Below are 56,898 nucleotides of genomic sequence, written 5' to 3'. Positions count from 1 at the left end.
TTCCGTTGACACGGTGCCTCTTGTCACTAAAGCCCTTGGCACGCAGCGAAGAGACGATGACGATGGAAAATGCCAGACCGGCGATGGCATCCATGGTGTTATAGCCCTCGAAGAGCCCGGTGACCATGGGGGAGGAGACGTAGTCCTCCGTGGGGGCGCCGGGGCTGCGCGGGTTGGCAAAGGCTGCCAGGGTGATGAGCGCGATAAGCAGGATCACCAACGCCGGGGTCAAGAAACGGCCCAGGATGTCGATGATGGAGTTCGGTCGCCACGACAGCAACAGGGTGATGCCGAAGAAGACCAGGTTATAGGCCGCGTTGGGAAATGCTCCTTCCCAACCCAGGAGTGGAGTGATGGCGGTTTCCATGGACACCGCACCCGTTCGGGGCAGTGCATAGAATGCGCCGATGGCCAGGTAAGCAATGACGGAGAATACAACCCCGAAGATCTTGCCACCGTGGTTGCCGATATCGCGCACGGACTGACCGGAAATGGCCACCGCCACGACGGCGAGGGCCGGCAGAATCACGCCGGCCGCGAGGAAGCCCAAGATAGCTGGCCAGAAGTTGGTGCCGGAAGATGCGCCCACCATGGGCGGGAAGATGAGGTTTCCCGCGCCAAAGAACATGGAAAACAGCATCAGTGATGCGATGATAATGGTGATGGCGCGCTTGGGTGGCGCCGCATTAGTTGTTGTAGCCATAGCCGGCCCTTTCACAAATCCAACAGTAGCCATGAGAGACAGTCCACGATCTGAGTAGCCTTGAGAAGAGAGAAACCTAGCTCAAAAGGTGTATGGGGTATATGGCCTGAGATGACATTTCGTACAGAGAGACAATAACTAGTCAACCATAGGAAAGCAAAGGCCACGGGGGTGTGGAAGCGCTAAAAGGCGCCCGTGCCGGAAAATCAAGGTTAGGCGCCTACTTGGACAAACTATTGGTCTATAGAAAAGCTCTGGGTGAGAAGCTAGCTAAAGCGCGCGAAAAGCCGCCTCGATGCGATCGCAAGCCCCTTCCAAGATCTCCCGGGAGGTGGCGAAGTTGAGGCGGGCATGTCCTGCTCCTCCTGAGCCGAAGGCTGTTCCTTCATTCAAGGCGACCTTGGCATTGCGCAGCAGCCACGTAGCCGGGTGAGGGTCCTCGCCGATGGCGGTGTCACGGAAATCCAGCCACATGAGGTAGGTGGCTTGAGGGTGGGAAGTCTTGAGTCCTGGGACACGCCGGGGAAGCTCAGATACCAACCAATCTCGCGTTTCCTTCAGATAGGCGAGCTCCTCTTCGAGAAACTCTCCGCCTTCGCGATAGGCAGCCTCGGCGGCGATAACGCCCAGGGTTCCAGTACCGTCCTTAGCTACACCGGTCAGTCCTTTCCACACAGTGACGTCTTCTGGGTTGGACAAAATGATCTGTGCGCACTTCAATCCGGCAGTATTCCATGCCTTGGAAGTAGCGGTGACGGTGAAGGTGCGTCGTGCTGCGACCTCGCCCAAGGAGGCGACAGGGATATGGGTGCCCTCGTAAACCAAGGGTGCGTGAATTTCATCTGAGATGATGCGTGCATCGTACTTCTGCGCAAGCTCCACCAACGCGCTCAAGAACTGCCTCTCAAGCACCAGACCCAGGGGGTTATAAGGATTAGAAAGCAAGATAGAGCCGGCGCCACGGCGGAAGGCTTCCTCGATTTCCTCCAGATCGAAGTCCGAGGAAACGTCAATGCGCTCGCGCCCGGCCACCTCGGGAAGCTCTAGGAGCGGAGGGTAGGAGGGCACGGGCACAATCACAGGAGAGCCAGGGCGGGTGAAGTACTCCACCCCCAGGAGCACTCCGCGCACGACGTCGCCGATCCAGAATACGGACTGCGGATCCGGGCGCCAGCCATAGCGGCTTTCGTAGAACTCAGCCACGGCCTCACTCAGTCCGGAGGCCTGCGCGGCCGGGGTATAGCCAAAATTCTCTTTCGCGACGGCGGCGCGCATTGCCTCCTTGACGGGGGCGGCGGTGGAGAAGTCGGACTCGGCGATCCACAGGGGCAACACGTCCTCTGGGTATGTAGTCCATTTACGTGTGCCGCGGGCCTTCAGTTCTGTAATGCTGGGAAAGCTGGGAAAGCTGGGAGAATTCATGCTCACAACCCTAGCGCGCCGCGCCCGTGAAGAAAGCGTTATTTTCTGCGGCTTATATGTACTCCCAGCTACTGCGCTGCTTCTTCATGCTCCGCGGCTTCTTCATGTCCCGGCGTGACAAAGCCGTAGCGCTTCAGGCGTTGACGGTCGGCCGCGGAAGCAGATTGCGTAAGCCTGAGCAGTTCGGCATAGATGCCGCCGGAGCGCGCGAGATCGGCGGGTGATCCGATTTCCGCAATCCTTCCCTCGTCGAGGGTGATGATGGTGTCGACATCAGCAATGGTGGAGAGTCGGTGGGCAATGATGAGGGTGGTGCGGTTCTTCATCAGCTCGTCGAGCCCGGCCTGCACCGCGCGCTCGGACTTGGTGTCCAGCGCCGAGGTGGCCTCATCCAGAACCAGAATGGGTGCGTCTTTGAGCATCGCGCGCGCGACGGAGACCCGCTGTTTCTGCCCGCCAGAGAGCTTGAGCCCGCGCTCACCAATGATGGTGTCATATCCCTCGGGGAAGGCACGGATGAAGGAGTCGGCGTTCGCCCGCTTGGCGATGGCGACTATCTCCTCATCGCTGGCCCCCGGCTTGCCATAGGCGATGTTTTCCCGGATCGTGCCCGAAAACAGGTAGGACTCTTGGAAGACCACGCCGACGGAAGAACGCAGGCGGGCGGCGCTGAGATCGTCGACCTCGTTGCCGAGCACGCGTAGGTGCCCGTGGCTGGGGTGATACAGGCCGAGCAAGAGATTAACCAAAGTTGATTTTCCGCCCCCGGATTCCCCCACCAAGGCGACCTTGTGGCCCTCCTCGACGGTGAACGTGACATCCTCGATGACCGGCTTGCCCTCCTCATAGGAAAAGGAGACGTGGTCGAAGTCGATGACAGGTGCCCCGGGTCTGGGCTCGAGCGGGGGTACCGGAGTGAGATCGAGGACGGGGACGTCGGAAGCCCGGGTGGCCTCGATGAGACCGCGGTTGGCCGTGGGTTCGGGCTTTTCCTCCATGACGGTGAAGTAGTCGCGGGAGCCGGCGACGGCACGCTGCGCGGAATCGACGATCCAGCTCATCATGAATACTGGCTGCTTGGCCATGGTCACCAACTGCAAGAGCATGACCATGTCCCCGATGCTGAAGTGGCCCTCGAGGGTGCGCCAAAAGATCAGGGCGTAGATGCACAGGAAAATTAGTGCCATGGCCGCCCCGCGGGCGGTATCCATGGAATGCCACCAGCGTGATTGAGGCTTCGTGGTATCGACGATCTTGCGGTAATGCTTGCCAAAAGCACTGAGCTCGCGTACCTCGGAGACGAAGGACTTGGCCACCTTTACTTGGCCGATAACCTCGGCAAAGCGCCCATTAGCCAGGTCAATATGTTGGTTCTTTTCCTTCTCATATTTCTGCCAACGCCGCGAGGTCAGCGCGGTGAGCCACATATAAAGAGGGAAGAGCGCAGCCAATAGTACGGCGAGTGGCCAGTAGTAGAAGGCCGTGATGACCAGCACCGCCACGGCCTGGATGATCATGGTGAAGAAGTTATTGGAAAAGGACTGGACAAACTGGGTGATATTGGAAATCGAGCGATCGAGGCGCGCGATGATGGTGCCGGTGACCTGGTTGTCGTAATAGGCCTGCGGAACCGAAAGTAACTTGGCAAAGTAGCGGGTGGACAGGATCTGGCGCAGGCGCGAGACCATCACGTCACCGATATAACCGCCGACGTTGCTGAACAGGGAGCCTGCCGCATCGGCCACAAAGAGTAAGAAGGCCAGCAGCAAGACAGTGCTCAGTGCTTGTGATGCTGGGCTTTCTCCGCCCAGCGCAGAGACAATGGTGTCGGTAGCTTCCCGGATCATAAACGGCGAGATGAGCGCGAGCACGGCACTCAACGTTGCGGTGATGAGTACCCCGAGATAGAAAGGCCACAGCGCAGAGGCGCTGCGGGCGATGCGAAGAATTGAATTCACGGGAAAGAAGTGACTCTTTTCTGCAATGGAGGGCGTACATTAAAACTCTGGGGCAGTTGCCCTATAGCAACGCACCAGTATGCCACCCCCGCCCGACATTAAGCCAACATCACCCCACGGGATGCTGGCTCGGCGCATCCCGTGGACTAGAGTAGCTGGGCAGAACAGATCTCGCCCGAAACCTCGAAGGAATCTCGCACGGTGTACATCCCCCGAAAAACTTGCGCGGGCCTCGTGGCCCTTCTCGCCTTCGCCGCTACCGGCTGCGCCATCCTCAAGCCCGAGCCCTCCGGGCTGGGAGAGGACATCGTTGTCTCCAGCTCTGAGCCCCCCTCCTTTGAGGCTCAAGACGTCGATGACAAGGAGATCACCTCTGACTTGGGAGCCCCCGTCGATGACGAGGGCTTAGGCGTGCAGTGGGAGCTGCAGAAGATCTACTCCGATAGCGTGCGTGGCTCGGTCATTACCATCAAGGTGCACAACAAGAACGATGTGCCGCTTCCCGTCGATGCCATCAAAGAGCCCACCCTCGAGCGTGCAAATGGTAACGGCGGGTGGAGCAAGGTCAGCCTGCTTCCTTATGATCCGGTAGCCAACGCGGATGTCGCCGCACCAGGGCTCGATGAGCCGCTAGGCGCCGGTGCCGCAGCCAACTTGCAGTACCGCTTCGATGTAGCTCCAGCCAATCTCTGGAACTCCCGTCTGCACATAGGAAACGTCACTTGGGTTGGAGAGCTTAATCTATGACGGATAACTCAGAGGGCCCAGACGGACCGGCGACACATCCAAACTCAGCGAATGCTGGGCAGCCTGCAGGTTTCGCGCCTGAACTAGTCGTCCTCGCCTCGCCGGATGGACGCGCCATAGGCACCGCGGACAAAGCGAGCGTACACAGCACAACTACGCCTTTGCACTTTGCCTTCTCCGCCTGGGTCATCCGAGACGGAAAGGTGTTGCTCACTCGCCGCGCTTTGTCCAAGCTCACCTGGCCAGGGGTGTGGACGAATAGCTTTTGCGGGCACCCCGGACCCGGAGAAGAAACCAGAGCCGCGGTGATACGCCGTGCCGCCTTCGAGCTGGGAATCGAGCCCACGAGTCTAAGCGCGCCGCGCCTAGTCCTGCCAGATTTTTCCTATCGCGCTGTCGATTCCTCGGGCATTGTCGAATACGAGATCTGTCCCGTCTACGTCGTCGAACTCACCGGCCCCGATCCGCAGTTCAACCCGCAGGAAGTTGACTCTTTAGCCTGGGTGGGTGCTCGGGAGCTAATCGAAGCCGCCAAGGCTGCCCCCTTCGCCTTTAGTCAGTGGATGATAGAAGAGCTAGCGCACCCCGAGCTGCGGGCAGCCCTTATTCCGGATCACTAAAAGCAGCCGAGATATAGTCCAAGCCGCCGTGAGTGATGCGGGCTTTCCCGGTGTCAAGGTTAAATGTCCAAATAGAGTGTTCAGGGCGGTATGCCTCGAAACCGGTTTCTCCATCCCGGGCGAAGGTGTGCAGCCAGCCATTGAGGCGTGCCGCCGCCGCGGAAGAATGTACGTTAAAGAGGAACCGCAGTTCATCGCAATGTAGTGCCGGCCTGCCTTCGCGCTGGAACTCAATCATCCAGGTCGGGCCAGGGGCTTGCTCCGCCACCTGAGCCACCCAGCGACGAATGGTGGCGTCACCGATCATGCGGCCAATGACGTGCTTGCTATCGAGGCTTTCGGCCACTTGGTACCAACCGCGCAAGGAATTGGGCGGAAAGCCAAACTTACGCGCCAGCGAGTTCACGATGAGACGCCGGAAGATCGATCGATCCGCCTTTTGCCCGGAGGGCACGCCATAAAACTCCTCGCGAGTGGAGGTGACGACAATCGGTATATCCGCCAGCTCCGCGCAATCGAGCGGATAAGGACCAAGTGCCATGTCGTAGTTGAATTTCTTGCGGAATCGGGCGTAGCCGCGGTCGAGGCGCTGCTTGCTCATGGCAGCGAGTGACTTGCGGCTGATGGGCTGTTTGAGAGCGCCGCGCAGCGCGGGCTTGCGCTTGTCATAGCTCTGACGCGGAAAGCACGGCGAGAGGGCGAGCACCCTCCGGAAAGCCCCGCGATAGTGGTCACGCCGGGCAAGCCACAGCGCGGCGGCTGCCCCGGCGGATTGTCCCACCAGAGTGACATTGGTGGGATCCCCACCAAAGGCCTCGATGTTTTTCTGCACCCACTCTAGGGCCAGTTGGCAGTCATCGATCCCGCGATAGCGATGTGGCTCATCTCCCAAGAAGCGGGCAAACCCGGCCAGGCCTACCCGGTATCCCAGCGAAACGTGGACGAAGCCAGCCCGAGCGTTAGCGCTGCCATCTGCACGCGGATCCTCGTGGGAGCCGCTTTCGAAGCGGCCACCGTGGATGTAGACAATGACGGGGACGTCACGGGCGCGGGCGGGGGCAACGACGCTGAGTGCGACCGCATCTGGACGCGGCGTGCGAGCATCTTGATCGACGGGAGCGCTCATCTTCTCGGCGGGGCGGAAGTCACCCGGTATCGAGGAATACGAGAGGGAATGAAAGTAATTGATGCCGGCCTTGGTCGTGCCGGTGATCTGCCCAGAAGGGGAGGCCACCGTCACTGTAGGCAGGGTTGAAGATCCGGCGGTATCCGGGGAGGGGTCTGGCGAAAAGTGGTGCGAGCTCGGCATGGTAGCTAGATTACCCCGGGCTGGTTGGCGTACTAGGATTAAAGCCCATGGATTGGTTAGGCGATATCGGCAGCACTCTCTCACAGGCGCTCGTGCAGGCCCCCATCTGGGTTCAGATGCTGGTGCTGCTCGTCGTTGTCGTGCCGATCATGGTCGTGGCGGCCTGGGTAGTGATGTGGGTGGTGGACCGAGTGGCGGGTTTTCTCGGCGGAAAAGTCCACCCCAAGAAAGCCTCAGAAGGCTCCAGCACTAAGGTAGAAAACCATGTCTAATCCCCAGCAGGAACCCTCCGACCCACGGGAAGGCCTTTGGGACCCAGAGCGCAAACAGCGCCCGCGTAAGCGAGCGCTCCCCAAATCGCGTGTGAGCCTCACGCTGTGGGCGATGATCGTGTTGATCATCGTGGTCGCGGCGCTGGGGATCTTCTTCTAGCCTGCGGTGTGGCGGCTGGAGGCTCGCGCCATCCGGCGGAACATCTCTAGCGAGTCCAAGTCCTCGATGAGGACGGGAACTCCTGCGCTATCGCACAGTGGGATACACCAGTTGGGGTAGAGATCCCGGGTGGTTCCAGGCTGGTTCTGTGCGCGGACATCTCCCACCATATCCACCAGGCTGGTGCAGGTCAGCACGGCAGCACTCCCAGCAATGAACTCGTGTAGAGCCACTACAAGTTCTTCCTCTCGGGCGAGATCATTGTCCGCGCCATCGTGGCTGGGAAGTGCGATTCCCGCAGAGGCAACGGCTCCGAATACGCGGGCCTGCCATTGGGAGTCCTCGGCTTCCTCCTCGGCGACCGAGCGAGTGAGCAAACCCAGCCTTGCACGAAGCGCGATGTGATCGCCTCGAAGATAAGCTAGCGTGGGCGGGAGATCATGCGTGCCCACTGAGGCCAGCGAGAGCTGGCGGTACTCCTGCGGGGGCAGGGGGGTCTCGTTGTCCTCAGCGCGCTCAAACCACACGATCGAGGTGCCAAGTACTCCTCGTTCAGAGAGGACGCGGCGGACCCACGGCTCCACGGTGCCGAGGTCTTCACCGATCAACACGGCGCCGGCGCGTTGCGCCTCCAAGCTCAAGACTCCCAGCATGGCCTCCCAGTCATAGGAGACGTAGGTGCCCAGTTGCGGCGAAGACATGCGTGGAATCCAAAACAGGCGGAAGAGGCCAAGAATGTGGTCCACGCGCACGCCACCGGAGTTGCGGAGCACCGTGTCGAGCATCTCGCGCCAAGGCTCGTATCCGGCCTCGGCCAAACGCACAGGATGCCACGGTGGTTGCGACCAGTCCTGTCCGAGTTGGTTGTAGTCATCCGGGGGAGCGCCTACCGAGCACTGGGGCGCGAGATAGTCTGCCAGATTGCTCGCATCTGCGCCTCCGGGGTGTACGCCGACTGCGAGATCGGTGATGAGGCCGATGCGCATTCCCGCTTCGCGGGCCCTGCGCTGTGCCACGGCAAGCTGTTCATCACACAAGAACTGCAGCCAGGAATAGAAACGGATGATCTCCTCAAAGTCCTCGTTTTGTGCGTGGCGATAACCGGAAAGGTTCTCCAGCTCGCGCTCGGCGCACCACGTAGCAAAGTCTCGCAATCCGCGACCCTGCTCGCGGGCATAGCTGACGAAAGCCGCTTCGCGTTCCGGCGATGACTTCAGCGTGAAGAGCTCTCGCAACACCTGCAGCTTGGCTTCAAAGATGGTGTTGCGATCGATTTCCTCGGCACTGCGATTGCGTGCACGGAACTCTTCGGCGAGCTCTGCGACATCTTCCTGCAACTCCTGGCTCAGCAATGCGAGCTCAGGTACGTCCTCGATGTGCAAGTAGATAGGGTTGATGAAGCGCCGGGTAGTGGGCAGGTACGGTGAGTCCTCGATCGGCGGAAAAGGCTCGGCGGCATGCAGCGGATTGATAAGCAAGTAGTCCGCATCCTTGGCCAGCTTTTCTGCCACCTGGGCCAAGTCCGCGAAGTCGCCGATGCCCCAGGAGGATTCAGAGCGCAGCGAATAAAGCTGTGCCATCACGCCGGCTGCGGGCGTTTCCACATAGGGATCGGCGGTATTCAACCGGGACGGGGTGATGATAAGGGGGCAGCTTAGACCTGCGGGCTCCGGCGCGCAGCCCGGCGAGTGAAGGATGATGCGGTGGTACCCTAGCGGCAGATCGCCAGGAAGGTGGAAAGAGGCCTCGCCCCACGCTTGCCCGGCGACGTCAGCGGCTGGCGCATCATTGGGGTCTTGGTATACCTCGCGCGTCCCGCCGCCCTCTAACTCGATGTGGACTTCTGCCGGGTCCCCGTCGTGGACATGCACTGGGAAAGAACGCTCCTCGCCTTGCGGGGCAACCACGCAGGAGGGCAACGGACGGGAGGCGCGTGCAAGATATTCCCCATAAAGCAGGCCAGTCAGCTCCTGCGCATCGGGGTCCTCGGAGATTTCCACGCCCAAGGCCCGCAGAGTGTAGACAACGGTTTCCTCGCTGACGGTTACCTCGTAGCCGGCCTGAGACATATAGGAGCTGGCGACGCCGTAGCGTTGTGCAAGCTCTTCGAGCAATTCACGGTTCCTCACGACGCCTAATTCTGCCACGGTCCAGCGGCGCGTGCGCCGCTATTGGTTGGTAGTGTGGACAAAAGATGTCTCGGAGCTGTTTCTTAGCTGTTTTCTAGGCTTTGTTTTGATGTGTCTCTGCCGTGCGAAAGGACTCCAACACTATGACGCTGCAAGAAGTTCATACTCCCGCCGAGTTTGAAATCGAAGAGGGCGATACCTGCCTGACCCGCATGCTCGCCACTGCGAAAGCTCGTCCCCACGGGGTGATGTTTACCCGCCCCGCCAATTACGAGTGGGTAAACGTCACCTCGAAGCAGTTTGTGGAGGAGGTCTACGCAGTGGCAAAGGGTTTGATTGCCGCAGGCGTTGAGCAGGGGGATCGCGTCATCCTGCTTTCTTCGACTCGCTATGAGTGGTCCCTTTTAGACTACGCCATCTGGGCAGCCGGTGCGGTGTCCGTCCCGGTCTATCCTTCCTCCTCGCTATCGCAGATTCAGTGGATCACCGAGGACTCTGGCGCTGTGCTTGCTATTACGGAAACGCGTGAGCATTCCGAGCTAGTTGGCCACTTGGTTCTGCATTCTGATGGGCAACCCAATATTAAGGATTCGCCCTCGAAGCTGCGACGCTTGCTGGAGATAAACTCTTCGGCCATCGATACCCTGAAGTTCGAGGGGCGCGGCGTCGAGGACGCGACCGTCGAAAAGCGCATCGCGGATACCAAGACGGATGACCTGGCCTCGTTGGTCTATACCTCCGGAACTACCGGCCGCCCTAAGGGCTGCATCCTTACCCACCGCAACTGGCTGGCGGAGGTGCTAGGTCTTCTCACCAATCCCATTGGGGCGATTGCCGTGCCTGGCTCCCACGTGTTGACCTTCCTCCCTCTGGCGCACGTGCTCTCCCGTGCAGTTTCTTTGGCTGTGGCCATTGGTGGCGCATCCCAAAACCACTGGTCGGACTTCAGCACCATTTCCATCGAATTCGCGCGCTCGCGGCCTAACCTCATCCTGGGGGTTCCGCGCGTATTTGAGAAAGTGCGCAACGGTGCGGCTGCGAAGGCGCACCAAGGCGGAGCGTTCAAGGGCGCCACCTTCGATCAGGCAGAAAAGGTTGCCATTGAATACTCCAAGGCGCTCGACAAGGAAGGCGGTCCAGACCGTTTCCTGAAAGCTAAGCACCGCATCTTTGACAAGCTGGTCTATTCCCAAATCCGCAACGCCATGGGCGGCGAGGTGAAGTACTGCATCACGGGTGGCTCAGCCATGAGCCCAGATCTCCTGCACTGGTTCCGTGGGCTGGGTGTGACGGTCTATGAGGGCTACGGCCTTACCGAGGTGGCTGCCGCCGCAGCCGTTGACTTTGAGAACCAACTCATCGGTTCCGTCGGCACTCCGCTAGGGGGCACCACCATCCGCGTCAATGATGATGGTGAGGTGCTCATCAAGGGTGACATCGTCTTTGCCGGTTATTGGAATAACCCAGAGGCAACCGAGGAGTCTTTGCACGACGGTTGGTACAACACCGGCGATCTGGGTGAGATCCTTGATTCCGGAAAGATCATCATCACTGGCCGTAAGAAGGACCTCATCGTCACTGCTGGTGGCAAGAACGTCTCTCCCGGTCCCATGGAGGATATGCTGCGCGCCCACCCGCTCATCTCCCAGGCCATGGTTGTCGGGGACGGAAAGCCCTTCGTGGGCCTGCTGTTGACCCTCGATGAGGAGGCGATGAACCGGTGGAAGCTCGAGCATAATATTCCCGCGAACCGTTCGATGCGGGAACTAGCCACGGATCCGACACTGCGCGCGGAAATTCAGGATGCGATTAACCAAGTCAACTCCACCGTTTCCCATGCTGAGGCAATCAAGAAGTTCTTCATCCTCGAGGCTGACCTCACTGAGGAAGATAACGAGCTCACGCCGACCATGAAGGTCAAGCGCTATATTGTGGCCCAGCGCTACGCGGATGCGATCAACCATATCTACTCCAAGAAGGGGTAGTTTAGGGGCCTCGGCCCACGTGGCTGGAGAGTGCTGAAACTAGTCTGTGAGTTTCTTCGGAGTGTCGCGCAGACTCCGTTTAGAATCTCGAATAGAGTCAGCACTCGTCATGTTAAGTCTCAACCTCTACTAGAGGTTATTTGCAAGTTTGCGGAAAGGAGCGGCCTGAAATTCCATGCATAAAATTGCCGCTGAGCTGCGCCACCGCGAGCTGACTCAAGAGATTTATAACATCGGTGATGAGGTAGTCGAGTACATCGAGCATCTCATCGAAGCCATCGAGGACTGGGATGACGAGCTGGCACTCGATTGCCTAGCTGAGCTGGGAGATATCGTCGACGATGCCCGGGTAGACTCGGGTCGCTGCGTAGGCGAGCTCATTGGTCTGCGCCAAGCGCTGGTCTCCGGCGTGCGCGGCGGAACCATCTCCGCCGCCGCGTCTGCTGATAACTCCTTAGAGGAGCCCAAGCAGCTGAGCGCTAGGGCGCTGGAAGCCAGGTTCCCCATCTCAGGGCCGCCTGTCATTGTCCATGAGCTGGCAGCAGCCCTGCGTGCACGCACCGCGGGAGTAGCCGATTACCTGCGCGAAATGGTTGAGTACGTCCTCGCACAGACAGAGGCTGTTGCCCGCAATCTTGACATGGTCTCGCTTCCGCACCTTTACAACCGCGCGGGCCAATCGGTGCTCATCGCCGTGCAGGCTTGGCGCCACAGCGTGGTCGAAGCGCACCCAGCGTACGTACGCACCATGCGGGGAAATAATCCGCCTTCTTTCCTCGACGAGCGCGCTCGCATCGCCGAGATTGTGGCACGCGTTGCCGCAAAGAAAGAAGCTGCCCGCCAGGCCGACGCCACTGCTTAAAGGTGATCTTCTGGTTTTAGAGTGCGTTGATTTTGATTCCGCATGGGCCCAATCCTTCAGGATAGGCCGGATGGCCTTGCTCCCGCACTGCCTAATTCTGGCTAGGCGGCCCGGCTGTGGATAACCGGGGCGGTGCGGGTGGGTTATCCACAGTTTCCTTACTGGGTGCGGGTTGGGGATTGTCGCGGCGGTGGGCGGTGTCTTAGCGTGGCGGTCATGGGCTTGCAGGAGTATTTCGCACAACTCGGCCGAGGTGTTGACCTCGTTGCCGAGTGCTCGGGGCTTTCTGCCCCGGACCTTGAGAAGATGGGGGCTAGCGCGCAGGATGCCGCCGAGCTGATAGGCCTGCACGCCATCTACTTCGGCCCCACACCCTATACCGGCAAGCAACGCTTAGCCGTTAATGCGGCCAGGCGCAACGGGCACGCCCTGAGCACCCTGCACCAGATCGAGTCTTTTACCCGCCGCGTTCAAGGGCGCCTGGCGGCGTGGAACCTGCGCGTAGAGCTATGCGCCACGCCCAGCGAGCAGGTTACTGCGGTAGCCAGGCGCCGGCTGCGTGAGATGCGTGTTCCCCGCACGTATTGCGAGCGCGCGATGTTGCGCCAGCATCCCAACGGGCTGGCTACCTTGACTGTGACCGGTAATGGGTTGGATATGGCGGATGCTTTCCGGACTATTGACCACAATCGACCAGGGGAAAGTTTTATAGCCCGCATGCTCGGCAAGGCAGACGGGGCCCCGGCTGGGCGTACTCGTGTGACGACCATGGCAGTCCTCCGGTTGGAGGACTACGGGAAGCTTGTACGCCGCGAGGGTGGTGATGTGATGATACGCACCACCAGTGGGACTGTTATCACCGGTGCGCAACTTGTGGAACGCGCCTGTGCCAACGAGGGTCTTATCACGATCATCAGCCGTACACACGGGCCGGTGGACTTGTACCGCTTTGATCGCTTTGCCTCGTTAAAGCAGCGCACGATGCTGGCAGCAGAGCATCCCACGTGTGCGTGGCCGGGCTGTAGCATCCCGGCAGAGCGGGGGCAGTTTCACCATCTCACGCCGTGGAGTCATGGTGGGGAGACTAACGTTGCCAACCTGGTGACCTTGTGTAGTTATCACAACGGGGTTAATGAGGATGATCCGAATGCGCCACCACGGCGCGGGCGCCTTACCCGCCAAGGCGGGACAATAGTCTGGCAGCCCCCACACACTAGCCGTTAGGGCCACACAGGAACCTAACGGCGAATTCCAGCACCCCAAAACATACCCCGGCGGGCAAGCACCGACAATGGTCAAGACTGTGACTGTGCGGTGGAGATTATCGAGGAAAATGCCGCCAAGGGACCCGCTTTTTGCCCGCCACTCCCACCACGCACTCTAAAACCCAGAAGAGCCCTTAAAGGCCCTTTCTGGACTTAACTCTGGCTACCCGGCTGGAAAACTGCCCCGCTCGCCTGTGCGTAGGCTGCGGGGTCTATTCGTCTGGAACAGGGCTTGTTCGATGGCACGGACCACTCGCTCGGGATGCGCAATGAGCTCCTCAGATCTGATGCGAAGAGTCTGGTGTTTTCTTCCCCGTGTTTGAATATTAGCTGGAGTCTTCTTCTGCTCATCAACGACAACATAGAGCCAGTTGTTCAGGCACAAGAGCACGTGTTCCTCAGTGCTCGGGTGCATGCGCATGGTGCAGGGGATACCTGCGGCGAGAATGAGGGCGCGGCACAGTGATTGCAACGGGCTACGGGAGTTATCTGCGGCAGCATCAATGACTGCCCGCGCAATCCGAGCATTCTTTACCCGGCCAAGTGCCGTGATTTCTTGTGCGAGCTCCTGGCGTTCTATGCCCGCGCGCAGGGCCGACTCGGCGGCAACGAGCCCGTCCACCAAGCCGTGAAAGCGCGCTATATCCACCACGGCGCGGGCGGGGCTGACGCATCTAGCTCCCTGTATCTGTTCGCAAGACAGCAGGACGGTCTTGCGATACCTCCAGCCCTTCTTCCAGCGGGACCTACTGGGAAGATTGGTGCCAGGCAGGGCTAATTCGATCTCCTCGCGAGGACGTGGAATAACCCACAGACCGTGGACGCGAGCCGCAGACTTGGATATAAGCACGGCGGTGTAGCTGCTGCGGGCGGCGGCTAGGGCGCGCAAGCGCATCCGCTCCGAGGAGGAAAGGGCAGCGTAAACGTGAGGGGCAACAGCCATCCGCGGTGCCAGTTTCAGCAGGGTTTTAGAGTCGGAGGTCTCAAAGGAAGTGGGAAATTTCGCGGTTCCCTTGTGCACCGTGATGAGTGAGCAATGGTTGTGGGCGGTAGTCATGTCCACTAGCTAAGGCCACGGGGCGCTGAGTATTCGAGGGCGAAAACGAAAACTGTGGATAACTCGGCGCCGGCATCGTGTTAATGACAAGTGTCGATGATGCCGCACCGCGTTATCCACAGTGCGTTCTCTCTAACCAGGGTTTCCGCTAGAGGGCGGGAACCGGAGGCAGGGGAGGAGAGTTAGTGCTTATTGCTGGGCCCCGGGGGAAGCCTGGTCAAGCTGCTCGGTAATCTGCGGCCACAGCTGGCCCATGATGTCATTCCAAGTCAGAATCCACACGGCGCTATCCTTGTCAGCCTTGCCAACGACGACGAGCTGCTCATTGCGTGCGCGCATGTGGTCCAGCGTCTTTTGCACGGTCAGTGAGGGAGAAACGCTCAAGGCGGGGCGAGAGAACTCCAGCACCGGGGTGGCCGGATCCGCCAAGAGGGTGTCGCGCACGTGCACCATGCGCGGCTCGCGCGAGTCCTTGGGGAGAACCAAGATGCGCATGACGTTCTTCTGGACGACAAGCTTCTGCAGGTCCGCGACGGTGGCATCGGGGGAGAGGGGAACGACTTCGGAGCCGTGCTCGCGGGCGAGCGCGCCGGCCGTTGCCGCCTCCATCTCAATGACGCCGGTGATCTGGCTGGCTGAGGCATCATCCATTGTTCCCAGTTCGCGCGAGTGCTCCACGAGGGTGCGCAGGGTCTCCGCGTCGTAGCCGGCGGCACCAGCACGGTTGACGGGTTCCTCACCAGCCAAGATGACCAGCTTATTGGACATGTGGTTAATCCAGCTGAGCAGCGGGCGGAAGATCCAGATGAATCCGCGGGCGGGGATAGCAATGATTTGCAGAGCCGTTTCCGGGTGCGTGATAGCCCAGGACTTCGGCGCCATCTCACCGATAACCAGGTGCAAGAAGGTGACGATGAACAAGGCCAGAATGAAGCTGACGACGTCGGCCACGCCCAAGGGCAGGCCCAGCAATTCGAGTGGGTGCATCAGCAGGTGGTGTACCCAAGGCTTGGTCACAGCACCGAGGATGAAGGTAGCCGCGGTGATGCCCAGCTGGGCACCAGCGAGCATGATGGTCAGCTCATTGAGTGAGCGTAGGCCAGCACGCGAGGCGCGAGAGGTTTCTGCCGTCGCCTCAAGGCGGTTGCGACGGGCACTCATCATGGAGAACTCGATGATGACAAAGAAGCCAGAGGCGGCGATGATAGCTATGGTAACTAGAAGGTTAAACCACCAGGTATCGGTCATTACTTGTCCGCCTCCTTGCTTGCATCGGCATCAGCATCAGCGCTGTGATGACTGTCATGATTGCGGCCTTGGGCCGCATCATCGTCATCGCTGGTATGCCCGTCCGGATACTCCTCAACCAATTCGAGGGAGAGGGAAGATGGGACATGGCGGTCAACTTCCTTGACCCGGGCGAGAAGGAAGCGGTGCGGTGCCTCGTCGGCATCGACCCAGTCTTCCGGCTCTGCCTCGAGGGCAATCTTGTATTCGTCGCCTTCTTCCGGCAGCGCGCCGGATTCAGAGATGAGCAAACCAGAGATGGTCTCATAATCCCCGTCGGGGAGGTCATGGCCCACAGCACGCTCGATCTCGTCGATGGGGGTGTCTCCGTCGACGATCCAGTGGGAATCATCCTGTTCGGTGATTTCCTCGGTCTCTTCGATGTCGTGTTCGTCGGTAACATCACCCAGAATCTCCTCCGCGAGGTCTTCCATGGTGACGATGCCAACAAAGCCGCCGTATTCATCGATGACGCAAGCCATCTTTTCCCCGGCATCCCGCAACTCAACAACGACGTCGGGAAGCGGCATAAGTTCGGGGACAACGAGAGGCGTTTGCATGATTTCGGTGGCTGCCGTGGCATCAGGCTTTTTGTTGCGCAGCACGTCGAAGAGGTGCACGACTCCGATGGGGTTGTGCTCGTCATCGATGACGGGGTAGCGCGTGTGCTCTGTGGACATCATCTCGCGGACCTCGCCGATGGTGGTCTCAGGCGCAATGACATCCACGCGCGAACGTGGAATCATGGCGTGCTCGACGTCGTGATCGGGGAAGTCGAGCAGGCGGTCCAAGACCATGTACGTATCCTCGTCGAGCTCACCGGCCTCGTGGGAGGCGTCGACGATGGACTCAAGGTCATCGGTCGTAGCGGAGGAATCAAGGTCCTCGACCGGTTCGATGCGGAAGAGCTTGAGAATCGCGTTCGACGAGTACTCGAAGAAGTGAATGAGCCAGCCGAAGATGCGCAGGTACCACATCGTCGGTGTAGAGAGCCACAGTGCCGTCTTCATTGGGGCGGCGATGGTGTAGTTCTTGGGGAAGAGCTCGGCGAAAAGCATCGAGGCCACCGTGGAAATCAGCAGGGCCGATACGGTACCAATCGCAACTGATACGCCGGTGGGAATGCCCACGTCTCCGAGCAATATCCCCAAGCCTTGGCCAACTAAGGGCTCGGCGATGTAGCCTATGAGCAGGCCGGTGACCGTGATGCCCAGCTGCGCTCCCGAGAGCATGAAAGAGGTCTGGTGCGTAATCTTGAGCGCGCGTGCGGCGCGTTTATCCCCTTCCGCGGCAAGCGCGCGTAGCTGCATGCGGTCGACGGACATGTATGAGAATTCTTGGGCCACGAAATAAGCGTTCGCTACGATGATGAGGCCGATTACTAAGAATCCGCCCAAAATCATTAGAATTGCAGAAATCAACGTTTACCCCACTCCTGAATTGTTGAGCGGGGACATCGACTCGGAGGTTCCACTGAAGGTGCCTTTCTGTACTTGGGAAACTGGAAACATACTACATGGAAAACGCCCGCTTCGGCTATTTAGTGCACCCCTCGTTAGGCTTTAAACCATGACTGTTCTCTTTGGCGTCTATATCCATGTGCCCTTTTGCTCCACACGCTGTGGCTACTGTGATTTCAATACCTACACTCCGGGTGAGCTCGGATCACCACGAGATCTCACCGGCCCTTACCTCGATGCTTTGGATAAGGAGCTCAGTCTTGCTGCACAGCGCGTCGGGAGGCAAGCCGAAACGGTATTCATCGGTGGCGGAACGCCGAGCCTGCTGGGCGCGGGCGGTTTGAGTCGGATTCTCGATACGGTGCGAGAAACCTTTGGACTGAGCGCCGGGGCTGAGGTAACCACCGAATCGAACCCGGAATCGACTTCGCCGGAGTACTTTTCCTCCCTCCATGAGGCGGGGTTCACCCGTGTGAGCCTCGGAATGCAATCGGCTTCTTCAGGCGTGCTGCGTGTCCTGGAGCGCGCGCATACCCCAGGGCGCGCTTTCGACGCCGCCCGGGAGGCACGCGCCGCAGGATTTGAGCACGTCAACCTAGACATGATTTACGGCACCCCCACCGAGACCGATGCGGACGTCGCGCGCACGCTGGAGCGAATCCTCGAGACAGGCGTGGACCACGTCAGTGCTTACTCGCTCATCGTGGAGGAAGGCACCCGCATGGCGCGCAAGGTATCCAAAGGGATTCTTCCTGCGCCGGATGAGGACGTGCTGGCCCGCCGCTACGAACTCATCTCGCAGACTCTGGAGGCGGCGGGGTTTGATTGGTATGAGGTCTCTAACTGGGCGAAGCCTGGTGGCGAGTGCCGGCACAACAGCCTCTACTGGGTCGACGGAAACTGGTGGGGAGCGGGCCCGGGTGCCCACTCGCACCTCGAGGATGAGCGTTTCTATAACGTGAAGCACCCCGCGCGCTACGTTGCGGAGCTGGGTCAGGGGCATTTGCCCATCAAAGAACGCGAGAAGCTCAGTCCGCAGGAGCGTCACACAGAGAAGGTGATGTTGGGACTGCGCATGAGTCAGGGCATCCCCCGTCAGTGGCTCGACGAGCACGCAGCGCCAGTTCTAGAGCGTTTCTCAAGCCAGGGCCTCGTCTACGTAGACGCGGACCGTGTGAAGTTGAGCAAGGCCGGACGCCTGCTCGCGGATGGCATCGTGACGGATCTCTTAGTTGCGGAGGAAGTAGAATAAGGCTCATGTCCACTTCAACTGAGGCCCGCCGCAAGGAAGTGCTGCGCGCAATCATTGCGGACTACATCGCTTCCCAAGAACCCGTTGGTTCTAAATCTCTTCTCGAGCGCTATCACTTGGGGGTCTCCTCGGCCACGATCCGCAACGACATGTCGGTGCTGGAATCGGAGGGGCTCATCGCGCAACAACACGCCAGCTCCGGGCGTGTACCCACGCAGAAAGGCTATCGTGAGTTTGTTGACAGCCTCCATGAGATAAAACCTCTGTCCGCGCCCGAGCGTCGCGCCATGTTGACCTTCCTCGAAGGCGGAGTGGATTTGGAGGACGTGCTCCGCAGATCCGTACAGTTACTGGCGCAGATCACCAAGCAGGCTGCGGTGGTGCAGATGCCCAATCTCAAAGTCTCGCGCGTTAAACACTGCGAAGTTGTCGAGCTTTCACCGCGCCGTCTGTTGCTCGTGCTCATCACAGATAGCGGGAGGGTAGATCAGCGCAATGTCGAGTTGGACGGCAGCATTGACCCGGCGCAGACTCATCGCCTGCGTGATGTGCTCAATAATGCATTGTCCGGAAAGACCTTGGCCGAGGCCACGGCCGAACTCGAGCCTCTTGTCCACGAAGCCGCAGAAGATATTCGCCCCTATCTGCGCAAGGCAGCAACCGTCCTTGTTGAGACGCTGGTGGAGCAACCCTCTGATCGTCTGCTCATGGCAGGGGCCTCCAACCTCACCCGCGTTGCGCGTGAGTTCCCCCAGGGGTTGCCCTCCATCATCGAGGTGCTCGAGGAGCAGGTCGTGGTGCTCAAGTTGTTGGCGCGGGTGCCGGACCTAGGTAATGTTTCCGTGGTCATCGGTGAAGAAAACGAGGAAAACCAGCTGCGTCAAGCCTCGGTGGTCGCCACAGGGTATGGTTCCCCAGGTGCAACTCTGGGCGGACTCGGAGTCGTCGGCCCTACCTTTATGGACTATTCTGGAACAATGTCCAAGGTGAGTGCTGTTGCACGCTATGTGAGTGAGATTTTGGCCGGCAAGTAATCCGGTTAAACTCAACACCTACTGTTTAACCCAGACTGTTCAACCCAGCTGTTCAGTTCTGACAGTTCAAATCAGAAGACCCAACTGACTAGTGAGAAGGAATATTTCTTAAAGTGGCTCGTGATTATTACGGCATTCTCGGTATCGATAAGTCCGCCTCGGACTCGGAAATTAAGAAGGCTTATCGCAAGCTAGCCCGCAAGTTCCACCCGGATGTTAACCCGGGGGACGAGGAAGCCGCCGAGAGCTTCCGCGAGGTATCGCTAGCGCAAGAGATCCTGCTTGACCCGCAAAAGCGCCGCGTGGTGGATATGGGTGGAGATCCCATGGAGCAGCGCGGCGGTGGCGGTGCGGACTTCGGCGGTTTTGCAGGGGGCGGCCTCGGGGATATCTTCGCCGAGTTCTTCGGCGGCGGTGCCTCCCGTGGCCCGCGCTCACGCGTCCAACCGGGCAATGATGCCCTGTTGCGCACGTCCATTTCCTTGGAAGAGGCCTATTCCGGTGTGCAGAAAGTCGTTACCGTCGATACCGCCGTTATCTGTGATCACTGCGCGGGTACGGGTTCGGAGTCGCAGGCTAAGCCGGTTGGTTGCCCCACCTGTGGGGGTGCTGGTGAGATCCAAGAGATGCAGCGCAGCTTCCTCGGCAACGTTATGACCAGCCGCCCTTGTCCGCGGTGTCAGGGTTTCGGGGAGATCATCACCGATCCCTGCAAGCAGTGTGGCGGCGATGGCCGTGTTAAGAAGCGCCGCGATATTACAGTGACCATTCCCGCCGGAATCGGCGATGGGATGCGCATCCGCATGGCCTCCCAGGGCGAGGTGGGCCACGGTGGCGGTCCGGCCGGCGATCTCTTTGTCGAGGTCCGCACGCAGGCGCACGCGGTATTTGAGCGCAATGCGGATGATCTGCACCTCACCGTGCGTGTTCCCATGGTGGACGCAGCCTTGGGCACGAGCTTCGACATCGAGCAGCTCGACGGCGAGGAGCTCACCATCGACATCGCGCCGGGCACGCAGCCGGGCGAGTCCATCGAGGTTACAGGCCACGGCATGCCGCGGCTGCGCACCGATGGTTTTGGAAACCTCTTCGCGCACGTCGATGTGGTTGTCCCGCAGGAGATGGACAAGCGCACCCGAGAGCTTCTGCTCAAGATCCGGGATTCGCGCGGCGAGGATACCCGTGTGCGTCGCAGCGGTGACGGACAGGAAGAGTCCTTCTTCTCGCGTATCCGGGACCGCTTCCGTAACCGTTAGAACCGCTCAAACCCCCATTAGAACTCGTCAGCACCCTCCAGCAACCCTGAGGATTTGGCCGCCATGTCTCTCCCGGTATTTATCCACCCTGACCTCTCGCGTGTTGAGATGGGCCAGCAGGTCACCCTCGAGGGGGCTGAAGCTCGGCATGCAGTGACCGTCAAGCGTCTGGAACCGGGCGAGCGCCTCAAGCTTATCGACGGCACTGGGAGCATCGTTGAGGCCACCGTCACCGCTACCACGGGAAAGGATGGCCTTAGCGCCGTGGCAGACTCCGTGGCGCAGGCCCGCGAGCCGCAGCCGCGGGTGGTAGTTGTTCAAGCCATTCCCAAGTCGGAGCGAGCCGAGCTCGCGGTGGACTTGGCCACGCAGTCGGGTGCCGATGAGATCATTGCTTGGCAAGCAGAGCGCTGCGTGGCCAAGTGGGCAGATCCAAAGAAAGCTGCCAAGGCGCTAGCCAAGTGGCAGGCGAGCGCCGTGGCGGCTGCGAAGCAGTCACGTAGGGCGAGGATTCCGCAGGTGCGCGGACCCTTGAGCACAGCGCAGCTGGCACAGGAGATTTCCGGCAGCTGCGCCTATGTTCTCCATGAGGAAGCCACGGCCTCCATCCGGGACGTGCCCTTGCAAGGAACCGTCTATATTCTCGTTGGTCCGGAGGGGGGAATCGGGGCAGATGAGTTGGCTAAGCTGCCCGCGCAGCCCATCAAACTGGGCCCCGAGGTCTTGCGCACCGCCAGCGCAGCTATGGTTGCGCTTGCCGCCATCGGAATGCGCACGCCACGCTGGTAGCCTGAGTACGTGCCTATAATCACCAAAAAACTGGAACTCGACTCCGCCTACGTTGCCACCGTCTTGGGCAACGCGGATGAGAACCTGCGCGTAATCAATAATGTGCTCGACGCTGACGTATTTGCGCGCGGCACCACCGTCACGGTGACGGGCCCGGATTATGAGGTGGCGCGAGCCAGCAAGCTTCTGGAGGAGCTAGAAGCCGTGGCTCGCCGTGGTCATGCCGTTAATCCGGAGACCGTCAAGCACACCCTTGGTTTCATTGCAGTCGAGGCGCCTCAATCCGTCGCCGCAGCCTTGGCGGCCGATATTGTCTCGCGCCGTGGCAAGACCATTCGCCCCAAGACCGTCGGTCAGTCCGAATATGTTCAGGCCATTGACGATAATACGGTGGTCTTCGGCGTTGGTCCGGCCGGCTCAGGTAAGACCTATCTCGCCGTGGCCAAGGCGGTCCAGGCCTTGCAGTCCAAGCAGGTTTCCCGCATCATCTTGACCCGTCCTGCGGTCGAGGCAGGGGAGAAGCTTGGCTTCTTGCCAGGCACCCTCAATGACAAGATCGATCCTTACCTGCGCCCCTTGTATGACGCCTTGCGTGACATGCTTGATCCGGAGATGATTCCAAAGTTGATGGAGGCGGGCATCATCGAGGTCGCCCCCTTGGCCTATATGCGTGGACGCACGCTCAATGACGCCTTCGTCATCCTTGACGAGGCCCAAAACACCACCCCGGCGCAGATGAAGATGTTCTTGACGCGCCTGGGCTTCGGCTCCAAGATCGTGGTCACCGGTGATATCTCGCAGGTCGACCTGCCGAGTGGGCAGGTCTCCGGGCTGCGACTGGTGCGCCATATCCTCGATGGGGTCCCCGATATTTACTTCGCAGATCTACGCGCGGAGGATGTGGTGCGTCACCAGCTCGTCGGCCACATCGTTAATGCCTACGAGAGCTTCGATGAGCGCAAAGCCGCCAAGTACGAGAAAGAGCAGTAGAAAATGTCTATAGAGTTCATCAACGAGTCCGGCTTCGATGGTGTCAACGAAGAGATGCTTATCGATGTCGCCTCATTCGCCTTCGGCGCCATGGACATCAACCCCGATGCGGAATGCACGATTACCGCAGTAGACCTCCAGACCATCGCAGACTTGCACGTGCGGTGGATGGATCTGGAGGGGCCGACGGATGTGATGAGCTTTCCCATGGATGAGATCACTCCGGGGGCTTTGACCCCGCGCCCAGATGCCGCCGATCCCGGACCGGCCATGTTGGGGGATATCGTGTTGTGCCCCGAGTTCGCCCTGCGCCAAGCGCAGGCGGCGGGACACTCCTTGGGGCACGAGCTGGCACTGCTGACGGTGCACGGCTGCCTGCATCTTTTGGGCTATGACCACACCACTCCCGCAGAGGAGAAGGAGATGTTCAGCCTGCAGAACGAGTTGTTGGCTGATTGGTATGACAACCTCGCCGAGCGGGGCGTGAGCTTTCACCCTAAGCCCAGTGGTCCCAAGGCCTTTCCGGATGCCGCCGAGCGCGCGGACCTCGATAAGCAGGTCCCTGGCGGTGGCATTCCGGCGGTGGGAGAGCCAGCGAAACCCGAAGAAAACTCTTAAGTCCCCTCGCCCGAGGCTCACCCAGTTTTATTGCGCATTTTCTATTGCACAATTGGTTGCTTGTTGACATACGTGTTATCATGGAAGCCCGTAGGTAATTGCACATGTTCCTGCGGATTTTCGCGTTTTATACGCCTGCCTCGCAGGGCCGCCTAGGAAGGCCCACTATGACCACCTCGCGTCAGACCAAGTTTATTTTCGTCACCGGAGGAGTCGTCTCCTCCTTGGGGAAGGGGCTAACGGCGGCGTCGCTTGGCCAGCTCCTTATCTCCCGCGGGCTCTCCGTGACCATGCAGAAGCTCGATCCTTATCTCAACGTCGATCCGGGCACGATGAACCCCTTCGAGCACGGCGAGGTCTTTGTCACCGAGGACGGCGCCGAAACTGACCTCGACCTCGGGCACTACGAGCGTTTTCTTGACCGCAATCTAACCAAGAACGCCAACGTGACCACCGGTAAGGTCTATTCCTCCGTCATCGCCAAAGAAAGGCGCGGCGAGTTCCTGGGTAAGACCGTCCAGGTCATCCCGCACATCACGGATGAGATCAAGGCTCGTGTCCTGGCCATGGCTGAAGCTGATGCTGAAGGAAATGTACCGGACGTCGTCATTTCTGAGATTGGCGGCACCGTCGGAGACATTGAGTCCCAACCTTTCCTCGAAGCCGCCCGCCAGGTGCGTCATGCCGTGGGCCGGGAAAATATCTTTTTCATCCACTGTTCCTTGGTTCCTTACCTGGCTCCCTCCGGAGAGCTCAAAACCAAGCCCACCCAGCACTCGGTGGCCGAGCTGCGTTCAATTGGTATCGTGCCAGACGCCGTGGTTCTACGCTGTGACCGCGAGGTTCCGCAGCCGCTGAAGACCAAGATTGCCTTGATGTGTGACATCGAGGAGGAGGGCGTTACCTCCTGCCCCGATTCTCCTTCCATCTACGACATCCCTGAGGTCCTCTACCGCGAGCACCTCGATACCTTCGTCATCCGCAAGCTAGGGCTGCCTTTCCGCGATGTGGATTGGACCCAGTGGGGCGAGCTGCTCGATCGCGTTCACCACCCACAGCGTGAGGTCACCGTGGCCATCGTGGGCAAGTATATTGACTTGCCTGATGCATATCTCTCCGTGGCCGAGGCCGCCCGCCACGCAGCCTTTGCCCATAACGCCAAGGCGATTATTCGCTGGGTCGCCTCCGACGAATGCGAGGATGACGCGGCTGGCGCACTGCGCGGCTGTGACGCAATCATCGTTCCCGGTGGCTTCGGGGTGCGCGGCATCGAGGGCAAGATCGGAGCCATCACCTATGCCAGGGAGAATAAGATTCCCTTCCTGGGGCTGTGCTTGGGGCTGCAGTGCATGGTCCTTGAAGCCGCGCGTCGCGCCGGCATCGCAGATGCCTCCTCTACCGAGTTTGACCCCGAGACATCCGCGCCGGTTATTGCCACCATGGAGGAGCAAAAGGCGGCCGTCACAGGTGAGGCAGACCTGGGCGGGACCATGCGTCTAGGCGCTTATCCCGCGTCTTTGCAGCAGGGAACCGTGGTCGCCGAGGCCTATGGCAAGACTGAGGTCTCCGAGCGCCACCGTCACCGCTATGAGGTCAACAACACCTACTGTGCGCAGATCAGTGAGGGCTCCGGCCTGGTGTTCTCCGGCACCTCGCCCAATGGTGAGCTCGTTGAGTTCGCGGAGTACCCCCGCGAGGTCCATCCTTATATGGTGGCTACGCAGGCACACCCGGAGTACAAGTCGCGCCCCACGCGTCCGCACCCGCTTTTCGACGGCCTTGTAGGCGCCGCCCTCAACAAGTAATTTCCACGTTTTTTGGCGCGCCCGCCTTATCAGTAGCAAGATAGGTTTCATGAATATTCTATCTATCCAGTCCCACGTCTCTTATGGGCACGTGGGAAACTCCGCCGCGGTCTTTCCGCTGCAGCGTGCCGGCCACGAGGTATGGCCGGTGCACACCGTCAATTTTTCCAACCACACCGGCTACGGTGACTGGGGCGGAATGATGGTTCCGGCGAGCGAGGTCACGAGCATCATCGACGGCATCGAGCGCCGCGGAGTATTTGGACAGATCGACGGAATTCTCTCTGGTTACCAGGGCGGCCCGGATATTGCCGGCGCTATTGTTGATGCCGTTCGGCGCATCAAGGACGTCAACCCAGAGGCGCTCTATGCCTGCGATCCGGTGATGGGTAACGCCAAGTCTGGCTGCTTCGTCTCCGATGAAATCCCGCCGCTGCTGCGGGATAAGGTGGTTCCAGTCGCCGATATCATCACCCCGAATCAGTTTGAGCTGGGCTACCTCACCGGCCACCCTGTCGAAACTCTTGAGCAGACTCTGGCCGCGGTCAAGGCTGCGCAGGACATCGGACCGAAGACCGTGCTGGTTACCTCCGTGAAGAGGCCAGAGACTGCAGATGATGTCATTGAGATGCTCGCGGTGGACGGAGACCGCGCCTACCTCGTGGCCACCCCGTTCCTGCCCTTCAAGCGCAATGGCTCCGGAGATGTCACTGCGGCACTCTTCACCGGGCATTATCTGGAGACCAACAGCGTCAAGGTGGCCCTGCAGCGCACGGCATCCTCTGTCTTTGACTTGCTGTCAAATACTTTCGAGGCGGAGTCGCGCGAGCTTTTGCTCGTCGAGTCCCAGGAAGTGTTCGCGCATCCGCGTATGCAGTTCTCCGTCGAAGAGCTCTAGAAGCTTGTGCGGGGTGGTGTTCGTCTCTCGTGCATGAACATGCAAGGAAGAGTTCACTCGTGGGCTATGATATTGAGCAATGAGTTCCGATATAGATGCACAATTCGAGGCCGCCATGCCTGACGAGTCTGAACAACCCCCCGCAGGTGACCCGGCTGCGGGTGACTACTCCGCTTTCACCGAGATCCCGGAGGGCTTTCGCTCCGGGTTCGTCTCCTTCGTGGGCCGGCCCAACACCGGCAAGTCCACGCTGACTAACGCGCTGGTAGGGCACAAGATTGCCATTACCGCTGACCAGCCGGAGACTACGCGCCATCCCATCCGCGGTATCGTGCACCGCGAAGACGCCCAGGTCATCGTGGTTGATACGCCTGGCCTGCACCGCCCGCGCACCCTACTCGGTGAGCGCCTCAATGAGGTGGTCAAGGATACTTATGCCGACGTTGATGTCATCGGGTTTACCGTTCCGGCTGATGAAAAGATTGGCCCTGGCGATCGATGGATTCTCGAGAACCTGCGCAAGGTAGCCCCGCGCACTCCCATCATCGGCATCGTTACCAAACTGGATAAGGCCAGCAAGGATCAAGTGGGGGCGCAGCTGCTCGAGTTGCATTCTCTGCTCAGTGAGGAAAACCCGGAGGCAGTGGTCATTCCAGTCTCTGCTACCGAGCATGTGCAGCTCGATGAGCTGCTTCAGGTCATCGTTGACCACCTGCCGGAGGGGCCGAAGTTCTACCCGGAAGATCACGTCACTGATGAGCAGCAGGAGAAGCGGATCGCGGAGCTTATCCGTGAATCAGCTCTCTCGGGCCTCAAGGACGAGCTGCCGCACTCAGTTGCTGTCGAGGTCGATGAGATGCTCCCGAGCGAGACTCGCCCGGGAGTGCTGGAGGTCCACGCCATCTTGTACGTCGAACGCCCTGGCCAAAAGCGCATCCTCGAAGGCAAAGACGGGCGCCGCTTCAAGCGCATCGTCGGCACCGCCCGCAAGGAGATCATCTTGCTGCTCGGGCAGAACGTGTATCTCGACCTGCGTATCAAGGTGCTGAAGAACTGGCAATCTGACCCGAAGTTCCTGGGGCGTCTAGGCTTTTAAGCTATGCGGGAGTCATACCGGGATCGCGCCGTGGTTATCCGCACCTATGACTTCGGGGAGGCCGACCGCGTCATCGTGTTGTTGACCAAGAACCACGGACTCGTGCGCGGTGTAGCCAAGGGCGTACGTCGCGCCAAGTCTCGCTTCGGTTCGCGGCTCCAGCACTTCGTGGATTTGGATGTTCAGCTGTATCCGGGGCGCAATCTGGCAACGATTTCGCAGGCCGATACCGTGAACTATTATGGCGCCAAGATAATCGAGGACTACGAGCGCTACACTGCTGCCTGCGCCGCACTAGAATCAGCCGAGCGCCTCGCTTTCGCCGACGCGGATAAGGATCCCTATCTCTACGAGGCAGTGACCGCCGCCCTGCGTCGCATCCAGGAGGAAGATCCTCTGCACGTTCTCGATGGATTCTTGTTACGTGCAATGGCACATGCTGGCTGGGCCCCGAGCCTCTTTGATTGCGCCCAATGCCAGCGGCCGGGTCCGCATCACGCCTTTCACCCGGCTGTGGGCGGCGCTGCGTGCCATCGCTGCCGGCCACCGGGAGCGGCCGAGGTGGATCCGGAGACCCTGCATCACATGTGGTTGCTGGCGTGCGACGAAAAGACGCAGCCTACCCCGGAACAGGCGGCGCAGGCTCATCGCCTGATTCGGGCTCATCTGCAGTGGCATATCGAGAGGAAGGTCACCGCACTCTCGGTCATGGATCAATAAAACTCGGCGGGGTATTAAGATGAAGCGCGTGATTACCCCAGATCGAAACCGAGTTCTCCACCCTCCACAGATTCCGGCTGAGTTTCTGCCGCGCCATATCGCCCTCGTCATGGACGGCAACGGGCGCTGGGCCCAAGAGCGCGGGATGCCGCGTACTCAAGGGCACAAGAGGGGAGAGGCGGTGCTCCTTGAGGTCGTGGATGCCTGCCTCGCCATGGGCATTCCTTATCTGTCCGCCTATGCCTTCTCCACCGAAAACTGGCGGCGCACCCCCGATGAGGTGCGTTTCCTTATGGGCTTTAACCGCGATGTGTTGCGCCGCCAGCGCGAGTGGCTCAACGAGAGGGGAGTGCGCGTCGTGTGGGCGGGACGCCGCCCGCGGCTGTGGCGCTCGGTCCTCAAGGAGCTGGAGAAGGCGGAAGAGCTAACTAGAGACAACACCGCGATGACTCTGGTGATGTGCGTCAACTACGGGGGGCGCGCAGAGATCGTTGACGGTGTGCGTTCCCTCGCTCAGCAAGTAGCGAGCGGGAAAGTGCGACCGGAGGAGATTTCTGAGTCGATGCTGAGTGCTTATATGTATGACCCGCAGATGCCAGACGTCGACCTCTTCTTGCGCCCCAGTGGGGAAAAGCGGACCTCAAATTTCCTGCTGTGGCAGTCGGCCTACGCGGAGATGGTGTACCAAGACAAGCTCTTCCCAGACTTTGGTCCGGAGGATCTCTTCGCTGCAGTCGAGGAGTACGCGCGCCGCGACCGGCGTTTCGGCGGCACCAAGTAGCAGCGTGGTGAGAGAGGCTTGAAGGAGGCAGCTAACGATTAGCCGCGCGGCACTGGGCGCAGACCCCGAAGATTTCTGCGTCATGCCCGGTGAGCTCAAAGTTATATTGCTTGGCCACAGATGAGGCCCATTTCTCGATGGGTCCGCCGTCAATTTCTTCAGTGCGCCCGCACTTGGTGCATACCAAGTGATGGTGATGGTGGCTGGATTCACAATGCCGATAGAGGGTTTCCCCGGAGGGCATGTGTAGTGCGTCAACAGCGGCAATATCCGCCAAAGACTGCAGGGTGCGATAGACGGTGGTCAACCCCACCTTTTGTTGGCGATCGAGGAGCTGGTTGTGGATTTCTTTTGCCGAGGCAAAGTTGTCCATGTCCCTTAAAACTTCGACCACGGCGGCACGCTGCTTGGTGTTCCGAGAGCCGAGTTTGGGTATGCTGTCATGGATGGCCATGTAGACCATGTTACCAATCCACTACCAATAACGTTTTTCGGGAACGTTTAGGAACGTTCGGGAACGCTGTTGCTGGAGCTTTATCGCTCCAGCACCGAGGCGGCGTCGGCAAGCAGTCCCAGCACGCAAGGGGCGATGAGGATGTAGGTTACCTCGCGTCCAGAGCGCTTGGAATCAACAATTCCTGCTTGCTTGAGCACACGGAGGTGCTGGCTGATGAGCGGCTGGGATTTGCCAGTCGCGGCAACGAGCTCGTGGACGAAGTGGTCGCGTTCTGCAAGGAGAGTGATGATGGCGATGCGGAGAGGAGAGTCCAAAGCTCCTATGACCTTTGCGGCAGCTTGGGCGTTGAACGCCAGTTTTGTTAGAGACACGGTTATCACCTTCGTATTTTAATACCTGTTGGCCGGTAGATATTTCGAGCATACCTTAAAACCTCAATAACGGTAATTGTGGTGAGCCACGTCGCTTTGGAGACCTCGGCGCCCGCTGCCTTTAAGCGCAAGCTAGACTTGTGTGCGTTGCATGCCCGCGGCGCCTGCGCCGCACGTGGGAATAATGCGGAAACTGTAGAAACTTTTTGTTGAAAGACTGTCCCCTACCAGAGGAGTCCTTGGAAAAATGGCGTCCGTCATCGATACCGTTGTCAACCTGTGTAAGCGTCGTGGCTTGGTTTATCAGGCAGGTGAAATCTACGGCGGTTCGCGCTCGGCCTGGGACTACGGCCCCTTGGGTGTGGAGCTGAAAGAAAACATCAAGCGCCAGTGGTGGCGCCACATGGTGCAGTCACGCGATGACGTGGTGGGCGTGGATACCTCGGTTATCCAGCCGCGCCAGGTATGGGTGTCCTCCGGTCACGTTGAGGTATTCACTGACCCGCTCGTGGAATCCCTCTACACCCACAAGCGCTACCGCGCGGATCATCTGCTTGAGGCCTATGAGGAAAAGCACGGTCACGCACCGGAGAATGGTCTGGCTGACATCAACGATCCGGTTACCGGTCAGCCCGGCAACTGGACCGAGCCCAAGGCTTTCTCCGGCCTGCTCAAGACCTACCTAGGCCCGGTCGATGACAAGGAGGGGCTGCACTACCTGCGCCCAGAGACCGCTCAGGGCATCTTCGTCAACTTCAAGAACGTCATGACTTCTGCGCGTTTGAAGCCACCTTTTGGCATCGCCAACATTGGTAAGTCCTTCCGCAATGAAATCACGCCGGGTAACTTCATCTTCCGTACGCGCGAGTTCGAGCAGATGGAAATGGAGTTCTTTGTTAAGCCAGGAGAGGACGAGGAATGGCACCAGTACTGGATCGATGACCGTTATAACTGGTACGTCGATCTGGGCATCAAGCCAGAGAACCTTCGCCTCTATGAGCACCCCAAAGAAAAGCTCTCGCACTACTCCAAGCGCACCGTTGACGTAGAGTATGCCTTCGGTTTCACCGGCTCCAAGTGGGGCGAGCTCGAGGGTGTGGCTAACCGCACCGATTACGATCTCACCGTCCATTCCAAGGGCTCTGGCGAGGATCTTTCCTACTTCGACCAGACCACCGGCGAGCGCTGGGTGCCCTACGTCATCGAGCCTGCCGCAGGCCTAGGACGTTCCATGATGGCTTTCCTCGTTGACGCTTATGACGAGGAAGAGGTTCCCAACTCCAAGGGCGGCACCGATACTCGCGTGGTACTGCGTCTTGACCGCCGCCTCGCACCGGTCAAGGTGGCGGTGCTCCCGCTGTCGAAGAAGGACGAGCTATCGGTCCCCGCGAAGGAGATCGCACAGAAGCTGCGCCAGAACTGGAACGTGGACTTCGACGTCTCCGGCGCCATCGGTCGCCGCTATCGTCGCCAGGACGAGGTGGGAACCCCGTTCTGCGTCACCTTCGACTTCGAGTCCCTCGATGACAACGCCGTCACCGTTCGTGAGCGCGACACCATGGAACAGGAGCGCGTCCCGATTGCTGATCTGGAGGCCTACCTCGCCGCGCGTCTGATTGGTTGCTAGATGATTAGCTACACCAGTTGGGACCGTACCGACAGGGAGACCCTCGTCCTGGTCAAGGAGGGCGGGCCGGCAGCTTATGGCCGTTTCTCCGGGAACTCCGCCGAGATCTCCGGCACTCATTGGCGCCTAGACGTCACCAAAGACCTTGGTGCCTCAGCCACGCTCGAGGACGGCCGGGTTATGCGCATTGCGGGAAACCTGGGGCGGGACAAGCGTCTCGAGGCTTCCCTTGATGGGCGCACCTTTACCTTCCTCAACGAGAATGGTGGAAACTGGATCATCGAGGACGTCGATGAGTCCAAGGTTGCCCAGTTCTCGTCGAAGAACTCTGGCGTGCGCGAATCCATCCTCGAATTCGATGAAGACTACAAGGACCTCAGTGACGTTGAAATCATCGCGCTGAGCTGGTTTAGTCGGCTTATCCTCGAGGCCAACACTAAGAGCAAGTCCGTGGCAATCATTGCGACCTTGGTCTTGATGTCCATCGTTGCGGTCTTGGCCCTGTTCGTATTCTGATGTCCGTGGCGGGGCAGGGGCCACTGGGAGAGCAGCCGGGTGCATCCGGCGCACAACCGAGTGCCCAGTGGAAGTGGCACTCAGGCACGCTTTACGGTGATGCTGGGCAAACCCTAGCCGCCGTCACAGCCCAGCGCCTGAATGTAACTTCCAGCTCGGCCCTGACCGACGGCTCCGAACTGGAATTAGGAAGCTCTCTCGATAGCCCCAGCGCCTCCCGCTTCTACCTGCGAGCCACAGGCCCAGAGGGCTTTACGTGCGAGGTGCGTCAAGCAGGGCTCAGCGTAGCTACCCTTCGCGCTCGCTGCGCCGACAGCAAGGACCCCATAATGGCGGTGGAGGAGCGCTTCTATCTTCTTAAGAGGAGCACACCCCTAAAGCGCATGCGCACTATCGTTGCCGCAGTTGCGGAAGCAACCGAGCAACGAAACGGCGCGGTATTGTCTACTAACGCACTGTTTGACACCGAGCCCCGATTCAACGGGGATCTGCGGGTGAGTTTCCACCGCGATATCCCCCTGCTCGACGCGATAGTACTCAGCTATAGCTGCTATCTGCTCGATGCTTCGCCGCGCATTGTCCGCGGCTAAGACAAGCGTAGGAGACCTAGAGCAGTCCGCACGGGGCCTAGAAGGCGCTGCCCTGGCTGGAGCCGCCGAAGCCGCCGCCGCCTCCACCGAAGCCGCCGCCGCCAAATCCGCCTCCGAATCCACCACCGTGGCCACCTCCGCCGAGGATCTGGCCCAGCACCATGCCAGTGACGATATTGCCCGCGGTCGAGGCACCGCGTTGCTGCATCTGCCGGCGACGATAATTGTCGATGTCGTCCTTAGCTCGTTTAAGCGCGGTTTGGGCAGCGTTGACGGACCTGCGTGCGGAGTCTTGAGCCGCACGAATATCACTGCGCTCAAGGTGAAGGGCCTCGGCGTGGAGGTGCTTGGCATCGGCCAAGGCGGTACGGGCACCAGAACCAATGATGCGCCCGCGCGAGGAGATGAGATCGTCTGCGGCCTGAATATTGGATTCCGCTACCGAGATCTGCTGCTTGAAAAGAGCGATTTGGCGGGCATGAGAAGAGGTTTTCTCGCGCACTCGGTCGAGGCGATCATCGAGCTCGGTGTCAATGGCCATCAGCGAGCTATAGCTGCCCAAGGGATCTTGTGTGCCCTCGGCGCGGGCGGATTCAACTGCGGTGTGTGCGCGAGCAAGCAATTCCTCGAGGCTGTCCCAATCGGCCTTTGTTCCTTGAGACTTGCCCTGTGCCTCCAGCTGCTGGGCCTCGGAGATCTCCTCCTCGATTTCGGTGATGAGGCTCGCTAGGTTGGCATTGGCCTCGGCGATATTGGTCTCTGCATTTTCGATGCCGCTGAGTAGACGGTCTGCGATCTCGATGGCGTGCTCACCGTCGCGGATAGCCGCGACGAGGCCGCCTTGTTGGCCCGCCGGTGCTGCGGCCAGCTCACGGCCACTGGAGACGGACTTCTCGGCCTCGTTCAAGGAGACCTCTGCCATCTCCGCATTGTCTGCGATGGAGGACAAGACTTCCGCTGGGTAGTGGGAGGTGAGTGTCTGCAACGTCTCTTGGGCGTGGGGCAACCGCGCCCGCAGGTCCACGGTGCGCTGGGTAAGCTCATCCAGCTTCTGGGGTGCGTTGATGAGGAGATCTCGCATCTTGGCGAACTCCTGCGCTTGTTGGTCGAGCGCGTCATCTGCTTGCCCGCAGGAGGAGATGATCTCCACGAGCATGCTACGCCTTTCGGCGGGGGACTCCGGGATGGCGTCATCGAGGCGCTGGCGCAGGGAAAAGGCTCGCTGCAAGGTGGTGGTGGAGTGATTCATGGCCTTGGTAAATGCGCGGGTGCGCTCAGGGCCAAACTCGGAGATGGCGATCTTCAACTCTTCTTTGCCGCGCCGGATGGATTCATCCGCGGAGACAAGCTCCTCGCGTGCCAAGGCATCTAGCGTCTCGACGGGGAGCCGGTCGAGGCTTTGGGTGTCACTTGGAGCAATCTCGCGTGCGGCCTCCAGCGTCTGGGTTGCCTGGGCCTTGGATTTGCGGCGGGTGGCCGCCCAGATACCGCCGCCGGCCACGGCGACTGCACCGGCCCCGCCGACGAGCCAGCCGGCGCCCGAACCTGAGCCTGCGGCCCCAGAGGTTGCGGTATCGACCACGGCGTTGGCAGCTCCAGCCCAGTCATCATTGGCCAAGTAGCTTTGTGCGGCATTGTCTAGGTCTCCAGCAGAGGCCGAACTAAAACGCGTTCCAGCCGCCGCGCCGGTTTGCCTAGCAGCCACGTCCACGACATAGGCAGCGGTGTTATCGCCGCGTGCGCTAACGATGTTCTCCGCATAAGTGGTGCTATTGGTGCCCGTATCTCCAACGAAGAGGATATAAAGAAGCTCACCCTTGTCCGTTTGCAGCTGCTTGATCTTCTCCTCCAATTGCGACTTGTCGCTGGGGGAGAGAACCCCAACTTCATCGGTGACGCGAGCGGAGATGCTCCCCGGGGCGGGGGCAGCGACCACCGCGGTGGGAGCCGTTGCGGCAAAGGCGGGCGAGGCGGTGGCTAATCCAAAAAACAGGGCCGCAATGGCGGCGCGGCCGATACGCGAAGCGGCGCGGGAGCGTGTATTCATGCCCACCACGATACCGCCGACGGGCATAAGCTGGGAGGGATGAAACCCGAAGCAGTTGTCGTTCTTGGGGCCGCACAGTACGACGGTCGGCCCTCACGGATCCTGCGTGCGCGCCTTGAGGAGGCATTGCGTGTCCCTGCTGAGTGCCCCATCGTTACCGTGGGCGGAAAACTTCCCGGCGATCGCTTCACCGAAGCCGAGGTGGGCAAGACCTACCTGGACGACGCTTTGCAACAAGAATCCGGAGGCGGCGCTAGGCGACGTCCGCCCCGGAACGTTTACGCCGTGACCAACGGCTCGGATACCCGCGGCTCTCTCGAAGCGGTGCGAGAGGCCCATCCCTTCCGGAACGTCGTCATTGTCACCGACCCACTGCACCGGTTGCGGACCTATCTCATTGCTCGGGAACTCGGCTTTAGCGCCCGAGTGGTAGGGGTAAAAGATTTCACATACACCCCGCAGCAGGCGGCGTGGTGGCGTTATCTCGCGCATGAGGGCGGCGGCATGGTGGTGTTAGCAGCAGGGCACGTATTCTCCGCCGAGACCGCGCGAAAGCTGCGTAGTTTCCTGCACTATATCGAGGGCTGGTTTAGGCCCTCGCGAAAGCTTCGACACACGCAGCTCCGTAAGAAAAGTTAAAATTTGTAAAAAAGTACCATTCCGCGAAAAGCACTGGTCACGCTAGTTTTGGTCTAGAGAATAGGCGGGTGTAGACCAATACCAACACCGCATGAGTTTTTTCTCCGTGACCGTTCTGTTATGGTGTTTCTTGTAAGAGTTATTCCCCCTTTGAAAGGACAATCACATGATTGACATCGTTTCCAACACCATCGACTTCGTTCTCGGCTTCCTGCAATTCGGTATCAACTCCCTGTTCTTTGGCGTTGAGGGCCTGTCCTCCACCATCTTCGGCGAGTAGATTGCCGAATGGTTGTGTAGCTTAGCTACAAGCCTGATTACGTCCCTCACGGTTCCTTTCATGGGAAGCGGGAGGGACTTTTCTGTTAAATTAGGCCTGCAAGTTTGCTCATTTTCGTGCTATACCCCATATTTTCTAGAAACACTTCAAGTTCCTTCTCGGTGCTTGGCGCAGCGCGACTAAAATGTCAAGGGTGACTTATACCTACCGCGCGGCGGACTTCGCTCGGCGCTTCGATGAAAGCCCCAAAGGTTCTGCATTTGTAGCGGTCGAAGAACAACGCGGCGCCTTCGCCCGTGACCGAGCTAGGGTCCTCCACTCCGCAGCGTTCCGGCGTTTGGCGGATAAAACTCAGGTCGTCGGCCCCCGGGATGGGGACACTCCGCGCACCCGTTTGACCCACTCCCTAGAGGTAGGCCAAATAGCACGGGGGATTGGTAGTGGGCTAGGAGTAGACCCAGATCTCTGTGACATGGCAGGGCTCACGCACGATATTGGGCATCCGCCCTATGGGCATAACGGTGAGACAGCGCTCAACGAGCTGGCGCAAGATTGTGGAGGATTCGAGGGAAACGCCCAGACGCTGCGCATTCTTACCTTCTTAGAGCCCAAGGTTGTCGGCGATGACGGGGAGTCTTTTGGGCTTAATCTCACTCGTGCGGCGCTCGATGCTGCTTGCAAGTATCCGCGGATAAAGACCGACCCGGATGGTACGACCAACCGGAAGTACGGTTGCTATGACGCTGATGCCCATATCTTGGATTGGGTGCGCGCAGGCCATGATGACTCTTGGCCTCCAATGGAAGCTCAGGTCATGGACTGGTCCGATGACGTGGCCTATTCCGTGCATGACGTCGAGGACGGGATCATCTCCCGCCGTATTTCCCTCAATGTGCTCTGGGACTTAGTGGAGCTTGCCAATCTGGCTGAGAAAGGCGCGCGGGCCTTCGGGGGAAGTGCCAGCGAGCTGCTAGAGGCCGCGGATTCCCTGCGCAGGCTCGACGTTATTAACGCGATAGGCTCTTTTGACTACAGCCTGCGCTCCTATGCCACTTTGAAGAAGATGACCTCGGAGTTGGTGGGGCGCTACGTAGGCGCGACCATCAAGGCCACTGAGGAAGGAAATGCAGACCTCATCGCCGCAGGGGAGCTCGGGCGGGAGAAGGGGCAGCTTTATGTGCCAGAGCTTGCGCGGGCAGAGGTAAAACTCCTAAAAACCATTGCGGTCCTCTACGTCATGGATGAGCCAGCGCACTTGCGGCGCCAAGACCGGCAGAGGGAAAGGATCTTCCGCGTTTATGACTACCTTTCGGCGGGAGCGCCCGGTTCTCTCGACGCCATGTTTGCCGGTTGGTGGAGGCGCGCTGAGAGCGACACCGAGCGCCAACGTGTCATCATCGATCAGATTGCCTCGATGACGGAATCGCGCCTTGAGCGTTTGGCCCACCGCAGCGCCGAGTTAACCGGATTCCTCGACTAGGTTCATTTAGGCCCATATAGGTTCCTATATGGGCCTATAGTCCCCAGCGCTGCCTGAGCCTATTCGTTGCTCTGGTGCGCGAGGGCGAAAGCCTCGTTGATCCCGTGAATTGCCTGGTTGATTACGGCGTCGAGGCGCCCGTCCAGTTGGCCATCGCTAAGCCCACCAGCGGTGTAGAAGGTCCCAGTCACTAAGGTCTTGTCGTCTGCAAAGGAGGCCTTGATAAGCGCCTTGCTGGTGGAGAACTCGCTGAGCGCAATGATGTACTTCAACGCATCATGGGCAGGCATGGAGGCTTCCACGAAGACGCTGGCTTGGCTTTGGCTCAGCGCGAGGAACATGGGCAATGATTGATACTCGAAAGAAAGGCAGCGCTCCATGTCTTTGGAGGAGGCCACGAACTCGGGCAGCTTCTCCTTCGGGACTTCACTGAGCTCCAGATCGCTAACAGCGGGGCTGGCTACGATGCGCTCGAGCGTAACTGGGGTAGTCGCCGCCGAGGAAAGAACATAAGGCGGGGCAATGACGGATTCCTCGATGGTCTCCATCACCTGCGGATCTGGAGACTGTGCCTGCGTGCTGAACTGCTGTGGATCGCAATCTATCCCAAAAGTGTCTACGACATGCGCGCATAGGCGCGGAGCAACGTGCGAAGTCACGATTTCAACGAAATCACGCACCTGTTCTAGGGTCACTCCCTCGGAGTAAAGCAGTGCATTCTGTGCCTGCACCACGGCTCCCTCGGGCCCGTGCATGGGGTCGACCGACCCGAAGATGGGATCGCGGTTGAGATCATTGGCTAGAACCACCAGATCCGTGAGCTGGTCCGTTGGCAGCGGCTTGGTCAGCTCGATTTGGGATTGAACAACGGGTGCGCCGCGGTTGACGCTAAAGCGAATCTTGGCATCTGGGTACTCCAGGACAAAGACGGAACCGGTGTCCTCCATAAGGAAGTCCTTACCCAAGCTTAGCAGCGCTCCACGCAAGGCCCCGGAAACGAAAAGAGCGGGATCAACCGCCTCTGCGGTGGTCTGGTCTACAACGGGTTTATTCTTCTTGTTCCAAAACGCCATGAGCAATCCTCTTTTCGCTGGTGGATAGATCCGGAGAAAACCAGCAGGTTAGAGCTGGATCTGTTCCGCATGTTTCGTATGTTACACAGCGAATAGCCACACTGCCTGCTAATACAGGCGGCTTGTCGGCAGTTTTGTATAGGTCCTAGTCTTGTAGATGCCCTAGTCTTGTAGATGCCCTAGCGCACGAGACGGATGGAAAGGTCACGCAGAACTAGGCCGATAGCGGCGTAATCGGCCGGCTCCAACAACAAGTCTGCGGCCACGATGACCTTGACATGGTTTTCGCGTAGGAAATCAGCTAATGCATCGAGGTTGCGTGGCGTAGCGTTGGCGCATCCGCGCACGCGTCCCAAGGCGGCATAGAACCCCTCTTTGCTGCGTATGGGTTCTGTCAGGAGAATGCGTTGCATAAGTAGTGCCTTAATCAATGGTGCCACGGGGAGGGGTGAGCGGGGTGGGTGTTAATACTCGGCGTCGGGAATCGCGCAAAAGGATTCATAGTGGTCATCGGTGTAATACCAGACCTCGGGATCAGTTTCGGTTCCGCCGCCGGTAACTATCCTTTTGGCACCGCGGTGGTTAATTCCTGGGGTGTCCACGGTGTATTCGCGGTAGTAGTTCCGCGACTGTCGGGGAAGGGTTCCCTCGTAGTTTCCAAAGCGAACGTTGTCATTATCGGGGTGCTCAAAGGGGCCACCGGCGAGGATATCGGCTGCGGTGTCCTCCGCTTGAGCAGGCAAAGAAGACAGCGGGCAGGAGGGGAATCCTCCAGCGGCGGTTGGCTCCGTCTTAGGGCTGCGCGCGGTACTAGGTTTGTGTGCTGGTGATGACGCAGTGATCGCGGTGGCGGAGGAAGAAGCCTCAGATGCCGACTTCGCGCCGGAATCGGTGGCGAAGTCGATGCCGAAGTAGCCGCCGACAAGGACGAGCACAGCGGCGCCGATGGCGGCAGGCACCGACTTTCGAGGACTGCGGGATTGTGCCATTCCTTTATCCTCCCAGCCCTGAGCCCAAACTGGAAATCTAACTAACACTGCGGTGCTTGGCGATGCCGCGCCGGCGAAGCGCGCGCGGTAGTCTCTAACTCATGGCAAAAGGCAGAATCCCGGAGAGCGATATCCAAGCTATCCGTGAACGCGCGCCTATCGAAGAGATCGTGGGCGAATACGTCCAGCTCAAGCCGGCTGGTTACGACTCGTTGAAAGGGCTATCACCCTTCAAGGACGAGAAGACCCCTTCTTTTCACGTTCGACCTCAACGAGGCTATTATCACTGCTTTTCCACGGGCAAGGGTGGCGATGTATTCAACTTCCTCATGGAGATGGAACAAGTCACTTTCCCCGAGGCGGTAGAGGCGGTAGCCCAAAAAATTGGCTACCACATTAACTACCAGGGCGGCACCACGGGAGCCCGCAACGAGAAGCCGGGCACGCGCCAGCGCCTTATCGCGGCGAACAAAGCCGCGCACGAGTTCTACCGGAAGCAGTTGGAGACCCCGCAGGCAGCGCTCGCGCGAGATTTCCTTCTGGACAGGGGCTTTTCCAAAGAGATCATCTACGACTTTGAGTGCGGCTATGCACCCGAGGGCTGGGACACTGCCACCAAGTACCTTTTGCGCATGGGCTTTTCCTTCGAAGAGCTAGAGGCGGCGGGCATTTCTAAGATGGGCAAGCGCGGACCGATTGATCGCTTTCACCGCCGAGTCCTGTGGCCCATCAAGGATCTTTCCGGCAACGTCATCGGTTTCGGTGCCCGCAAGCTTTTTGAGGATGACAAGCTCGGCAAGTACATGAACACGCCGGACACCATGCTCTACCATAAATCGAAGGTGCTATTCGGACTCGACCTTGCCAAGCGCAATATTGCCGAGGCGCACCAGGCCGTGGTCGTTGAGGGATACACGGACGTCATGGCGATGTATGCCGCCGGCGTTAAAACTGCCGTCGCTAGCTGCGGCACCGCCTTCGGCTCTGAGCACCTGCAGATCCTGCGCCGGTTGATGCTCGATGATTCTTATTTCAACGGTGAGCTCATCTATACCTTCGACGGCGATGAGGCAGGGCAAAAGGCAGCCTTGCGCGCATTCCAAGGCGAACAGGCCTTCACGGGTCAATCCTTCGTCTCCGTTGCCCCCGACGGCATGGATCCGTGTGACCTGCGCCTCGCGCGTGGCGACGTCGCTGTGCGCGACCTCGTGGCGGACCGCATCCCAATGTTCGAGTTCGTTATCCAATCCGTCATTTCTGAGTATCGAATCGATACTCCGGAAGGCCGCCTCCAGGCATTGCGCAGAGCAGTTCCGGTCGTGGCGCAGATCCGTGATACGCCCTTGCAACGCGAGTATGCGCGCCGCCTCGCCGGTTGGGTGGGCTGGCCCAACCCAGAAGAAGTCCTGCAGCAGGTGCGCGAGGAGGCAAGAAAGCCGCGCAAGCAGGAAAAGCCGCGCTTTAATCGTTTCGACACCACCCCGCAGCCGGCGCAACAAGACGTGCCGATGATTCACCCGCCGAGCCCGAAAGAGACTTATCTGTGGCCACAGCGGGAGGCGTTGAAGCTCGCATTGCAATATCCACAGGTGGCCAGCTCCTACTTCGATGGAATCGCTGAGGATGCCTATACCAATGAGGCCTATCGCATCGTGCGCCACGCTATCGCCGCTGTAGGCGGAGCCACCGCAGGAGCAACGATGTCCAATGTGGATTGGATAGCCGCAGTGGCGGGGGAGATGCGCGATCTCACCGGAAGGAACTTCGTCTCTGAGCTAGCAGTGGAGCAGATCCTGCCCACGGATACGGACTGGGAGACTTATGCGGATTCCGTATTCTCCCGCCTGCAGGAGACCCGCGTGGGGGACCAGATTGCGCAGCTCAAAGCTGAGTTGGGGCGCATGCGGCCTTCGGATAATGAGGAGAGCTACAACTCCCTCTTTGCTGATCTCGTCGCCCTTGAGCAAGCACGCCGCGACCTCAACGACCGCGCTTTCCGCGGAACGCCCGGAGCCCCTGGGACGGCCTAACCTGCAAGGACGGGGGGAGAACTAGTCCTCGTCGGGCTCGTAGATGCGGTCTGGATTAGGGTTTACCGTCCCGCGGGAATTCTTCTTGGCCGAAACATCTTTGATCTCGCGCATGCGTGGTTCCGGGTCGAGCCGGTTGGCCACGGCTTTGCGCGTGGCGTTGACGGCATTCTTGGCAACGGGGGAGTTGATCGCCTTCTCGTAGGCGCCCTTGATCTGGTGATAGCGTTTGCGGCCTGCCTTGGTGCCAAAGATATAACCAGCGGCGGCGCCGACAACGAACTGGATCATGGGTGATGGTCTCCCCTCGACGGAGTGCTTGAAAATTGCTTGGGTTTAATACTACCCGTTTCAACTTTGCGGGCCGTGGGTGTGAAGGACAGGGGTGGTCTGAACCTTTTCTGTCAATGGGCTCTTTTCTCTGCGCTGTGGAGACGATAGTTTGAAATGGTGGAACAAGAATCTCGTCTTTGTCATGCGACGTCGGCCGCTATTGCGATGGCCGCGTTGCTAACGGCGAGCCTCTCTCAGAGTTCCACGTCCTCAGTTCGCAGCACCCCGCCTTTGAGCCAAGAATCCACTACCTTCAGCACTGAGTAGCCTGTTGCATCAGTGGTCTAACACTCGATGTCGCAGATAGCCCCGCCTAAGCTGTCCGCGGACACTGGAGCCTACGCAGAAGCAAGCCAGTTCAGCATAGTCGTATTCACGGCCGCTACTTTCAATTCCGTCGAAAGAGAAGAGAGCTTCGCGCAACCCGCCTGGGCACTCACCCATAGCATCTAGAAGACGCATCGGAAGCGGTCAAAGCTGACCCTGACTAGGCACTCCGGCTAGTGGAGACTTTTCCGCGTTTTGGGGTAGTTCTCTATCACTGGTAGTGAGTGAAAGAAATCCGAGGATCAGTCAAAGGATGGTACTTGGGTATGATGGACGCTCCACTGAGACGCCAGGCACTTTATCCCCGACGTTCAGGAGTTGGGTATCTGTTGTGCACAAATGACGTGCTTCGTAAATCGATGCAGACGCGAGAATTGATGCGTCAATCCCGGTCAGATGGAATGAGCTTATGTATCCGCTAGCGATCTCTGCGACGTATTCGTCGAGCTCTACAAATAGGAAATCGAATTGCTCCAAGTACTCGATAGCCTTGCCTACCACTTTTCGCTCCTTACCTTGGGTAAGGCCTTTTCCTCTGATAGCGCCCAGTAACTCTAAGTAAATAGCCGTAGGCATCACGATGATGATGTGGTCGCTATTGTGGCCATTTATAAGCGCCGCAACGCCGTTCGAAACGTCGACGTTCTCGGTTTCTGTGGCGTTGGGTTTCAGAAGCTTTCGGCCTAGGGAGTATGAGAAGAAAGAAATCTAAGCGCAGGTATTAATGATTATGTAGGGGAGAGGGGTCTTAGGCGCCACGTTCACGCCTCACCAATTCCGCAGGGTCGATTCCGTCGAGACATTCATGACCAAGAATTCCCTGTACAGTGTGGGCACCCTCCCTAACGCAATCTTTTTTCGCGACCTTGCGCACTCCTTTCACCTTAACTTCGAGTACATCGTTCGTTGGGGGATCTCTGGTAAGGATTCCCCAGACGCGGACTTCAGCTTGCATAGAGTCCAACACGGGTTTCACGTGGTCCTGTTGGAGCGTGAGATTGACGTGGTGACCCGACTTTTAGTCCACGAGTCCAGCCTGCAACTTGTTCTCAGAAGCACTGAACCGATACAAAGTGCCTTTTACGGATCCAAGAGACTGTTTGAATGCCTTTCGTGCTTCTGCGGCGTGGACAAAGACCCTGTGATCAATTCGAATTGGGTGCTGAAGCGAGCCGAAACATACTCCTGTAACACCATCGATTTTGGAGACTTTATGCAGGTCTTCGATGGCTTTCAGCGCGCTATTTGTGAACCCGTCAGGAAGGTGACTGCTGGAAGATAAAGACCGGAGACCAACCGTTATGGTTTTTCGCGTTTATGGTCTCTGTCGTGACATCGACAATTGCACTACTTGTCTTTAAACCCTCAACATTTTGCATTGCGTCCGCCCCTCCGATTGCTCGGATAAGCTTCGAAACTGCTTGAATGGATTTTTCAAGCGCTTTCAAGTCAATTTCTCCTGGGCAGCCGTCGATCTTCAAGCGTAGAGTACTTGGTTTCTCAGTCATGGTCACCTGGTCTGAGCGTTGTTCTAGTATCGTACTGCAGAATTTGGTTATTCTCTGCTGGAAGTTATCGTCAGGGCTTTGTGTCTGCTAATTCCCACGACAAATCCACGAGATAAGCGGCAGGAAATGGCGGGCTAAAATCTCCCCCTTATCGGGTTGATGTAAAAGTCAGAAACCCCCGCTCACCTGCAGAAGCAAGATGAACGGGGGTTATGTATTGCTCCTCCAACTGGGCTCGAACCAGTGACCCTTCGATTAACAGTCGAATGCTCTGCCAACTGAGCTATGGAGGAATAGTGTGCAGGGAGTGGTTTGTGGGAACCACTCTTTGCAACGAGGACTAACTATATTCATATTTGTTAAAGATGCCAAATTGCCTGTGTATCTAGGATTTTTTGGTTGATACTGAGTGTGCAGTGTTTCTTCTCAAGAGGTGGCGGCGGGGCAGTTAGGTCAAAGCACGGGCCTATATATATACTCAAAAAGTCGCCTTTGGCGGCGTGGGGCTATAGCTCAGTCGGTTAGAGCCGTGGACTCATAATCCATTGGTCCCGGGTTCGAGCCCCGGTGGCCCCACCACAAGCTTTCTTCAGGCACCCTTTTGGCGTTGCCCGTACGCAATCTAAGAGTTCCCTGACATTGCCGCCAGCGACGGGCACGGAGAATTATGGCGCGTCTATGGTGGGAAGCATGCTACGGTACTACTTTTTTCAACTATGGCAGGCCACGGTCGACCATGGCTTACCGCTGTTAGCGCTGCTCCTTATAGCGATTTTGATCCCGCGTCTCGGACGCCTGGCGGTGCGAATCATTGAGTCCAAGCTCGATGAGACCGAGGAGGCAACTAAGGCGCGGCTCGCGCTAGCTGGCGCCTTGATTTACGTCTTGCAGGCAGCGGCTTACTTGATCATTGTGGTCGCAGCCCTCACGAACCTTGGAGTTCCGCCGCTGGGTGCGGCCATTCCCGCGACTGTTGTCTCGGCTGCCATCGGCTTCGGTGCGCAGACAATTATCGGTGACTTCCTAGCCGGCTTCTTCATCCTTTCGGAGAAGCAATTCGGCGTGGGTGACTACGTTAGCTTGGGCACCAAGAATGCAACCGAAGGCACCGTTGTTGCGCTGACCCTGCGAACGACCAAGATCCGTACCCCCAATGGCGAGGTGGTGACCGTCCCCAACGGCCAAGCGGGGGTCGTGTCTAACTACTCCCAGGACTGGTCCCGCGCCGTCGTGGACCTGGCGGTTCCCGTTCTTGATGGGGAGACCGTGGGGGAGATCACCGAGCGCGTCGAGGCGGTGGCCAAGAAGGCCATCGAAAACCCGTCAATCGTCAAAGATGTAGCAGGGGAACTTGAGGTCTTGCCGGCTACCGGCGTGGTGGCGCCGACTGCAGCGGGCCAGCCTTGGCAGGTTAATTATCGCGTCATGGTTGTGGTCAACCCGGCTCGGCAGTGGGCAGTGGAACGTGCAATTCGCTCTGCTTTGCTATCGACGCTGTGGAGCCACTACAGCGTGCCAGAGGCTTTTGCGAATGGACTCTTTGATGGTGGTGGGGAGGAAGACTCTGCAGACACTGAAGGCGGCGTTGCTGCTGGGGATTCTGCGGAGCCCAAGGACGTCGAGAATCGCTCCAGTGGATTAGTCAGCGCAGACGACGACACCCAGGTGATTTCCACCGCTGCAAGTGCGGCGTCGTCAAGCTCAGCGCATACGGAGGGGGACTCCGCGGAAGCAGAGGAGGCGGCGCGCAAGGAAGCCGCAGCCAATCCAAAGTTGGCGCCGGGCGCGAAGGATGATGGACCAGGGGGGACTTCGCCCGTCATCCCCTTGGAAGAGGATGATTCCAAGGAGTCGTGGAATGGAATCTGGCGCGACCAGAAGCTGCACAATCGCTGGGAGAAGATAGTTACTGTTGGGGGTCGAGTTCGTGCGTCCACCACGGAGCTTGTTGTTGCTCTTGTCGTCGTGGGGCTGCTGATTTTGGTCTCGAGCAGTCCGGAAAATGGCCAGAGCGGGTGGCTTGCTCCTTCCAACTGGCGCGATGGTCGCGACACTCCGGCCAGCTCCAGCGAGGAAACACCTACCCAGTTTCCGGAAACTTCGCTGGGGCCGACTTCCGAGCCTGCGGAGCCAACTTCGACCCAGTCTCCTACCCAGCAGCAGGAGACGGCGACCGAGGAGACAGAGCCGAGTGATGCCAACCGGCAGAACCAGTTCAACGAGCGCCAGGATCAGGAACAGACGGCTCCTACCGGAACGCAGCAAGGTGAGCAGGGTACTGCTACCCAGACCACCGCGCCGGGTACTACCAATCCGGGTGGCATGCAGGGACGCAGCGCACCTTCTGTTGAGCCCACCACCGCGCTGCGTTAGGCGTAGCCGGCTCAGGGGAGTCGTAGCAGGGGGATGCGATGGGGCATGCATACAATACCGCTTATGGCAGTAGATCCCTTCGTTGATTCCCTGTACCGCTGGTCCGACGTCAGCGGTGTTTTGCTGATGGGAATGATTGGTGGAACGATAGCCCGCCAACGCGGGTATGACATCGTTGGTTATTTCTTTATCGCGTTGATCTCTGCCCTCGGCGGCGGCATGATCCGTGATGTTCTCATCAGTCGCGGCACGGTAGCGGCCATGTCGCAGCCGGAGTACCTCATCCTGGCTTTTACTGGTGCTTTGATAGCCCGCTTCGTGTTCTTCAAGGGGCGAACCTGGGAGCTTCTACAGGCGCATGGCGACGCCGTGGTCTCCGCCCTGTGGGCCGGCACTGGCACGGTCAAGGCCATCTCTTATGGACTCCCACTTCTGCCATGCATCATGATGGGAGTATTCACAGCCACGGGCGGATCGATGATCCGCGATATCGTCACTGGGCGAGTGCCGGCCGTATTCGGGGATAACCAGCCCACGGTGATCCCCGCGGTGGCGTGCGCGGGGGTCGTCGTAGCTTGTCATTCCCTCGACTTATTGGTGTGGGGGATGGTCGCGGGGCCCGTGGTCAGCCTGCTGCTCTTCTTGACGGGCTACTGGGGCGGGTGGCGCCTGCGCACAGACCAAGATTGGGCGCCGGTGAACGATACCGCGGTCCAGGTGGCTGCTTTGGCAAAGAAGGCGGAGAACCGCGGGCGCTCTGTGGGACGACGCATTGAGCCCACCAAGATTCGTAGTTGGCGGCACCGCCAGATGGAAAAGGCACTGCAGCGCAGGATTGAAAAAGAAGTACGCCGCGGCACAAAACGCTCGCAGGCGGTTTCAGAGGCCGACGAGTTCTACGCCGAGTTCACCACCCAGTTTGAGGCCATCGGCGATCCAGGCAGCGCAGGGGAAGCTGGGCATGGGGGAGACTCCGCTGGTGCGGTAGCCGGGAAGTTGAAGCCCTCCACTGCGCCTCGAAGCTCGGCGCGGGGCCATAAAGAGGGCTCACCGGCACTAGCTTCTCCTGCGGTTGAAGGCGGTTCGCAGGCAGGTACGGAGGAGGGCGCCAAAGAAGGTACCAAGACGGGGTCAAAGGAAGGCGAAGGCTTATTCTCGGAGATAGGAATGGATCTCAGCGGTGATTCCTATGATGACTACGATGAGGGGGAGTACGAGGCGCGGGAGGCTGCGGAGCTGGCGCGGGGGCACCGCCGCATGCTGGACGCCATTCTCGCTGATGACACGCTGACTGACGAGCTTATTGACAAGCTCGTACACAAGTACCGCGAGGCTACTGGAGAGTCACAGGATTAAGCCTCCTTCGAGGGATTCCGGTGTGATTGGGCAGAAAGGCCGCGGAGAATTGCTATGGTTTTTCTCATGAGTGCTTTTAGTGAGGTCTCCAACTGGCCGGCTGATAACGTTGCGGCGGCTTTGCTCCACGACGGCGAAGTAGTCGTTGAGCTGGGGGATAGCAACCGTGAGTTCGCGGTGGCCTCGGTCACCAAACCCGTCGTTGCCTATGCCATTATGCTCGCAGCGGAAGAAGGCGCGGTCGAGTTGGATCAGCCAGCTGGCCCCGCAGGTTCCACGCTGAGGCACTTGTTGGCGCATGCCTCCGGGATTGGCTTTGACAGCCGCGAGCCGGTTAAGGCTGTGGGACACCGCCGCATCTATTCTTCAGCAGGTTATGAATGGGCTGCGGAACTCGTTGAGGATGCCACAGGCATGAGCTTCCCGGAGTATCTGCGCCAAGGCGTGTGTGAACCCTTGGGGATGAAGGACACGGTATTGCACGGGTCGGCGGGACACGGACTTATCAGCACGGTGGCCGATCTCGCGGCTTTTGCTCGCGAGGTGCAAGCGCCGCAGCTGCTTCACCCGTCCACGGTGCAGGAGATGCGCAGCGTGCAATTTCCTGGCCTGCGCGGCATCGTACCTGGCTATGGGAGCTTCAAGGACTGCACATGGGGCTTGGGCTTTGAGGTGCACGGCCAAAAGGATCATTGGATGGGGGCATTGCCGGAGTCTGCCGTGGGACACTTTGGCATGACGGGGACCTACCTATGGCTTGCGCAGGGATGGGCCATGGTGGCCCTGACGGACCACGATTTCGGGGACTGGGCCAAGCCACTGTGGGCAGATACCAACACTTCTATTTGGCGGGAATGTGCAGCCTAAGGCGTGTGCTTTGGTGACAATCTCCGCAAACTAAACCTTCAGTTGAGATTTAGCAATCGGGGGGTTGAGTGGTGGTTGAGGGTTGATGGAGGCGACGTAACGCGGGGAAAATCGCATATAGAACAAGATATCCGCTTTTTCGATAGCGCCTTGATGCAGATGCAGTTCGTTGGGGAAGACGAAGCTCGTCTTGCACCGAGGCTCTTATCCTGTCTGGTTGCAGCCGCGCGCCTTGAGCAATGTCGGCACGTTGTGGCCTCCGTGCATGGTGAGGGTCGTGGTGTTTGTGCATTTTATAAGGAGATATCGGCTATGGATTTCCGCGTTCATACCGCACCGGTCAAGGAAGTTTCTGGTACCTGCACCGCCACTGCGCCGACGCAGCCTGGAAACCACCCGCAGCCGGTGTCTGTTTCGCCCGTCCACGCTTGGCCCAACCACAATTCCGGCCCCGTGCTCACGGGTGTACTTGTCATATCCGGAATGCCTCGCACCCTGCGCCCAGCTATTGAGGAAGCAATGTATGAGTGTTTGCGCAGTGAATCCGAGTTCATCGTTCCAGGAGAGGATCCGCTCAGTGCACAGTGGTGCACGCGCTGGTTCAGGGATCGCCCCAGCCTCGAGTCTTTGGCTGCTGGAAAGCCCCGAGGCTGCTCATCGAGCAGCCAAGCAGGAGAGGCTGCCTCTACCTCTGCAGCGGGGCTCGGCTGCCACCAGGTGCTTACCGGAACTGCCCAGGAGCTTAGCTCGCTAGAGAGCGCGGTGGGGGAGTTGGCCCGCACCCACGGCTTCTCGGCGGCGTTGCGCCAGGCCTAGCTTCTAATCCTGCTCGAAAGGATCGTAGATGCGCTCTGGAAGCTCAGCTACGGACTCCACAACGGTGGAGGGGCGATAAGGGTAGCGCGCGATTTCTTTTTCATCACTGATGCCGGTCCGCACCAAGATGGTCTTCATGCCGGCCTCAATCCCTGCCTTGACGTCGGTGTCCATACGGTCCCCGATCATGACCGTGTCCTCCGAGTGCGCACCGATATTGTTCAGCGCCGAGCGCATCATGACAGGATTGGGCTTGCCCACGTAGTAGGGCTCGCGGTTGGTGGCGGCCGTTATGAGCGCGGCTACCGCACCAGTGGCAGGCAAGACACCATGAGGTGCAGGCCCCGTGACATCCGGGTTGGTAGCAATGAAGCGCGCGCCCCCGCGAATCAGGTTGATGGCGGTGGTGATCGCCTCGAAAGAATAAGTACGAGTTTCCCCGAGCACGACGAACTCGGCGTTGTTATCGCTGAGGATCCAGCCCTCCTCGTGCATGGCGGTGGTCAGTCCCGACTCACCAACGACGAAGGCCGTGCCCTCTTTGTCTTGGGTGGACAAGAAGGTGGCGGTGGCCTTGGCAGAGGTCCAAATACGTTCTGGAGGAATGTTGAGCCCGGTGTTGCGCAGCCGGGCGGCCAGATCGCGCGGCGTGGACATGGAGTTATTGGTTAAGACCATGAATTCGATGTCATTGTTGTAGAGGGTCTGGATAAACTTATCCGCTCCGGGAATCATCTCTCCCTCTTTGATGAGGACGCCGTCCATGTCAGACAGGTAAGAAATCACTGGTGTTCCTCCACATAGTTGACTAGTTCGCCGATGGTGGAAATCTCCGCCATCGTCTCCTCTTCCAAACGTACCTTGAACTCATCCTCAGCACGCACGGTGAGTTCGATGAAGTCCAGGGATGCCACACCGAGATCCTCAAAGCGGGCATCGCGCTCCAGCCCCTCTGTAATTCCCGTCACCTTGCTGATGAGCTGCGTCAGCTTTCCATAGACATCGGAAGGCTCGGGGGAATCGTTGCGGGGCTGTGCGCCCTGAAAACGAGCTTGGAGTTGGGCGCTGAAGTCATTAGACATGAACCCGAGTCTAGTATTGATGGCGCTATGGCTTTGAGGAAACACTCGCGCGTTCTGTCTGGTCTCGGCGCGGTCGGCCGCAGCTGGGGCGAGCGCCTGCGCCCTAGGACGAGGGCTGCTTCACGCACTATCACTGCTAACCTGCACGATCACCGAACCGAGCTAGGGCTCACCCAGCTCAGCGCTACCGGCTTCGTGGATAACGAAGGGGTGCGCATCGCATGGTTTGAGGCGGGCCCAGAATCCGCAGAGCAAACCGTGCTTTTTATCCACGGTTACTCTTTGTCTTCCGAGAGCTTCTACGCACAGGTGGCGCACGTGCGTGCACGTTTTCCGCAGGCGCGTTGCCTGCTTGTCGACGTCCGGGGTCACGGACAATCCGCCCCCGTAGCACCCGAGCAGTGCACGGTAGAGGCGGCCGCTGATGACGTTCTCGCGGTGGTGTCCCAGCGCCTGCCCACCGGCCGGATAGTGGTGGTGGGGCACTCCTTAGGAGGAATGGTGGCGCTGAACCTCATCCGGCGAGCGCCGCAAGAGTTGTATGAGCGCATTGACTCTGCGCTGCTATTGGCCACTTCGATGCGGCGCTTCGCGGCCAAGGGCGTGGCTCAGGTGCTGCAATCGCGGACACTGCGCGCCGTGTACCGCGCGTGCCTGCGTAAGCCGCGCCGGGCTGACGGTATTCGTTATGAACTAGCACGGCTGGCGGTTCCGGCCCTAGCAGTGGCGCTGGAGGGCTTTCCACAGATGGAGAAACTCCGCTTTCACGGGGCAATGCTGCTGGATACGCCGCTGTCGAGTTATACTGGTTTCTTCGACGATCTACTGGAGCATTCTGAGTATGCGGCCACTGCAAGGCTGCAAGGTATATCGGGCGATATTCTCGTGGGCTCACTCGACGTGGTGACGCCGCTGAGTCAATCCGAGGTGATTGCACACAAGTGGCCTGCTGCGGCTTTGTGTGAAGTAAATGGTGCAGGTCATATGCTGATCCTGGAGGAACCAGAGGCGGTCAATGAGGCTCTAGATCGCTTAATCGGCGCCGCTGGTAAGTAATCGCAGCGACGCCGATTAAGTAAAAGGGCCGGCAGGTGCCAGAATCTAAAGCTTGGCCATTGCCTTGCGGCGCTGCATGACGTTAGAGATAACGCCCTGCGGGCTAAAGAGGTAGACAATGGCGAAGACTACGCCGAGGACGACGCCGATCATGCCACCTGAAGAGGTATCGAAGACGTAGCTCAGAATGATACCGGTGGCGACGCACAGGCAGGCGATGAGCGGAGAGAGCCACATCATCTTCCAAATGCTATCGGTGAGCAGACGCGCGGTGGCGCCCGGAGTGATGAGCATTGCCACGACGAGGATGACGCCGACAGCTTGGAAAGAAATGACCACCGTCACCGCGAGTGCGCCGAGCAGTAAAGCGCTCAGCGAACGCGGGGAGAGCCCGATCGAGCGGGCGTGTACAGGATCGAAAGCGAAGAGGGTGAGGTCACGCCGCTTGAGCAAGATAACCACTAAGGTGATTGCGCCTAGGACGAGCACCTGCCACAGATCCCCACTGGTGATGCCCAGTAGGTTGCCGAAGAGAATGTGGTTGAGGTCCGTCTGGCTAGGGGTTACAGATATCAGCACCGTACCGAGCGCAAAGAGCGTGGTGAACACGATGCCGATGGCCGCGTCTTCCTTGACCAGCTTTCCCGAACGCATCCCTCCAATCAGGGAAACAGCTATCGCCGCGAAGACGAGAGCGCCGATGGTGAAAGGGACACCAAAAATATAGGACAAAACCACTCCGGGAAGCACTGCGTGGGAGATTGCATCCCCCAACAGTGACCAGCCGATGAGGATGAGCCAGCAGCTGATCACGCCGCAGACAATCGCGGTGGTCAAACCGACCGTGAGTCCGCGTTGCATGAAAGCGTACTGCCAAGGTTCTATAAAAATTGAGACAAAATCCATTTAATCCATTACCTCCGTGGCGCGTCCAACGCTGAGGTCGAAAGCAAGCGCCAAGTTCTCCGGCTTGAGTACCTCGCTGGTGACATCGTGCAAAATTACCGTCCGGTTAAGGAGGATGGATTCCGCACATAGCTTCGGCAAAGCGTGTAGATCGTGCGTGGCAACCAAAATAGTTACCCCTTCGGCGGCCAGCTCATGCAAGAGCTCCACGATCATGGCCTCGCTGCGCTTGTCGACGCCAGCAAAAGGCTCATCAAGCAACAACACTCGAGCGTGCTGGGCGAGAGCACGGGCGACGAAGACGCGCTTGCGCTGCCCGCCGGAAAGCGCACCAATTTGGCGATGCGCCAGGTGAGTGAGCTCGACGCGCTCGAGTGCCCCGGCTACGGCTTCCTTGTCCTCTTTGCGCGGAATACGCAGCCAGTTCTGGTAACCGTAACGGCCCATCATGACTACATCGTGGACGCTAAGAGGAAAGGCGGTATCGATACCGTCATGCTGCGGCACATAGCCAATGAGGCCCGAATCCCGAGCCTCCTTAGCAGAGGTGCCAAGGAATGTTACTTCTCCACCATCAACGTGATTGACTCCCATGAGCGCGGAGAAAAGCGTTGACTTTCCGGCGCCGTTCATGCCCACAAGACCGCAGATACGTCCGGCTGGGAGGCGGAGATTGACATCGTGAAGGGCCCGAACGGCCCCGTAAGACACGTTCAGGTCTTTCACTTTGATGCCATAGTTTTGTTCTAACACGAGTTGCTAGTCCTGCTTCTTCGCTGTGAGGCCGGCGATGATGGTGTCGGCATCGTGGGTAAGGAGGTCGAGATAGGTAGGAACGGGGCCGTCGGTATCAGAGAGCGAGTCTACGTAAAGGAGGTGATCCGCATCAGTGTTGAAGGTGGCGCCGGTAGCCTCAGCAACCTGCTCCATGGCCTTCGTGTTGACGGTGGACTCACAGAATACGGTAGGAACCTTGCTCTCGGAGACCTTGTCCTGGAGAGCGGCGATCTGCTGCGGCGTACCTTCGGACTCGGCGTTAACCGGCCAGAGGTAGAGCTCGTTGAGCTTGGCATCACGCGCTAGGTAGGAGAAAGCACCTTCACAGCTGACCAGGGTGCGCTGCTGCTGGGGAAGTCCAGAAAGCTCACGGTCCAGGGTGTTGGCTACGTCTCCGAGCTTCTCCTTGTATGCCTCACCGTTGGCGCGGTAGTCATCGGCGTTAGCGGGGTCGAGCTCGCTGAAGGCCTTGACGATGTTGTCGACGTAGATCTGACCGTTCTCAGGGGACATCCACGCGTGGGGGTTGGGCTTGCCGCTGTACTCGCCTTCGCTGATGTCGATGGGAGTCACTCCCTCGGAGAGGTCGACGCGAGTGGCGTCAGAATCGGCGGTGAACTTCTCGAACCAGCGCTCCAAGCCCAGGCCGTTGTTGAGGATGAGCTGTGCCTTCGTTGCTTCCTTCAGGTCACTCGGGGTTGGCTCGTAGTCGTGGATTTCTGCACCCGGCTTGGTGATGGATTCCACGCGCAGGTGGTCTCCGGCGACGTTTTCTGCCATGTCATCGAGCACCGTGAAGGTGGTGATGACGAGCGCCTTGTCTTCGCTTGCTGCAGTTTCGCTTCCAGAGGTGTCCGATCCATTGGAAGAGCAGGCAGCGAGAGAAGCCGCCATTCCTACTGTGGCAATGGAGACAGTGAGAGAGCGGAACAGGGATCTTTTGAGGTGCATTGATCCTTACCTTTCAGTGAAATGAAACAAATGTTTGTAGACCCTAAGTAGCATAGTTCAACCTATTGAACTTTGTCACGTCCCTGTGTGAAAGCCCACCTAAGTGTTGGGGCGGCTTCGCCAAGCAGGGTCTCCTGCCTGGGAGGAAAAACGCAAGGCCCCGGGACAGAGCGATCACTCTGTCCCGGGGCCTTGCGTTTTAAGAAAGCGCGGGCGATAAAGCCTTAACGGAATCTAGTCTTCGACCTCGGTGCTGGCTTCAGCCTTGGTTGGATCATCGAGGTGGAAGTGCTTGGCGGCTTCCTCGACCACGGACTGCTCAATCTTGCCCTCGCGGGCAAGGCCCTCAAGGACGCCGACGACGATGGAGACTGCGTCATTGTTGAAGAAGCGGCGCGCACCCTCGCGGGTATCGGAGAAGCCGAAGCCATCCGCGCCCAGTGTGATGTAGGTGCCCGGAACGTAGGGGCGAATCTGCTCCTGGAGCTCGGTGGTGAAATCGGAGACGCCTACGAAGGGGCCTTCGAATCCCTTGAGCTGGGTAGTGGCGAAAGCCTCGGTGGGCTGAACGCCCTGCTGCAGGGCCTCCTTGTTGCGGCGTGCACCGTCACGAGCGAGCTCAACCCACGAAGTTACGGAGAATACCGATGCCTTGACATCGAACTGCTCGGCCAGGATCTCCTGAGCAATGAGCGCCTGGTTGACGCCCACGCCGGAGGCCAGAATGTTGGCGGGCAAGGAACCCTTCTCCGCAGTGTTGAAGTGGTAAATACCCTTGTGCAGGCCCTCAACATCGAGATCCTCGGGCTCCGCCGGCTGCGAGATCGGCTCGTTGTAGACCGTAAGGTAGTACATGACTGCCTCGTCCTCTTCGCCGTACATGCGGTCGATGCCACGGGTGACCAAGTGAGCAATCTCGTAACCAAAGGCCGGGTCGTAGGTGATAACCGCCGGGTTGGTCGATGCCAGGACGGGGGAGTGTCCGTCCATGTGCTGGAGACCCTCACCGGTAAGGGTGGTGCGGCCGGCGGTGGCGCCGATGATGAAGCCACGTGCCAGCTGGTCTCCGGCAGCCCAGAAGGAGTCACCGGTGCGCTGGAAACCAAACATCGAGTAGAAGATGTAGAGCGGAATCATCGGCTCGCCCTGCGTGGCATAAGAGGTAGCAGCCGCAGTGAAGGAAGCGGTGGCACCAGCCTCGGAGATACCCTCGTGCATGATTTGGCCGTCGGTGGCCTCGCGGTAGGAGAGCATCAGGTCATGATCGACCGGGACGTAGTTCTGACCGCGCGGGTTCCAAATCTTGAGGGTGGGGAACCACGAGTCCATACCGAAGGTACGTGCCTCATCCGGGATGATCGGAACGATGCGCTTGCCTAGCTCCTTGTCACGCAGGAGCTCCTTGAAGGTGCGCACGAGAGCCATGGTGGTGGCTACCTTCTGCTTGCCCGAACCCTTGCGGACCGAGCGCAGCTTGTCCAACTTCGGTGCGTGCAGGTGGGTGTACTTCGCACGGCGCTCTGGCAAGAAACCGCCGAGCTCGCTACGGCGCTCCAGCATGTACTTGATCTCGGGCGCGTCCATACCGGGGTGGTAGTAAGGAGGAAGATAAGGATCCTTCTCCAAGACCTCATCGGAGACCGGAATACCCTGCTTATCGCGGAAGAGCTTGAGATCCTCGAGCGTCAGCTTCTTCATCTGGTGCGTGGCATTGCGGCCCTCGAAGTTGTGGCCCAACCCGTAGCCCTTGACCGTGAGCGCCAGAATGACGGTGGGCTTGCCGGTGCCCTTGTTCTCCAGAGCCTTGGCATACGCTGCATACACCTTGCGGTAGTCGTGGCCACCGCGGCGAAGTGCCCAGATCTCGTCATCGGTGAGATCCTCAACTAGCTTGAGGGTGCGCTCGTCACGGCCGAAGAAGTGCTTGCGCACATAAGCGCCGTCATTGGCCTTGAAGGTCTGGTAGTCACCATCCGAGGTGGTGTTCATGATGTTGACCAGGGCGCCCTCTTGGTCCTTGGCCAGCAGAGCATCCCAAGCGCGGCCCCAGATCACCTTGATGACGTTCCAACCGGCACCACGGAAGAAGGACTCGAGCTCCTGGATGATCTGCGTGTTACCGCGAACAGGACCGTCGAGGCGCTGCAGGTTGCAGTTGATGACGAAGGTGAGGTTGTCGAGCTCGTAGAGCGCAGCGGTCTGCAGCAAACCGCGTGACTCCGGCTCATCCATCTCGCCGTCACCGAGGAAGGCCCACACGTGCTGCTGTGAGGTGTCCTTGATGCCGCGAGTCTCTAGGTACTTGTTGAAACGTGCCTGGTAGATAGCATTCATGGGGCCGATGCCCATGGAAACGGTGGGGAACTCCCAGAACCAGGGCATAAGCCGTGGGTGGGGGTAGGAGGGAAGGCCCTCGCCCTTACCGCGAGAAACTTCCTGACGGAAGCCGTCAAGGTCATACTCAGATAGGCGGCCTTCCATGAAGGCGCGCGCGTACATGCCGGGGGAGGCGTGGCCTTGGAAAAAGACCTGGTCTCCGCCTGAGGGATCATCTTTGCCCTTGAAGAAGTGGTTCAGGCCGACCTCATAGAGCGGCGCTGCACCAGCATAAGTAGAAATGTGGCCGCCGACGCCGATGCCGGGGCGCTGGCTGCGGTGCACCATGATGGCCGCATTCCAGCGGATCCAGCGGCGGTAGCGCTTTTCCAGTTCCTCATCACCGGGGAACTCTGGTTCCATGGTGGTGGGGATGGTGTTAACAAAGTCCGTTGAAGTCAGCGAAGGCAGCGGAACGCGCTTAGCGGTAGCGCGCTCAAGCAGGCGCAGCATGAGATAGCGCGCGCGGTCCGGGTCAGACGAATCAAGAAGCCCGTCGAGGGAGTCCATCCACTCGCGAGTCTCCTCGGGGTCGTTGTCGTATAGGTACGACGCGACGCCATCACGAATGAGCGGAAAATTGGAGTCGCCCTTCACGGCATCTTGGTCGGCCATTGAAACCTCCTAAATATGGGTAGACACAGATTTCCATCAAGGATACGCGTAGGCATATTTGATATGCATGTTGGAGGGGCTAAGCGGTCACTAGCCCCGCTAGCTGTGATGCTGAGCAAAAATCAGCAGCCGGTTGTGGTGCAATTTTGTGGCGATTATGGAGCAATAGCGGGAAAAGATTGTGGCCCCGCGTTAAACTGCATGTATTGAAGCCCCGTCAACCGCGGGGATCTCACTGACTTTGGAAGGACACTGATAGTGGCGGATGCTGCCAGCAAGCTCGGAATAACGAAAGGGCAAATCGCTCTGGAACTTGGTTGGGACGAGGATTGCGACACCGCGATTTCGGAAAACGTTGAGGCAGTGCTCGGTGAGGATTTCCTCGACGAAGAGACTGATGAGCTCTGTGACGCCGTTCTCCTCTGGTGGCGTGACGGGGATGGCGACCTGGTTGATGGCCTCGTCGACGCTTCTCGCCCGCTTTCCCACACCGGACGTCTCTGGCTACTTACCCCAGGCGCCGGAACCTCCGGAACTGTCGATCCGGGAGAAATCAGTGAATCTGCTCAGCTAGCCGGACTCGTCCAAACCAAGGCCGAACGCCTCGGTGATTGGCAGGGTTCCTGCCTTGTTTCACGCGGCAATAGTAAGAAATAACCTGCGGGTTTGTTGAACCGAAAGTGCTTGGGCTAATCTATTGCAAGTGCTCAAGCACCATGCGGCTTTAGCTCAGCTGGAAGAGCAATTGGTTTACACCCAATAGGTCGGGGGTTCGATCCCCTCAGGCCGCACCAGGTCAGACCCCATTTTCACACTCTGTGGAAGTGGGGTCTTTCGCTATCCCACGACAATCGAGGGCTAAGGAGCAGGAAGTGTGTCTGGATTTTGCTCTTTGCACTGGTAAGTATGTATAAATGCCGGTTTTATATTCCCTGACGGAATATAAACGCCCGAAAGCCGGCCAATACCGCGTTTTAGGCC

General features: G+C 59.1%; 51 protein-coding genes, 3 tRNA genes and 1 pseudogene (1 of these 55 only partly in view). 32 read left to right on the top strand and 23 right to left on the bottom strand.

The genetic code is table 11. From position 1 onward, the window contains the following. The 3 genes from brnQ to F4V60_RS08820 all read right to left on the bottom strand — a co-directional run. Positions 1 to 703: the 5' portion of a branched-chain amino acid transport system II carrier protein gene (brnQ, locus tag F4V60_RS08830; RefSeq protein ID WP_075730243.1), read on the bottom strand. Its footprint begins 698 nt before the window's first position; only the first 703 of its 1,401 coding nucleotides appear in the window; the start codon lies at positions 701 to 703; its stop codon lies beyond the left edge, outside the window. A 270-nt stretch (positions 704 to 973) separates the two neighbouring features. Continuing rightward, positions 974 to 2,125 (bottom strand): MalY/PatB family protein, encoded by a 1,152-nt coding sequence (locus F4V60_RS08825; RefSeq protein WP_075730242.1) that lies wholly within the window; start codon positions 2,123 to 2,125, stop codon positions 974 to 976. 68 nt (positions 2,126 to 2,193) lie between these two features. Beyond that, positions 2,194 to 4,083: an ABC transporter ATP-binding protein gene (locus tag F4V60_RS08820; protein ID WP_075730241.1), complete on the bottom strand. Its 1,890-nt coding sequence runs from the start codon at positions 4,081 to 4,083 to the stop codon at positions 2,194 to 2,196. A gap of 201 nt (positions 4,084 to 4,284) precedes the next feature. Between F4V60_RS08820 and F4V60_RS08815 the strand changes: the two genes are divergently transcribed. Together F4V60_RS08815 and idi are read left to right on the top strand one after the other, a co-directional pair. Continuing rightward, positions 4,285 to 4,830, top strand: a complete 546-nt coding sequence (locus tag F4V60_RS08815) for a hypothetical protein (protein ID WP_232315913.1) — start codon at positions 4,285 to 4,287, stop codon at positions 4,828 to 4,830. Further along, positions 4,827 to 5,450 carry an isopentenyl-diphosphate Delta-isomerase gene (idi, locus tag F4V60_RS08810; protein ID WP_084559180.1) on the top strand — a complete coding sequence of 208 codons (624 nt, stop codon included), beginning with the start codon at positions 4,827 to 4,829 and terminating at the stop codon, positions 5,448 to 5,450. Before F4V60_RS08815 ends, idi begins: the two co-directional genes overlap by 4 nt. On the opposite strand, the gene F4V60_RS08805 is transcribed toward idi, so the two are convergent. Continuing rightward, positions 5,434 to 6,759, bottom strand: coding sequence for a carboxylesterase family protein (locus F4V60_RS08805; protein ID WP_075730240.1), 1,326 nt, complete (start codon positions 6,757 to 6,759; stop codon positions 5,434 to 5,436). The two genes, idi and F4V60_RS08805, sit on opposite strands and share 17 nt — an antisense overlap. 47 nt (positions 6,760 to 6,806) lie before the next feature. On the opposite strand from F4V60_RS08805, the gene F4V60_RS08800 reads away from it, so the two are divergent. Next, positions 6,807 to 7,031 (top strand): hypothetical protein, encoded by a 225-nt coding sequence (locus tag F4V60_RS08800; protein ID WP_075730239.1) that lies wholly within the window; start codon positions 6,807 to 6,809, stop codon positions 7,029 to 7,031. Then, positions 7,024 to 7,191 (top strand): hypothetical protein, encoded by a 168-nt coding sequence (locus tag F4V60_RS12540; protein WP_170216865.1) that lies wholly within the window; start codon positions 7,024 to 7,026, stop codon positions 7,189 to 7,191. The genes F4V60_RS08800 and F4V60_RS12540 overlap by 8 nt, the downstream gene beginning before the upstream one ends. Here F4V60_RS12540 and malQ read toward each other — a convergent pair. After that, positions 7,188 to 9,320 (bottom strand): 4-alpha-glucanotransferase, encoded by a 2,133-nt coding sequence (gene malQ, locus F4V60_RS08795; RefSeq protein WP_174775554.1) that lies wholly within the window; start codon positions 9,318 to 9,320, stop codon positions 7,188 to 7,190. The two genes, F4V60_RS12540 and malQ, sit on opposite strands and share 4 nt — an antisense overlap. 143 nt (positions 9,321 to 9,463) lie before the next feature. On the opposite strand from malQ, the gene F4V60_RS08790 reads away from it, so the two are divergent. The 3 genes from F4V60_RS08790 to F4V60_RS08780 all read left to right on the top strand — a co-directional run bounded on the left by F4V60_RS08790 (position 9,464) and on the right by F4V60_RS08780 (position 13,391). Further along, positions 9,464 to 11,305, top strand: a complete 1,842-nt coding sequence (locus tag F4V60_RS08790; protein ID WP_075730237.1) for an AMP-dependent synthetase/ligase — start codon at positions 9,464 to 9,466, stop codon at positions 11,303 to 11,305. 175 nt (positions 11,306 to 11,480) lie between these two features. After that, positions 11,481 to 12,167, top strand: a complete 687-nt coding sequence (locus F4V60_RS08785) for a hypothetical protein (RefSeq protein ID WP_075730236.1) — start codon at positions 11,481 to 11,483, stop codon at positions 12,165 to 12,167. Between the two features lie 216 nt (positions 12,168 to 12,383). After that, complete coding sequence (locus F4V60_RS08780) at positions 12,384 to 13,391, top strand: HNH endonuclease signature motif containing protein (protein ID WP_075731252.1); 1,008 nt, start codon at positions 12,384 to 12,386, stop codon at positions 13,389 to 13,391. A gap of 204 nt (positions 13,392 to 13,595) precedes the next feature. Here F4V60_RS08780 and F4V60_RS08775 read toward each other — a convergent pair whose 3' ends face one another. The 3 genes from F4V60_RS08775 to F4V60_RS08765 form a co-directional block, all read right to left on the bottom strand. Continuing rightward, positions 13,596 to 14,489: a hypothetical protein gene (locus tag F4V60_RS08775; RefSeq protein WP_075730235.1), complete on the bottom strand. Its 894-nt coding sequence runs from the start codon at positions 14,487 to 14,489 to the stop codon at positions 13,596 to 13,598. A gap of 189 nt (positions 14,490 to 14,678) precedes the next feature. Beyond that, positions 14,679 to 15,737: a CNNM domain-containing protein gene (locus F4V60_RS08770; protein WP_075730234.1), complete on the bottom strand. Its 1,059-nt coding sequence runs from the start codon at positions 15,735 to 15,737 to the stop codon at positions 14,679 to 14,681. Next, positions 15,737 to 17,197: a hemolysin family protein gene (locus tag F4V60_RS08765; protein WP_075730233.1), complete on the bottom strand. Its 1,461-nt coding sequence runs from the start codon at positions 17,195 to 17,197 to the stop codon at positions 15,737 to 15,739. Before F4V60_RS08765 ends, F4V60_RS08770 begins: the two co-directional genes overlap by 1 nt. Positions 17,198 to 17,345: 148 nt before the next feature. Here F4V60_RS08765 and hemW point away from each other — a divergent pair, with 148 nt between their 5' ends. From hemW to F4V60_RS08710, 11 genes are all read left to right on the top strand, one after another. Next, positions 17,346 to 18,488: a radical SAM family heme chaperone HemW gene (gene hemW / locus F4V60_RS08760; protein WP_075730232.1), complete on the top strand. Its 1,143-nt coding sequence runs from the start codon at positions 17,346 to 17,348 to the stop codon at positions 18,486 to 18,488. 5 nt (positions 18,489 to 18,493) lie between these two features. Next, complete coding sequence (gene hrcA, locus F4V60_RS08755) at positions 18,494 to 19,522, top strand: heat-inducible transcriptional repressor HrcA (RefSeq protein ID WP_075730231.1); 1,029 nt, start codon at positions 18,494 to 18,496, stop codon at positions 19,520 to 19,522. 113 nt (positions 19,523 to 19,635) lie between these two features. Beyond that, the gene (gene dnaJ / locus F4V60_RS08750; protein ID WP_075730230.1) at positions 19,636 to 20,778 is read left to right on the top strand and encodes a molecular chaperone DnaJ; all 1,143 of its coding nucleotides are present in this window, start codon (positions 19,636 to 19,638) and stop codon (positions 20,776 to 20,778) included. A 63-nt stretch (positions 20,779 to 20,841) separates the two neighbouring features. Beyond that, positions 20,842 to 21,567, top strand: coding sequence for a 16S rRNA (uracil(1498)-N(3))-methyltransferase (locus tag F4V60_RS08745; RefSeq protein WP_075730229.1), 726 nt, complete (start codon positions 20,842 to 20,844; stop codon positions 21,565 to 21,567). A 9-nt stretch (positions 21,568 to 21,576) separates the two neighbouring features. Further along, the gene (locus F4V60_RS08740) at positions 21,577 to 22,557 is read left to right on the top strand and encodes a PhoH family protein (protein ID WP_075730228.1); all 981 of its coding nucleotides are present in this window, start codon (positions 21,577 to 21,579) and stop codon (positions 22,555 to 22,557) included. Positions 22,558 to 22,560: 3 nt separating this feature from the next. Continuing rightward, positions 22,561 to 23,175: an rRNA maturation RNase YbeY gene (ybeY, locus tag F4V60_RS08735; protein ID WP_075730227.1), complete on the top strand. Its 615-nt coding sequence runs from the start codon at positions 22,561 to 22,563 to the stop codon at positions 23,173 to 23,175. Positions 23,176 to 23,342: 167 nt separating this feature from the next. After that, positions 23,343 to 24,980: a CTP synthase gene (gene pyrG, locus F4V60_RS08730; protein WP_075730226.1), complete on the top strand. Its 1,638-nt coding sequence runs from the start codon at positions 23,343 to 23,345 to the stop codon at positions 24,978 to 24,980. A gap of 49 nt (positions 24,981 to 25,029) precedes the next feature. After that, complete coding sequence (gene pdxY, locus F4V60_RS08725) at positions 25,030 to 25,878, top strand: pyridoxal kinase PdxY (protein WP_075730225.1); 849 nt, start codon at positions 25,030 to 25,032, stop codon at positions 25,876 to 25,878. Positions 25,879 to 25,957: 79 nt separating this feature from the next. Then, the gene (gene era / locus F4V60_RS08720; protein WP_075730224.1) at positions 25,958 to 26,974 is read left to right on the top strand and encodes a GTPase Era; all 1,017 of its coding nucleotides are present in this window, start codon (positions 25,958 to 25,960) and stop codon (positions 26,972 to 26,974) included. A 3-nt stretch (positions 26,975 to 26,977) separates the two neighbouring features. Next, positions 26,978 to 27,694 (top strand): DNA repair protein RecO, encoded by a 717-nt coding sequence (recO, locus tag F4V60_RS08715; protein ID WP_075730223.1) that lies wholly within the window; start codon positions 26,978 to 26,980, stop codon positions 27,692 to 27,694. A gap of 19 nt (positions 27,695 to 27,713) precedes the next feature. Further along, positions 27,714 to 28,475: an isoprenyl transferase gene (locus F4V60_RS08710; protein ID WP_075730222.1), complete on the top strand. Its 762-nt coding sequence runs from the start codon at positions 27,714 to 27,716 to the stop codon at positions 28,473 to 28,475. A gap of 31 nt (positions 28,476 to 28,506) precedes the next feature. Here F4V60_RS08710 and F4V60_RS08705 read toward each other — a convergent pair whose 3' ends face one another. Both F4V60_RS08705 and F4V60_RS08700 read right to left on the bottom strand, forming a co-directional pair. Continuing rightward, positions 28,507 to 28,929: a Fur family transcriptional regulator gene (locus tag F4V60_RS08705; RefSeq protein WP_075731250.1), complete on the bottom strand. Its 423-nt coding sequence runs from the start codon at positions 28,927 to 28,929 to the stop codon at positions 28,507 to 28,509. 80 nt (positions 28,930 to 29,009) lie between these two features. Further along, entirely contained in the window at positions 29,010 to 29,312 is a 303-nt protein-coding gene (locus tag F4V60_RS08700; RefSeq protein ID WP_373862528.1) for an ArsR/SmtB family transcription factor, read from the bottom strand. A gap of 238 nt (positions 29,313 to 29,550) precedes the next feature. On the opposite strand from F4V60_RS08700, the gene F4V60_RS08695 reads away from it, so the two are divergent. The 3 genes from F4V60_RS08695 to F4V60_RS08685 are packed head-to-tail and all read left to right on the top strand — an operon-like array spanning position 29,551 to position 32,036. Then, positions 29,551 to 30,930 carry a glycine--tRNA ligase gene (locus F4V60_RS08695; protein WP_075730220.1) on the top strand — a complete coding sequence of 460 codons (1,380 nt, stop codon included), beginning with the start codon at positions 29,551 to 29,553 and terminating at the stop codon, positions 30,928 to 30,930. Further along, complete coding sequence (locus tag F4V60_RS08690; RefSeq protein WP_307722796.1) at positions 30,931 to 31,446, top strand: hypothetical protein; 516 nt, start codon at positions 30,931 to 30,933, stop codon at positions 31,444 to 31,446. Positions 31,447 to 31,451: 5 nt separating this feature from the next. Beyond that, positions 31,452 to 32,036: a hypothetical protein gene (locus F4V60_RS08685; RefSeq protein WP_174775541.1), complete on the top strand. Its 585-nt coding sequence runs from the start codon at positions 31,452 to 31,454 to the stop codon at positions 32,034 to 32,036. Between the two features lie 37 nt (positions 32,037 to 32,073). Here F4V60_RS08685 and F4V60_RS08680 read toward each other — a convergent pair whose 3' ends face one another. Then, positions 32,074 to 34,083 (bottom strand): TPM domain-containing protein, encoded by a 2,010-nt coding sequence (locus tag F4V60_RS08680; RefSeq protein ID WP_075731244.1) that lies wholly within the window; start codon positions 34,081 to 34,083, stop codon positions 32,074 to 32,076. 39 nt (positions 34,084 to 34,122) lie between these two features. Here F4V60_RS08680 and F4V60_RS08675 point away from each other — a divergent pair, with 39 nt between their 5' ends. Next, the gene (locus F4V60_RS08675) at positions 34,123 to 34,722 is read left to right on the top strand and encodes a YdcF family protein (protein WP_075730219.1); all 600 of its coding nucleotides are present in this window, start codon (positions 34,123 to 34,125) and stop codon (positions 34,720 to 34,722) included. Positions 34,723 to 35,186: 464 nt separating this feature from the next. Then, entirely contained in the window at positions 35,187 to 36,482 is a 1,296-nt protein-coding gene (locus tag F4V60_RS08670) for a deoxyguanosinetriphosphate triphosphohydrolase (protein WP_174775542.1), read from the top strand. Between the two features lie 59 nt (positions 36,483 to 36,541). On the opposite strand, the gene F4V60_RS08665 is transcribed toward F4V60_RS08670, so the two are convergent. From F4V60_RS08665 to F4V60_RS08655, 3 genes are all read right to left on the bottom strand, one after another. Further along, positions 36,542 to 37,555 (bottom strand): hypothetical protein, encoded by a 1,014-nt coding sequence (locus F4V60_RS08665; protein ID WP_075730217.1) that lies wholly within the window; start codon positions 37,553 to 37,555, stop codon positions 36,542 to 36,544. 179 nt (positions 37,556 to 37,734) lie between these two features. Next, the gene (locus F4V60_RS08660; RefSeq protein WP_075730216.1) at positions 37,735 to 37,968 is read right to left on the bottom strand and encodes a barstar family protein; all 234 of its coding nucleotides are present in this window, start codon (positions 37,966 to 37,968) and stop codon (positions 37,735 to 37,737) included. 51 nt (positions 37,969 to 38,019) lie between these two features. Continuing rightward, on the bottom strand, positions 38,020 to 38,544 hold the full coding sequence (locus tag F4V60_RS08655) for a guanyl-specific ribonuclease (protein WP_075730215.1): 525 nt from the start codon (positions 38,542 to 38,544) through the stop codon (positions 38,020 to 38,022). 101 nt (positions 38,545 to 38,645) lie between these two features. Between F4V60_RS08655 and dnaG the strand changes: the two genes are divergently transcribed. Beyond that, entirely contained in the window at positions 38,646 to 40,574 is a 1,929-nt protein-coding gene (gene dnaG / locus F4V60_RS08650) for a DNA primase (RefSeq protein WP_075730214.1), read from the top strand. 21 nt (positions 40,575 to 40,595) lie between these two features. Here dnaG and F4V60_RS08645 read toward each other — a convergent pair whose 3' ends face one another. The 3 genes from F4V60_RS08645 to F4V60_RS08630 form a co-directional block, all read right to left on the bottom strand. Next, positions 40,596 to 40,865, bottom strand: a complete 270-nt coding sequence (locus tag F4V60_RS08645) for a hypothetical protein (protein ID WP_075730213.1) — start codon at positions 40,863 to 40,865, stop codon at positions 40,596 to 40,598. 1,625 nt (positions 40,866 to 42,490) lie between these two features. Continuing rightward, on the bottom strand, positions 42,491 to 42,742 hold the full coding sequence (locus F4V60_RS08635; protein WP_141255992.1) for a Rossmann-fold NAD(P)-binding domain-containing protein: 252 nt from the start codon (positions 42,740 to 42,742) through the stop codon (positions 42,491 to 42,493). A 220-nt stretch (positions 42,743 to 42,962) separates the two neighbouring features. Next, positions 42,963 to 43,035: transfer RNA gene (locus F4V60_RS08630), tRNA-Asn, on the bottom strand. A 209-nt stretch (positions 43,036 to 43,244) separates the two neighbouring features. On the opposite strand from F4V60_RS08630, the gene F4V60_RS08625 reads away from it, so the two are divergent. From F4V60_RS08625 to F4V60_RS08605, 5 genes and pseudogenes are all read left to right on the top strand, one after another. Further along, positions 43,245 to 43,321: transfer RNA gene (locus F4V60_RS08625), tRNA-Ile, on the top strand. Between the two features lie 111 nt (positions 43,322 to 43,432). After that, positions 43,433 to 45,115, top strand: coding sequence for a mechanosensitive ion channel domain-containing protein (locus F4V60_RS08620; protein WP_075731242.1), 1,683 nt, complete (start codon positions 43,433 to 43,435; stop codon positions 45,113 to 45,115). A gap of 45 nt (positions 45,116 to 45,160) precedes the next feature. Then, positions 45,161 to 46,042 (top strand): annotated as a pseudogene (locus tag F4V60_RS12775) (trimeric intracellular cation channel family protein); the annotation flags it as partial. 495 nt (positions 46,043 to 46,537) lie between these two features. Beyond that, a complete protein-coding gene (locus F4V60_RS08610) occupies positions 46,538 to 47,338 on the top strand; it encodes a serine hydrolase domain-containing protein (protein ID WP_075731240.1) in 801 nt (266 codons plus the stop codon). A gap of 312 nt (positions 47,339 to 47,650) precedes the next feature. Continuing rightward, on the top strand, positions 47,651 to 48,154 hold the full coding sequence (locus tag F4V60_RS08605; RefSeq protein WP_232315911.1) for a hypothetical protein: 504 nt from the start codon (positions 47,651 to 47,653) through the stop codon (positions 48,152 to 48,154). 3 nt (positions 48,155 to 48,157) lie between these two features. Here the strand turns inward: F4V60_RS08605 and F4V60_RS08600 are convergent, their stop codons facing one another. Both F4V60_RS08600 and F4V60_RS08595 read right to left on the bottom strand, forming a co-directional pair. Beyond that, complete coding sequence (locus F4V60_RS08600) at positions 48,158 to 48,940, bottom strand: HAD-IIA family hydrolase (RefSeq protein WP_075730209.1); 783 nt, start codon at positions 48,938 to 48,940, stop codon at positions 48,158 to 48,160. Next, entirely contained in the window at positions 48,937 to 49,236 is a 300-nt protein-coding gene (locus F4V60_RS08595; RefSeq protein WP_075730208.1) for an acyl carrier protein, read from the bottom strand. The genes F4V60_RS08600 and F4V60_RS08595 overlap by 4 nt, the downstream gene beginning before the upstream one ends. Before the next feature lie 27 nt (positions 49,237 to 49,263). Here F4V60_RS08595 and F4V60_RS08590 point away from each other — a divergent pair, with 27 nt between their 5' ends. After that, positions 49,264 to 50,292: an alpha/beta fold hydrolase gene (locus tag F4V60_RS08590; protein WP_075730207.1), complete on the top strand. Its 1,029-nt coding sequence runs from the start codon at positions 49,264 to 49,266 to the stop codon at positions 50,290 to 50,292. A gap of 45 nt (positions 50,293 to 50,337) precedes the next feature. Here F4V60_RS08590 and F4V60_RS08585 read toward each other — a convergent pair whose 3' ends face one another. The 4 genes from F4V60_RS08585 to aceE form a co-directional block, all read right to left on the bottom strand. Next, positions 50,338 to 51,198, bottom strand: a complete 861-nt coding sequence (locus F4V60_RS08585; protein ID WP_075730206.1) for a metal ABC transporter permease — start codon at positions 51,196 to 51,198, stop codon at positions 50,338 to 50,340. Continuing rightward, positions 51,199 to 51,951 carry a metal ABC transporter ATP-binding protein gene (locus F4V60_RS08580; RefSeq protein ID WP_075730205.1) on the bottom strand — a complete coding sequence of 251 codons (753 nt, stop codon included), beginning with the start codon at positions 51,949 to 51,951 and terminating at the stop codon, positions 51,199 to 51,201. Between the two features lie 6 nt (positions 51,952 to 51,957). Continuing rightward, positions 51,958 to 52,926: a metal ABC transporter substrate-binding protein gene (locus tag F4V60_RS08575; protein WP_075730204.1), complete on the bottom strand. Its 969-nt coding sequence runs from the start codon at positions 52,924 to 52,926 to the stop codon at positions 51,958 to 51,960. Positions 52,927 to 53,160: 234 nt separating this feature from the next. Next, entirely contained in the window at positions 53,161 to 55,917 is a 2,757-nt protein-coding gene (gene aceE / locus F4V60_RS08570) for a pyruvate dehydrogenase (acetyl-transferring), homodimeric type (protein WP_075730203.1), read from the bottom strand. Positions 55,918 to 56,175: 258 nt separating this feature from the next. Between aceE and F4V60_RS08565 the strand changes: the two genes are divergently transcribed. Beyond that, entirely contained in the window at positions 56,176 to 56,574 is a 399-nt protein-coding gene (locus F4V60_RS08565; RefSeq protein WP_075730202.1) for a DUF3052 domain-containing protein, read from the top strand. 61 nt (positions 56,575 to 56,635) lie between these two features. After that, positions 56,636 to 56,711 (top strand) — tRNA-Val (locus F4V60_RS08560). Positions 56,712 to 56,898 lie beyond the last annotated feature (187 nt).

Source organism: Corynebacterium flavescens, from assembly GCF_008693105.1.
GTDB classification, from domain to species: Bacteria; Actinomycetota; Actinomycetes; order Mycobacteriales; family Mycobacteriaceae; genus Corynebacterium; species Corynebacterium flavescens.
This window is presented reverse-complemented; position numbering and strand designations above follow the sequence as displayed.

What these genes read in the sequence shown, in the direction of transcription:
- F4V60_RS08690 (WP_307722796.1), top strand. Translation starts at nt 30,931, where the DNA reads ATGATTAGCTACACCAGTTGGGACCGTACCGACAGGGAGACCCTCGTC.
- F4V60_RS08770 (WP_075730234.1), bottom strand. Translation starts at nt 15,737, where the DNA reads ATGACCGATACCTGGTGGTTTAACCTTCTAGTTACCATAGCTATCATC.
- F4V60_RS08595 (WP_075730208.1), bottom strand. Translation starts at nt 49,236, where the DNA reads ATGTCTAATGACTTCAGCGCCCAACTCCAAGCTCGTTTTCAGGGCGCA.
- F4V60_RS08825 (WP_075730242.1), bottom strand. Translation starts at nt 2,125, where the DNA reads ATGAATTCTCCCAGCTTTCCCAGCTTTCCCAGCATTACAGAACTGAAG.
- F4V60_RS08680 (WP_075731244.1), bottom strand. Translation starts at nt 34,083, where the DNA reads ATGAATACACGCTCCCGCGCCGCTTCGCGTATCGGCCGCGCCGCCATT.
- F4V60_RS08785 (WP_075730236.1), top strand. Translation starts at nt 11,481, where the DNA reads ATGCATAAAATTGCCGCTGAGCTGCGCCACCGCGAGCTGACTCAAGAG.
- F4V60_RS08660 (WP_075730216.1), bottom strand. Translation starts at nt 37,968, where the DNA reads ATGCAACGCATTCTCCTGACAGAACCCATACGCAGCAAAGAGGGGTTC.
- F4V60_RS08585 (WP_075730206.1), bottom strand. Translation starts at nt 51,198, where the DNA reads ATGGATTTTGTCTCAATTTTTATAGAACCTTGGCAGTACGCTTTCATG.
- F4V60_RS08675 (WP_075730219.1), top strand. Translation starts at nt 34,123, where the DNA reads ATGAAACCCGAAGCAGTTGTCGTTCTTGGGGCCGCACAGTACGACGGT.
- F4V60_RS08665 (WP_075730217.1), bottom strand. Translation starts at nt 37,555, where the DNA reads ATGGCGTTTTGGAACAAGAAGAATAAACCCGTTGTAGACCAGACCACC.
- F4V60_RS08645 (WP_075730213.1), bottom strand. Translation starts at nt 40,865, where the DNA reads ATGATCCAGTTCGTTGTCGGCGCCGCCGCTGGTTATATCTTTGGCACC.
- F4V60_RS08780 (WP_075731252.1), top strand. Translation starts at nt 12,384, where the DNA reads ATGGGCTTGCAGGAGTATTTCGCACAACTCGGCCGAGGTGTTGACCTC.
- F4V60_RS08705 (WP_075731250.1), bottom strand. Translation starts at nt 28,929, where the DNA reads ATGGCCATCCATGACAGCATACCCAAACTCGGCTCTCGGAACACCAAG.
- F4V60_RS08610 (WP_075731240.1), top strand. Translation starts at nt 46,538, where the DNA reads ATGAGTGCTTTTAGTGAGGTCTCCAACTGGCCGGCTGATAACGTTGCG.
- F4V60_RS12540 (WP_170216865.1), top strand. Translation starts at nt 7,024, where the DNA reads ATGTCTAATCCCCAGCAGGAACCCTCCGACCCACGGGAAGGCCTTTGG.
- F4V60_RS08710 (WP_075730222.1), top strand. Translation starts at nt 27,714, where the DNA reads ATGAAGCGCGTGATTACCCCAGATCGAAACCGAGTTCTCCACCCTCCA.
- F4V60_RS08790 (WP_075730237.1), top strand. Translation starts at nt 9,464, where the DNA reads ATGACGCTGCAAGAAGTTCATACTCCCGCCGAGTTTGAAATCGAAGAG.
- F4V60_RS08745 (WP_075730229.1), top strand. Translation starts at nt 20,842, where the DNA reads ATGTCTCTCCCGGTATTTATCCACCCTGACCTCTCGCGTGTTGAGATG.
- hemW (WP_075730232.1), top strand. Translation starts at nt 17,346, where the DNA reads ATGACTGTTCTCTTTGGCGTCTATATCCATGTGCCCTTTTGCTCCACA.
- idi (WP_084559180.1), top strand. Translation starts at nt 4,827, where the DNA reads ATGACGGATAACTCAGAGGGCCCAGACGGACCGGCGACACATCCAAAC.
- F4V60_RS08635 (WP_141255992.1), bottom strand. Translation starts at nt 42,742, where the DNA reads ATGACTGAGAAACCAAGTACTCTACGCTTGAAGATCGACGGCTGCCCA.
- aceE (WP_075730203.1), bottom strand. Translation starts at nt 55,917, where the DNA reads ATGGCCGACCAAGATGCCGTGAAGGGCGACTCCAATTTTCCGCTCATT.
- F4V60_RS08670 (WP_174775542.1), top strand. Translation starts at nt 35,187, where the DNA reads ATGTCAAGGGTGACTTATACCTACCGCGCGGCGGACTTCGCTCGGCGC.
- F4V60_RS08695 (WP_075730220.1), top strand. Translation starts at nt 29,551, where the DNA reads ATGGCGTCCGTCATCGATACCGTTGTCAACCTGTGTAAGCGTCGTGGC.
- F4V60_RS08655 (WP_075730215.1), bottom strand. Translation starts at nt 38,544, where the DNA reads ATGGCACAATCCCGCAGTCCTCGAAAGTCGGTGCCTGCCGCCATCGGC.
- ybeY (WP_075730227.1), top strand. Translation starts at nt 22,561, where the DNA reads ATGTCTATAGAGTTCATCAACGAGTCCGGCTTCGATGGTGTCAACGAA.
- hrcA (WP_075730231.1), top strand. Translation starts at nt 18,494, where the DNA reads ATGTCCACTTCAACTGAGGCCCGCCGCAAGGAAGTGCTGCGCGCAATC.
- pyrG (WP_075730226.1), top strand. Translation starts at nt 23,343, where the DNA reads ATGACCACCTCGCGTCAGACCAAGTTTATTTTCGTCACCGGAGGAGTC.
- F4V60_RS08775 (WP_075730235.1), bottom strand. Translation starts at nt 14,489, where the DNA reads ATGACTACCGCCCACAACCATTGCTCACTCATCACGGTGCACAAGGGA.
- F4V60_RS08620 (WP_075731242.1), top strand. Translation starts at nt 43,433, where the DNA reads ATGCTACGGTACTACTTTTTTCAACTATGGCAGGCCACGGTCGACCAT.
- era (WP_075730224.1), top strand. Translation starts at nt 25,958, where the DNA reads ATGAGTTCCGATATAGATGCACAATTCGAGGCCGCCATGCCTGACGAG.
- F4V60_RS08605 (WP_232315911.1), top strand. Translation starts at nt 47,651, where the DNA reads ATGGATTTCCGCGTTCATACCGCACCGGTCAAGGAAGTTTCTGGTACC.
- F4V60_RS08800 (WP_075730239.1), top strand. Translation starts at nt 6,807, where the DNA reads ATGGATTGGTTAGGCGATATCGGCAGCACTCTCTCACAGGCGCTCGTG.
- pdxY (WP_075730225.1), top strand. Translation starts at nt 25,030, where the DNA reads ATGAATATTCTATCTATCCAGTCCCACGTCTCTTATGGGCACGTGGGA.
- F4V60_RS08590 (WP_075730207.1), top strand. Translation starts at nt 49,264, where the DNA reads ATGGCTTTGAGGAAACACTCGCGCGTTCTGTCTGGTCTCGGCGCGGTC.
- recO (WP_075730223.1), top strand. Translation starts at nt 26,978, where the DNA reads ATGCGGGAGTCATACCGGGATCGCGCCGTGGTTATCCGCACCTATGAC.
- F4V60_RS08805 (WP_075730240.1), bottom strand. Translation starts at nt 6,759, where the DNA reads ATGCCGAGCTCGCACCACTTTTCGCCAGACCCCTCCCCGGATACCGCC.
- dnaG (WP_075730214.1), top strand. Translation starts at nt 38,646, where the DNA reads ATGGCAAAAGGCAGAATCCCGGAGAGCGATATCCAAGCTATCCGTGAA.
- F4V60_RS08575 (WP_075730204.1), bottom strand. Translation starts at nt 52,926, where the DNA reads ATGCACCTCAAAAGATCCCTGTTCCGCTCTCTCACTGTCTCCATTGCC.